Origin of the sequence: Rheinheimera aquimaris, assembly GCF_020531985.1 — a bacterium.
In the GTDB taxonomy this organism is placed as follows: Bacteria; Pseudomonadota; Gammaproteobacteria; order Enterobacterales; family Alteromonadaceae; genus Alishewanella; species Alishewanella aquimaris.
The window spans coordinates 863,961-921,631 of the sequence record NZ_JAJAVQ010000001.1; the positions used below are offsets into that span (position 1 = coordinate 863,961).

Below are 57,671 nucleotides of genomic sequence, written 5' to 3' on the forward strand. Positions count from 1 at the left end.
GCAGCGTTTTCGGCACGGCTGTCAGCCGTCGTATCAACTACCGTATCCTCTGCCTGCGTTTGCGCATTAAGTGTTGCCGGTAACAGCAACATACAACATAAAGCGAGATAAAATAGGCGCATCAGCGAAGTTTCTTAATCCGTTCAATCTGGCTGATAACATCAGTCAGGCGAATACCAAACTTGTCGTTGACCACAACCACTTCACCATGCGCAATCAGGGTGCCGTTTACCAGAACATCCAGCGGCTCACCTGCGACCCGCTCCAGCTCCACTACAGACCCCTGATTTAACTGCAGCAAATTACGGATGCTGATTTTCGCCCGCCCCACTTCCATCGAAATAGTAACCGGAATATCTAAAATGGTGTCGAGTTTGCGCTTTTCATCGACGGTAATATCGGCTTTCTCGCCATGCAACTCTTCCAGTTCAACCGGCTCAGCACCGTCTCCCGCGCCTTCAGCCTCCGCCATCGCGGCGGCCCATTCGTCCATGGTGTCTTTATCATCAGCCATCTTAGTTACCTTCTATCACGATCTGACAGGTTCAGATCGGCTTCTAATTCAGAGATATCGGCATCGCTGTCAAGCCGACGCCCGCCTTTAGTAAATACATGCATTTCTGATTTAACTGACTCTGGCCGCTTAATTTTCTCGGTGATTTTAAGTGCCACGTTTTCACGCGAGCGGCCCAGTTTGGCACGGTAAGTCGGTAAATCTTCAATTAATACCGTGATATGTTCCGGAATCTCAATCGGAATGATATCACCGGCTTTTAGCTCCATCACTTCACGCAACGTCAGATCCACATCCATCATTTTTGTAGTTAAATCGACCTTAACATCCATAATTTCATCGCGCAGCGCCTTACTCCAGCGCAAGTCAGTATCTTCTTTATCGCTTTGCACACCCGCATCAAGTAACTCACGAATGGGTTCAAGCATGGAGTACGGCAGAGCGACGTGGAAATCACCACCCCCACCGTCCAGTTCTATATGAAATGAGCTGATAACCACCACTTCTGTCGGGCTGACAATGTTTGCCATCGCCGGGTTAACTTCAGAGTCGAGATATTCAAACGACACGTCCATCACCGGCGCCCAGGCTTCTTTATAATCCTCAAAAATCAGTTTCAGCAGCATCTGAATAATACGGCGCTCGGTAGGTGTGAACTCACGGCCTTCAATCTTGGCATGATAACGACCGTCACCACCAAAGAAGTTATCCACCAGAATAAACACCAGCCGCGCTTCCATCGTAATCAGGCCGGTACCTTTAAGCGGTCTGAAGCGCACCATATTCAGGCTGGTTGGTACGAACAAGGTATGCACATACTCACCGAACTTGATCATCTGCACGCCGTTTATGGACACCTCGGCGGTACGGCGCATCATATTAAACAAACTGATACGCATATGGCGGGCAAACCGCTCGTTCACCATTTCCAGTGTTGGCATACGGCCACGGACAATACGATCCTGCGACGAGAAATCGTATTCCATAGCAGAGCGGCCCCGGCCCTCGCCGGATTCGTCTATTTCTTCTTCTTCAACGTCATCGACACCATGTAATAGCGCATCAATTTCGTCTTGTGACAGTAAATCGGTCACGGCTGCTCACTCTTATTGCATAACAAAACCGGTGAATAGCACTTCATCGACCACCACCGAACCAACCACTTCAATCATCGCCTGTTGTAAATCACTCAGCGCTTTATTCTTCAGTGCATCGCGCCCGGCAACCGTTACCAGCTCATCGGCATTGGCGGCACTGAAGGTTTCCAGCAGGCTGCCTTCGATGAGCGGTATATGACGCATGGCGATGGTTTCGTTGTTTGTACCACGCACCAACAATTGCACTTTAATCTGAACCATACGATCCCGTGAAGCACCCGGCACATTAAATACAAAAGGCCGTGGTAAGGGCACATATAAGGCGGTGCCTTTGGGCTCTGCACCGTCTGCGCCCGCTGACGCTGCCGCTTCGTTACCTGCAGCCGTTGGCGCTGCGGCATCGTCACCGCCGGACAAGAACATAAAACCAACCACACCCAGAACAATCAGCAGTGCAGCGCCTCCACCGATAAGCAATAATTTCTTTTTACCGCCACCTTCTGCAATGACTAAATCTTTTTCTGCTGCCATAGTTTATGTCTTCCGTCCGTTTTGTCCGGCATTATTATGCTCATCTGTCAGCGGCAATGTAAATCATCGCGCCTTAAATTCCGCTCTTGCCAGGCTTTATGCGTAATAATCCACCAGTCGATCATTTACAGTGGCCGTTACCTGTACAGCAGGAGCAGCAGCTGAATTGTCATCACCTGCATCATGGCCGCCCCGATGTCTGCCGCCGCCGTTGTCATCGCGCCGGGCAAGCTGCCGTTCCTGTTGCTGGCTCTGCTGTTGTACGTTGCCCTCGCTAAGGGTAATGCCCTGCTGCTGCAACATCTCACGCAATCTTGGCATGTGTTGTTCAAGTGCTTCTTTCGCCTGGGGCTGCTGCACAACAAACTGCACCGAAGCCTGTTCTTGCTGCATATCTATTTTAATCTGCATCTGGCCAAGACCCGCAGGGTCAAGCCGGATCTCGGCTACCTGAATATTCTGCCGTACCATCAGGTTCACCCGCTCCCGGAGCTGGCCAGCGGCATCCTGTTGCAACAAATTCAGGTTCTGTTTTAACTGCTCAGCAGCACTGTGTTGTACTGTGCGCACCGCGCCAGTTTGCTGACGCTGCTCAGCTGCGTTCAAACTATGACTAAAAATAGCATCATGACGCACACCGGCAGTATCTGCGCCGGGCTTCACTGCAGAATTAAGCTGCTGCCCATCAGCCATCAGCTGTTGTATTTCAGCTGCGGTCTGAGTACTGCCCTGTCTCGGGTTTTGTTGCTGGCCGGATTGCTCAGAGCCCTGTTTGGCGCCAGATTTACTATCGGTTTTATCACCGTCAGGCTTCAGCAGTTTTTCAGCAGCACTGGCATTTGACGTTTTTTGTTCAGTATCAGCAGCAGTGGTTTCGTCTGGCGACAACACATTTACCGCACCAGCACCCGTCAACGTCGGCGCATCCTCAGCACTTAGCTTAGCAGCCTGAGCAACAGATGCGTCATCTGCTGCCGCTTTAACTTTAGCCGCACCTGTTTTAAGCGGCTTATCTTCAGCAGACTTTGCTTCAGCTTTTAATGTGGCCTGTGTCAACCCGGCCAAATCTTCAGCGTTCTCAGCATTCACACCGACAGCGGAGATATCGCCATCCTCCGGCGGCACCGGTATAGCTTTATCGGCACTGGCCGCAGAGTCGAGTGTCATTTTACTGCCTCGTGCTATCTGAGCATTGTCGTAGCGTGAGGCTGATTTTTGCTCTGTCGTCTCAGCGTCAGCTAAGGCTACATTTTTTGCGTCAGTTATTGTTTGTTTAGTTGCTGATGCGGCGTTATCTGTTTGCCCGGCGGCTGAATCTGCTTCCGCATTGTTATCAGCTGTATTTGCTTCTACGGGCATCTCACCACTTGCGGCTTGTTGCGCGGCAGTGGCATTTGCTCTGGCCAGCTGCGCAATATCCTGCCCGGCTTCTTTGTTATCGCTGCTGGCTGCAGCAGCTTGCTCGGATGTTGCCTTAGCAGAGCGGCTTTTATCTTTTAGCGCTAACTGGTCGAGCAAACTTGCAGCGAGTAATGCCTCTTCAGCATTCTGCGACGCACTTTCATATGTGCTGCCGTCTGCATCGACAGCGGCTTTCTCTTCATCACTGATAGCGGCCATAGCAGCACTTAACGCCTGACTGATACCAGAAAGTGGGCTTACAGCGGCAGGCAACTGCCGTAGTTTTGTATCAGAAGGGGCGGTTTTTGCCGGTTGAACCAGCTCACCGAACATCGAGCCAAATACGCCGCTTTCACCATCAGTGCCGGCATCAGCTTTGCCGCTATCTGATTTGAGCGACGTGTCTGTGCTCAATAGCATTGATATTTGTAAGCCTTGCGTCATGCTTATCTCCCATGCCAGCTATGTCAAAATATAGCTATACCAGTTACTGCTACTCTGGCTGTTTGCCGCTTGAACGGCAGCTGCCTTTATTACGTTTCAACCAACATTCAATTTTCAGGCCAGGTTGTCATCCTGCTGGGCTGCCAGCCGACGCATAAATAACTGATTGGCATACTCGTCGGCATTTTTCTGCTCTTGCTTTAACTGCCGTTGCAGCTCAGCAACATTATTACGTTCAACCAGAAGCTCCAGCGCCTTGCGTTTCTTTTGCATGGCTAACCAGCTTTGTTTGCGCTGCTCGGCCGCGGCACGGGCCTGATGCACTGCCCGTCCCTGCTGTAAGATGGCCTGATCCAACTTGCCGATAAAGTTGACAAATTGCGTGTACTGCCGGCTTTGTAAGCCAGCACTGCCCTGCTGCTGACTTTGCTGAATATATTCGGTACGGTAGTTCGCCAGCCCCTGATATTTCTGCTCCTGCTGCTGATAAAACTGCTGGGCAGAGACAAACTGCGCCTGCAGTTTTTCCTCTCTTTCTTGCTGAATTTTAATCAGCATCGCAAAGCGCTTATTGATCATACGGCGTTACTCCTTGCCACAGGTGTCAACTGGCTCAGCGCCTGCAGGCTGTCATCATAGGCGACAACATCATGCATGCCCTGCTGCAAAAACCGGTTAATATTGGGCATCATTGCTATGGCTTTATCTAACTGAGGATCGCTGCCGCGCACATAGGCGCCTATCGCTATCAGGTCTTTACTTTGCTGGTAGCTGGAATACAGCTGCTTTACTGAACGGGCCATCTGCTGATGTTCACTGCTGGTCACAGACGGCATAACGCGGCTGATAGATTTCTCAATGTCCACTGCCGGAAAATGCCCACTGTCAGCCAAAGAGCGAGACAATACTATGTGTCCATCCAAAATAGCGCGGGACGCATCGGCTATCGGGTCCTGTAGATCATCGCCTTCTGACAATACGGTATAAAATGCGGTAATAGACCCCTGGCTGCCGCTGCCGTTGCCGGCACGTTCAACCAGTGCCGGTAATTTGGCGAACACGGAAGGCGGGTAACCTTTTGTTGCTGGTGGTTCGCCAACCGCCAGCGCTATTTCACGTTGGGCCTGGGCATAACGGGTAATAGAGTCGATAAGCAGCAGTACATCCAACCCCTGGTCGCGAAAATACTCCGCCACCTGCACTGCGGTTTCACAGCCTTTTAAGCGCATAAGCGGCGACACATCAGCAGGCGCGGCAATAACCACAGAACGCGCTTTACCCTCGTCGCCCAGAATTTCGTCAATAAACTCTTTGACTTCCCTACCACGCTCGCCAACCAGCCCGACAACAATGACATCGGCAGAGGTGCCCCGTGTCATCATACCAAGCAGCACACTTTTACCTACACCAGAACCGGCAAATAAGCCCATACGCTGGCCTTTACCTACGGTCAGAATACTGTTGATTGCCCGTACCCCCACGTCAAGCGGCTGCTTTATTGGCCGTCTGTGGAGTGGATTTATCGGTTTGCCTTTGATACCACCATGCTCGCGCGCTGCAATCGGCCCTTTGCCATCCAGTGGCGTACCAACGCCGTCAATGACGCGACCTAGCAAATTCATGCTAAGCGGCACACCTTTAAAATTCAGCATGGGTGTAACTTTGGCGCCCGGCACGACACCGGAAACATCATCTTTGGGCATCAGGTAAATGCGATCATTAGCAAAGCCAACCACTTCGGCCATGATATCGCCACGGGCGGTTTCGACACTGCAAGGCTGGCCAATTGCCGCACTGCAGCCGGTAGCTTCCAGCGTCAGGCCAACGACCCGCACCAGATGCCCGGAAACAGAAGGTTTTGAGCGATGAACATAGCCCAACTGCTGCTGCAGAAACTGGCTCAGCGTTTCACTGCTGGCCATGGTTATTCCCCGGTCTCAGGCGCATCAGCGTGTTGCTGTAGCTGCAGGAAATGTTCAAGGCTGCTCTGAACACGTTGGCCTAAAGTGCGGTCGACACTTGAGCGGCTACTTTCTACCATACAACCGCCCTGTTCAATCGACGGTTCAGCCCGCAGTTGCCAGCCTCGCTCGATGAGAGCCTCTGCACCGTAGAATTGTTCAATGGTACTGATGTCCTGCGGGTTAAGTTTTATCAGCAGCTGTGATGCATCCAGCGGCAAAGCACTGATAGCATCACTGACTGCCTGCAATATAACCTCTTGATTAGTCTTAACTTCGACGGCAATTACGGCCTGCGCCATTGCCAAGCTCAGCGCCAGCAACTGCTGTTGTACCATCGCATCCACATTTGCCAGCGGCTGCTGTAGTTGATCCAGTAAGGTACTCAGCTGTGTCAGCTTACTGTCGAGTTCATCCTGACCATCTGCCAATCCTTGCTTTTTGCCTTCAGCCTGCCCCTGGGTAAAACCATCCTGTTGGCCTTGTTCACGCCCTTCGCCGTAGCCTTTACTGAAACCTTCGTCCTTGCCTTCGGCAAATCCTTCATCGTAAGCCGCCTGACGGATTTGCTCGATGTCATCAGCCGTCAGTGGTTTCAGGGTTAACTCTTCTTCTTCCTGTGGCTTCTGCGCTTTAGCAACCGGCTGGGTTTTATTCAACGCATTAGTTTTGGTATTACGCTTTAACTGCTCTGATGTCAGATCCGGTGTCTGCCACTGCTGTAACAGCTCTTCGGTGTCGTCATCCGGCGAAAATGGCCGTTTATATTTAAAGGCATCAACTGACATATGCGCACTCATTTAGCTTACAGGAAGTCATCACCACCGCCGCTGCCAAGCATAATTTCGCCGGCATCAGACAAGCGTCGCGCAGTCGACAGAATTTCTTTTTGTGCTGCCTCCACATCACTGACACGCACCGGCCCCATGGCCTCCAAATCATCCTGCAGCAATTCTGCCGCCCGTTTAGACATATTCTTGAAGATTTTCTCTTTCAAGTTTTCATCTGTGCCTTTTAATGCTTTCATCAGCACATCCTGCTGTACTTCACGCAGCAATACCTGAATACCGCGATCATCAACATCTATCAGGTTTTCAAACACAAACATCAGGTCCTGAATTTGCTGCGCCATTTCTTCGTCATGCTCACGGATTGAATCCATCAGCTGACCTTCAATGTTGGTATCCATGTAGTTCAGAATGTCGGCAGCAGCTTTTAAGCCGCCCATTTTCGCGGTTTGCGTACCCGCCTGACCCGCAAACTGTTTCTCCATAATCTCGTTTAACTCCTGCAATGCTGCTGGCTGCACTTCTTCCAGGTTGGCAATACGCATGGTTAAATCCAGCCGCACTTTTTCCGGGAACTGCGATAAAATCTCGGCGGACTGTTCAGGCTCCAGATAGGACAACACGATAGTCTGGATCTGCGGGTGTTCGTTGCGGATAATATTCGCCACCTGCTTCGAATCCATCCATTTAAGTGAATCCAGGCCTTTGGCACCACCACCCAGTACTATCTGATCGATCAGATTAGCAGCTTTCTCTTCACCTAGTGCCGCCGTTAACGCGCGTTTGATAAACTCTTCGCTCTGGAAGCCAATGGTGCTGAAGTTCTGAATTTGTTCAATAAATAGCCGGTGTACAGCGCTGATTTTGGCCTGGTTCAAATCCGTCATCTGCGCCATCGCCAGACCAACTTTCTGCACCTGTTTCGGCTCTAAGTGCTTTAAAATCTGCGCAGCATCTTCTTCTGATAAACTCAGCAATAAAATGGCCGCTTTCTCAACACCGTCCAGTTTGCCAACGTCAAACGCCGGCTTTGTCGCTTCTATGCTACTCATCTTCAGCCAACCAGTTTTTCACTACCAGAGAAGACAGTTCAGGCTCATTGGCAACCAAGGCCCTAACTGCGCGTAATAAATCATCATCACCATGTAAGTCTGGCAGCATCAGTGTGCCATCAGGTGCAAAGCCCACGGCATTTTCATCAAAGCTTGAGCTTAGCATATCAATGGTGTCATCCCCTAAGTCCAGCCCGCTGCTAAGAGCACTGTCGTCATAGGCTTCTTTGGTATCTTCAGGGTAAATCAGTTTCTTCAGCATTGGCCGTACTATCGCCAGGATCAGCACGATAATAATCAGACCACCAATGGCCAGACGCACGACTCGCAGGAACCATTCTTCTTCATAGAATGCAGGTGTTGGTGGCTGTACCACTTCATCTTTCATAAAGGGCACAGAGATCACTTCAATCATGTCGCCGCGCTGTGCATCAAAGCCGATACCACCTTGTAGCAGGCGACGGATATCAGCCAGCTCTGCCTGTGGCCGCGGCTGTGGTTCACCGTTTTCACCGGCAACGTAGTCAATCGCAACGGACACACTAAGCCGTCGGATCACGCCACTTTGCTGGGAGATGTGGCTGATAGTAGTGTCCAGCTCATAGTTGCGGGTCGCTTCTTTATGATTACGGCCAGGAACCACCGGTTTAGCATTAGCGCCGGTGGCCTGCTCCGGAATATTCGAGTTCAGCGGAGGCTGGTTAGACAAGGCCCCTGGGATACCGGCACTTAAACCACCGACACTGTTTTCTTCAATCGTCATTTCGCTGCGAACAGCAGGCAGGTCAGGGTTAAACCGTTTCTGCGTTTGCTCGGTTGCCGTAAAATCCATATGCAGGTCAACCTGAGCAGTGTAATTACCGTAGCCCAGCACCGGCATTAAAATAGAGTCAACTTTCTGACGGTATTCTTCTTCACGGGTACGCTGCAGTTCATATTCTTTGCGGGTACGGGCAGAACTGGCATCCTGAGAGCCACTGTTGAGCAGACGGCCATTCTGATCGGTAACGGTAACTCTTGACGGCGATAACCCCTGCACAGCAGACGCTACTATATCAACAATAGCGTCTACTTCGCTGTCACGGATCACCGTGCCACCACGCGCTGTAACCAGCACTGTTGCTGATGGCAGCTTTTCAACCCGGGCAAACACGTTTTCTTTGGGGATAGCCAGCAATACGCGTGCCCGCGCCACGCTTTGCAGCTCTTCAATAGTGCGGGCCAGCTGCTGCTCACGGCTGTGTTTTAACCGCTCCATTTCCAGGCGCTGGCTGACACCGAAACCGCTGTCCTGCAACAGAAACTCGGTGCCGCTGGAAGGCTCTTGCGTTAAACCGGCACGTGACAATGATAATTTAGTGCTCTGAAACTTATCCTCAGCGACATAGATCACATTGCCTTCAAGCGTGTAATCAATTTTTTGCGCATCCAGGTGGTCCAGCGTTTTGATAAGTTCTTCAGTAGGAAAGGTGCCCAGCGGACGCATTTCGGGCTGGCGCGCCCACATAATGATTAAAATTGCGATGGCCAGACAAATTGTCAATGCAACGATAAGCGTGATCTGACGCACCAGATCCATACCGCCTAACGAGCCAACAAAACCACTTTTTTGCTCCTGCTGTTCACCACTACTGTAATCGTTACCAGTCAGCGCCAGCTCGGTTGATTGATTTTCAGCCACAACCTATTCCTCCGTTACACTGGCATTGACATAATGTCTTTGTACGCTTCAACCAGCTTGTTGCGTACCTGAACTGTCGCTTCAAAGGCTAAAGATGATTTCTGGCTGGCTATCATGACCTGCGCCAGTGACACATTAGGATCACCAAGCTCAACTGCGGTACGCATTCTGCCGGTTTCCTGAGCCAGATCGTTAACATGGCTAAGCGCACTGGTCAGCATAGAACTGAAATCGCTTTGGCTTGGGTTCACCTGCTCTGTATTTTGCAGCCGCAGCTCAGTGCCAAGCCCTCTTGCCTGGCCCGCCAATGACTGCATTTCTGCATAAAGTGCCTGACCTTTGATGTTCATAGCGTTATCCGTCAAAAAAATGCTGCAACTAGAATTACCTCTAACAAAGCAGGAGTTGTGCCAGTTTTTAACGCAATGAAATATATAGAAAAAACCCTCGAAACGAGGGTTTAGGTAACTCAGACAGGCAGGTCAATACCGCAGTCGCGCATTCTGGCCAACTTATAACGCAATGTACGGTCGCTTATCCCCAGCTTTTGCGCTACGTCTTTACGCCGGTTGGCGCAGGCTTTCATAGTGGCAAGAATAATGCGGTGTTCCTGCTCATGCACACTGTGTTTAAAGCTATTACTGCTCTCATCCGCAACATCAGGCTCATCGGCATCTGCCAGTAAGGCAGTGTCCGCCGCAGCCAGCGCAGCAGACTGCGCCATATCGTCCGGCTCCAGCATAATATCCTCTGCTGTTATCGTGTTGCCCTGTGCAATGATTAGCGCCCGCTGTACCACGTTGTCCAGTTCACGCACATTTCCCGGCCAACTATGCAGACTAAGGCGCACACGTGCTTCTGCGGTTAAAACCGGTACAGCTTGTCCGCTGTCAGCACAGTGGCGCTGCAGCAAATGCTCCGCCAGTGGCACTATATCGTCGGGGCGTTGACATAGTGCTGGCCAGATAAGCGGAAACACATTCAGCCGGTAAAATAAGTCTTCCCGAAAAGCGCCTTGTGCCACCGCCTGCTTTAAATTACGGTTACTGGTGGCCAGTACCCGCACATCGAGCTTAATGGTTTTACGCCCGCCGAGACGTTCCACTTCGCGTTCCTGCAACACCCGCAGTAACTTAGCCTGTAGGCTTAAGTCCATTTCGGTTATTTCATCCAGCAGGATAGTGCCCTGTTGTGCCTGCTCAAATTTGCCGGGGCACGCGCTTATCGCGCCGGTAAAGGCACCTTTCTCATAACCAAACAACGTTGACTCGAGCATATTTTCCGGAATAGCGGCGCAATTTATTGCAATAAAAGGCCCATTTCTGCGCTCTGATAACTGATGAATGTAGCGCGCCAGTACTTCTTTGCCGGAACCACTGGGACCGCTGATCATCACGCTAACATCTGTCGCGGCAACTTTGCCACACAGCGCCAGCAGCTGTTTACTGCTATTTGATGCGGCAACGGGTTCAATATTGTCTGACGGTTCAGTGCTGACATAACGGCTGACAGTATTAACTAATACTTCCGGCGAGAAAGGCTTCGCCAGATAATCGATAGCGCCAAGCTGAATGGCCTCTACTGCTGCCTGCACCGTTGCGTAAGCCGTCATCATTAGCACCGGCAATTGCGGATAGCGCTCGCGCAGTGTCTTCAGTAATGTCAAACCGGATACGCCCTGCATTTGTACATCACTGATGACCAGCTGTACCTTATGTTGCTGCAGCAATAATAAAGCCTGTTCGGCACTGTCGGCGGCCAGAACCTGATACTGCGCCAGCATCAGCGTATCCTGCAACGCTTCGCGCAAGCCGGCATCATCCTCAACCAGTAAAATACGTTGTGTCATTGGCCTGCCTCCTGAACACTGTGTGAAAGCGGTAGCAACATTTCAAAGCAAGCCCCCTGCCCGGTCGGCACATACCGTACAGAGCCATGATGTGAATGCGCCACGGCCTGAACAACGGCCAGTCCAAGACCTGTACCTTGGGCTCGGCCGGTAACAAAGGGCTCAAACAGATTATCGTGTAATGCCGGCGCGACCCCCGGCCCGTTATCAGTAAGACGTAAAAGCAGCTTGCCACTGTGCTGTGCACTTGCCTTGAGCTCCAGCACTATTTTTGCGCTGGCTGGTATTGCCTGCAGGCTGTTCTGGATCAGATTCTGTATCGCACCGCACAACGCATTTTGGTTACCAACAAGGCGAAGTGAAGGCTCATCACATTGCAGGGTAAAATCCGCCTGGTGCTGCACCAGCAAAGCGTCAACCGCTGCTTCAATTTCTGTAATCAGCTGATCGAGCGTAAATTCGGCAACTTGCTGTGAGCTACCGCTGCGGGCAAACAACAGCATATCGCTGACCTGCAGTTCCAGATCCTGCAAGCGGGACAACAACTTTTGCTGAAACTGCTGCTGCACCTGCCAGGTGGCTCTTGGGTTGGCCAAATTCTGTGCGTACAACATTGCAGCAGATAAAGGCGTGCGTATTTGATGCGCCAGAGTAGCCATCATTTTACCCAGCACAGACAAACGCTGCATCTGACCGACCCTGCTTTGCAATTGCCGGGTTTCGGTCAGATCGGTCAACATGATTAGCTGTCCTGGCTGGGTATATTCGGTGTGCGTTAGTAAGGCATTAATTTGTAATTTAACCCGGCGGCCATCTTTTAACGACACTTCCAGGCCGTCATCACGGCGGGGGCTAAAACAGCGGCTGATGATGGAAAACCAGGCTTCACCAACCAGCGGCTCACCCAACATCGTTACAGCCGCAGGATTGGCCTGATACACCACGCCGCGCTGATCCAATAAAATGACTGCCGCTGGCAATGCCTGCAATACAGGATCAAGCCCGGTTGGTGCGCAATAGGTTGAGAGCTGATGGCCGCTGGCTGCAACAACTGATAAGCCTTGCCGGGCAAACCCGGTGGGCGAAAAGTGCATAGCACTGGCTGAAGTCATAAGTCCCCCCTGAAACACATCGTTCAGGAGAGTAATGCAGACATTATGCCAGCATTTTCTTGATTTATTTCAGATGGTTAATTTTGTCAAAACTCTGACAGTAGCAGTTACTCGTCTTTACCGAGATTATACTTACGCATTTTTTCAACCAGAGTGGTCCTGCGCAGCCCTAGCACTTCTGCCGCCCTGGCAACAACAAACTCATGCCGCTCCAGCGCCTGGGAAATAAAGCGGATTTCAAGCTCGGCAAGGTATTCTTTTAAATCCAGTCCCTGCTCCGGCAACTGCTGCAGCGTATCGGCATCTGATGCAAAACCGCTGTCATCGTCTGCATCATCATCGTCGGTTGACTGGAACATCTCATTTAGCAGATCACGTTCCTGCAAGCTCTCCGGATACTGCGGTACGTAGCTTTCAATGTCCAGATGACGGTACTTGTGTGGCAACTCAGCCACATCAACCACCTGATCCGGGTACATAATGACCATCCGTTCTAACAGGTTTGCCAGTTCACGCACATTTCCGGGCCAGCTGTGTAACTGCAGGCTTTGCATTGCATGCTCAGTAAATTTCACGATTGCCTGGCTGTGCTTAGCCTGGCGCTTTAATAACTCACTCACCAACAGGGGTAAATCGTCTGTACGTTGGCTAAGGGCCGGTGTTTCAATTGGAAACACATTCAACCGGTAGTATAAATCTTCGCGGAAACTGCCTTCAGTAATCATCTGTTCCAGATCACGGTGCGTTGCAGCAACAATTCTGACGTCGGCTTTAATTGGCTGGGTACCACCAACACGCTCATAAGTGCGCTCCTGCAGCACCCGCAGCAGTTTAACCTGCATGTTCAGCGGCATATCGCCAATTTCATCTAAAAACAGCGTGCCGCCCTGGGCCAGCTCAAACCGGCCTTTGCGGGTTGAGATTGCACCGGTAAAAGCGCCCTTTTCATGGCCAAACAGCTCACTTTCCAACAGCTCAGCCGGAATAGCACCACAGTTAATCGGCACAAAAGGCCCGCCTGAGCGGTTAGATAACAAATGAATATTGCGGGCAGCCACTTCTTTACCTGTGCCTGAAGGCCCAAGCACCAGTACATTAGCATCTGTTTTGGCAACCTGCTGAATAAGAAAGCGTACCTGCTGCATTGCATCTGAATTGCCAACCATACCATCAAACTTTACCGCAGCTTCAGTCTGGCGCTGCACAGGTAGTAAACGGTGGTACTGTTGGCAATCACGTAGCAACTGTGTCAGCGAAGCATAAGCGAAAGGTTCAGTTAACAACCCAACGGCATTGGCGTGTTCCAAAAGCGGCTGCAGGGTTTCACCTAATAACAAAAACGCAGTAGCCGGGTATTTTTGCAGCAATGTCGCATGCAACTGGCTATCTAAAGCGCCAAGCAATACCACCGCCGGTTCATCCGCACTTAAACGTTGCTGGAGTTCCTGTAATGTCAGCTGTTGATGTGGTTCATGAATAAAGCCCAGCACCGTGCTTAAACGGCCGCTACGCTGGCTTTGTTCATCAACAATATACAGTGAAGGCGTATTTGACATGCTGTTGCTTTTATTATGCTTTTAACTGCATTGTACTGTGCAGGCGTCAGCTTGCAAGAGAAGACGCTATTTTTTTGACGCGGGCGTCAAAAAAATAGCGTCAGATATAGTTAACTCAGTAGATTCAATGCTTGTTGCTGTTGCACTCTGGATTGCAGCGCAACGCTTACGGAGGTATTGGCCAGAATATCTGCTGCCACTTTATCACTGGTGGCACGGGCAAAATCCAGATCTTCAATCCGGCTGCGTGCCTCTGACTCAGCGATCTGCTGACCATTTAAATTACTGGCGGCACTGGCAAACCGGTTTGCTTCAGCCCCAGCCTGAGCTTGCAAGCCGCCGATGTAATCTCTTGCCTGAGCAATATTGTCCAGCGACTGCGCAGCACTTTGCGCGCTGGATAAATCGATATTAAAGGCATTACGGTCCTGTAAACCTGCTGCAACATCTGTGGTTGTCAGGTTAACGCTTCCAGACCCGGTGCCAAAAGCTACACTGGCGTCTTCACCGAACAGCTTCTTGCCAGCAAATTCTGAGCTGTCGATGATCTGCTGTGCGTTGGCTACATACGCATCGGCTTCCGCCTGCAGTGCCTGCCGTTCTTCCGCGCCATAAATGCCATTACCGGCGGCGACAGACAAGCGGCTAAGCTCAGCAAAGTTGTCATTTACGCCTTGCAACGCTTGCTCATAGACGCGGGACAACGAAATACCGTCGTATACATTACGCTCTCCCTGGGCTTTGGCATTAATACTGCTGCTAAGCTGGTTGGCAATTTGTAACCCCGCAGCATCATCCGCTGCACTGTTAATACGTTTTGCTGTTGCCAACTTTTTAAACAGGTTTTCCTGCTGCAACTGCGCCTGATTCAGGGTGTTGCTACTACCGGGAGCATTAAGTTTCATCATGACACCACTTCGTCGTTAAAACTGGTTATAGTTTAGTCAAAGCGACACTAAAGCGCTATTAATTAAACGATGCCATAAATTTTAATAGCACATCGGCGGCAAAACTGTTTAAGTTGAATATGTTAGAAGCGGCGGCATACTTTATGCTAAAGTCGGCTCAGACAGCAATTGGCAACATTATGTGGTTCCTGAGGGCAGCTTATGTTTAACGGCAAAACCATTCTGATTACCGGCGGTACCGGCTCGTTTGGCCATAAGTACACGGAAACTCTGTTAGCGCGCTACAAACCGAAAAAAATTATTATCTACTCCCGCGATGAGCTGAAGCAGTATGAAATGCAGCAAAAGTTTCATCAAAGTTGCATGCGCTATTTTATCGGCGATGTACGTGATGAACATCGTCTGATACGCGCTATGCACGGTGTAGATTATGTTATCCATGCGGCAGCGTTAAAGCAGGTGCCGGCGGCAGAATATAACCCGACAGAGTGCATCAGAACCAATATCAATGGCGCCGAAAATGTCATTACCGCCGCTATTGAAACCAACGTTGAAAAAGTGATTGCGTTATCTACTGACAAAGCGGCAAACCCGGTAAACCTGTATGGGGCCACTAAACTGGCTTCCGATAAGCTGTTTATTGCCGCCAATAACATGGTTGGTGGTAGCAAGCCGCGCTTTTCTGTGGTGCGCTACGGCAATGTAGTCGGATCACGTGGTTCAGTGGTGCCGTTTTTTCAACAGTTGGTAGATAAAGGCAGCGATCATATTCCGGTAACACATCCCGAGATGACCCGTTTCTGGATTAGCCTGCAACAAGGTGTCGATTTTGTATTGAAGAACTTTGAGCGCATGCTTGGCGGTGAGATTTTTGTGCCGAAAATCCCCTCTATCCGTATTGTCGATCTGGCCGAAGCGATGGCGCCGAATTTGCCGATAAAAGAAGTCGGTATTCGCCCGGGTGAAAAACTGCATGAAATGATGTGTCCGGGAGATATGTCATACCATACCTATGAATTTGCTGATCATTTTGTTATCGCACCGGCCATTAAGTTTTTTAACCGTAGCAATGATTTCTCCAGTAACGCCCTGCAAGAGCAAGGCAAGCTGGTAGCCCCTGGGTTTGAGTATGTGTCAGATACCAACCCGGATTTTCTTACTGTCGAACAAATGCGCCAGTTTAATCAGGAAGCTATGTCGTGATCCCATACGGCCGCCAGCACATTACCCAGGCTGATATAGATGCAGTAACAGAGGTACTGCAAAGTGACTTTTTAACCCAGGGGCCAGCGGTACCGGCCTTTGAAAAACGATTGAGCGAACTGACAACCGCACAGCATGCCATAGCCGTTAACAGCGCCACATCAGCTTTACATCTGGCCTGTCTGGCGCTCGGCGTTGGCAGGGGTAGCCGGGTCTGGACATCGCCGATCAGCTTTGTCGCCTCGGCCAACTGTGCCCGCTACTGCGGTGCTGATGTCGATTTTGTTGACGTAGAACCCGACAGCGGCAATATGGCAATTGATAAGCTACGGCTGAAGCTGGAGCAGGCGCGTAGCAATGATACGCTGCCGCAGGTCGTTATTCCTGTGCATCTGGCCGGCGCCAGCTGTGATATGCAGCAAATTCATTACCTGGCCAACGAGTTTGGCTTTGCGGTCATTGAAGATGCGTCGCATGCCGTCGGTGCCAGTTATCTTGATGATGCTGTGGGTTGTTGCCGCTACAGCGATATCACCGTGTTCAGCTTTCATCCGGTAAAAATCATTACCACAGCCGAAGGTGGTATGGCACTGACCAATAATCCAGAGCTGGCTGATAAAATGCGCTTGCTCAGAAGCCACGGCATCAGCCGTGATGAAAGCCTGATGACGGAGCCAACCCACGGTAATTGGTATTATCAGCAGCTGCAATTGGGATTTAACTACCGCATGACCGATCTGCAGGCCGCTTTAGGGCTAAGCCAAAGCAGACGCTTGCTGCCGATAATTCAAAAACGCCAGTTGCTGGCAGCGAATTATCACCGTCTGCTGGCACAATTGCCATTAAGCTTACCTGCGCTGGATGATGACAATATCAGCGCCTGGCATTTGTTTATTATCCGGCTGGACGACAAAACTAAACGTAAAGCCGTATTCGACTGCATGCGCGACGCCGGCATAGGTGTAAACGTGCATTATATTCCAATCCATACCCAGCCTTACTATCAGCAACTGGGTTTTGACTGGGGCGATTTTCCGGTAGCAGAAGATTTTTATGAGCGCATCATCAGCCTGCCGATGTTTCCGGAATTAACCGGCGAACAACAGCAATATATCGCCGATAAACTGGCAGAGCTGCTGCAATGAGAGTGGCCATTATTCCGGCCCGCGGTGGCAGCAAGCGTATACCGCGCAAAAATATAAAGCTGTTTAGCGGCAAGCCGATGCTGGCTTATCCAATCTTAACGGCGCTGCAAAGCGGCTGTTTTGACCGGGTGTTGGTGTCTACTGATGATAAAGAAATCGCAGCAGTCGCACGGGAATACGGTGCCGACGTACCCATGCTGCGCCCGGCAGAGCTGGCAGATGATTATACCGGTACCGGTGCCGTTATCCGCTATGAGCTGCAACAACTGCAGCAACAGGGAATAACGGCTGATTATTGCTGCTGCATTTATGCCACTACGCCGCTTCTCAGCCCGACTTTACTGCAACAAGCCTGGCAGCAACTACAGGCACAGCCGGAACTGAATTACGTGTTTTCCGCCGCCCGCTTCTCATTTCCGATCCAGCGGGCGCTGATTACGACCGAGCTGGGTGTAGCTCCACTGGACCCGGCAAGTATCGGCAAAAGGTCGCAGGATCTTACCCCGACATTTCACGATGCCGGCCAGTTTTACTTCGGTAAAACAGAGGCCTGGCTGAAGCAACTGCCGGTATTTGGCAATTACAGCAAAATGCAGGTGCTACCCGACTATCTGGTACAGGATATTGATACAGCAGACGATTGGCAGCGCGCCGAACTGTTGTATCAACTGTTAAACCGGGATGCGCCCTGACATGAAAGTACTGTTTCGCACTGACGCTTCTGTCAGTATTGGAGCAGGTCATGTTATGCGTTGCCTGACCCTTGCTGCAGCGCTGACAGAGCGTGGTGCAAGCTGCTCTTTTGTCTGCGCAGACACAACCGGCAACTTACATGATGCAATCCGCGCTCAGGGTTACCCGCTTTATATTCTGAGCAATGACTTACCTGATGAACAGCAGGATGCCGAGCTTACATTAGCCCGGTTAATTGAACCCTATCAGCTGCTTATTGTTGATCACTACAAGCTGGGCCAACATTACTGCAGCAAGTTGCGACAATACTGCCAGCACATTATGGTGATAGACGACCTGGCCAACCGGCAACACGATTGTGATTTACTGCTCGATCAAAATTTGCTGCCGGACGCCGGGCAGCGCTACAACAAGCTGATACCAAAGCACTGTATTACTTTAACTGGGCCGCGTTTTGCACTGCTAAGAGACGAGTTTTATCAGGTAAAACGGCCTGCTCACCCTAACCATATTCTGATTGGCTTTGGTGGTAGCGATGAGCAAAACTTAACCGCAATGGCAATTAAAGCGCTACAACAATTAAAGCTGACAGCAATTACAGCCGATATAGTAATAGGGGCAAATAATCCGTGGCGCGCTGAAGTAGAAGAGCTGGTAGCGAGCCTGCCCAATGTCCGTTTGCATGTGCAATGCAACTATATGGCAACCCTGATGTACCGTGCACGGCTCATGCTTGGTGCGGGTGGTGCCAGCCATTGGGAAAGGTGTATTTGTGCCCTGCCGGGTTTGGTTGTAACCGTTGCCGAAAATCAGCAGGCGACAACGGCTTATCTTGACCACCTTGGCGCCTGTGTCTGGTTGGGTCAGGCTGCTGAAATGTCAGCAGAACGCTTTGCAGAGCAACTATGCTATTACCTGTCCCAACCGGCACTGTTAGATAAAATCAGCCAGAGCGCTGCCGGCATTGTGCCGGCGGACGCTGGCACGCCGTTAGTAGCAGAGCAGATTTTTGCATTAGTACGAGGATTAAATGGCAACAATTAAGCTGGGCCAACGTGCCATAGGACCGGGTGAAGCGCCATTTATCATTGCCGAACTGTCAGGTAACCATGATCAGTCGCTGGATAAAGCACTGGCCATGGTAGACGCAGCAGCCGCCTGCGGCGCTGATGCGATAAAAATTCAAACTTACACTGCCGACAGCATGACGCTGGATATTCGCAGTGGTGACTTTGTGATTCAGGACCCGGGCAACTTATGGCAGGGCAAATCACTGTATGAGTTGTACCAGCTGGCCATGACGCCGTGGGATTGGCATCAGGCTATCTTTGAACGGGCAAATGCGCTTGGCATGCTGGCGTTTAGCACACCGTTTGACCTAGCGGCTGTTGAGTTTCTCGAACAGCTGAATGTGCCCTGCTATAAAATTGCCTCTTTTGAAAACAGCGATCATGCCTTGCTGGCTGCCGTTGCCAGAACCGGTAAGCCGGTAATTATGTCAACCGGCATGGCAACACAAACCGAACTAGCTGAATCGGTAGAGGTGCTCAAAAAAAATGGCTGTCAGCAGCTGATTTTACTGAAATGTACCAGTCACTACCCTGCCGATCCGGTTGATGCCAATCTGGCGACCATCCCCCACCTGGCCCAGTTATTTGATTGTCAGGTCGGGTTATCAGATCACACCGCAGGTATCGGTGTAGCCGTGGCAAGCGTAGTGCTGGGCGCCAGTGTAATTGAAAAACATTTTGTGCTGGATAGAAGTGAAGGCGGCGTAGATGCCGAGTTTTCGTTGCAACCGGAAGAATTTTCTGCTTTGGTGCAAGAGTGTAAACGCGCAGCAGTTGCGCTTGGCAAAGTAACCTATGGCGGCACCGCAAAAGAGCAGGCATCGCGCAAGTATCGGCGCTCATTGTATATAGCAGCCGATATGCAGCCGGGAGATATTTTCACTTCGGCTAACTTACGCTCTGTACGCCCGGGGCTTGGGCTTGAAACCAAATATTTAGCGATGTTGTTGGGTAAGCCTATCAAAAAAGCCGCCAGCAAAGGCACACCTATGAGCTGGGAGCTGTTGTAAGCGTATGACACCAGCAAAGCAGTATCCGACAACGGTGTTCCGGCCGCTCAGTGAAGCAGAACTTGAGCAGGTTTGGCGATGGCGCAACCAGGACGACATCCGGCGTAATATGCACAATGATGCGCCGATAAGCTGGGCGGAACATTTAGGCTGGTTTGAGCAATTACAGTTTGATTTGAGCCGGCGTTTCTTTGTGTTCTATCAAAATAACCGGCCTGTTGGTGTACTTAACTTTCATCAGCACAGCAGTGGTGTGCTGGAATGGGGGTGCTACCTTGGCGAGCATAATGTCTGGCCGGGTTCTGGCTTATTACTGGAAATAGCGGCTCTTGATTATGCCGCTATGCAAAGCGATCAGCATACGTTGTATGCAGAAGTATTATCTTTTAACCACAGCGTACTGAAAATGCACCAGTTATTTGGCTATCATCCGCAACCCGATTTGCCCGGTAAGCAAAGAGGCGACGAAGTCTATCAGGTTAAGGTATTTCACTACCCTTTGGCCGACTGGCGTGCAAACCGGGATGAAGTATTAAAACGTTTACCCAAACAAATTGGTGCCGCTGCGGCCTTTATTCAATTTAATCAGTAGCAGGTTTATAACGTGGAACTGGAACAACGTATCCGACAAACCCTGGCACAAGTGGCCATCATTGCCAACTGTCAGCTGACAGACAACATTACAGATGACACTGTACTGCTGCAAAGCGGGCTGGACTCACTGGGTTTCGCCATGCTGGTAGCGCAGCTGGAGGAAGACTTAGGCATAGATCCTTTCAGCCAAATGCAGATTGCGGTCTATCCCAGCACCTTTGGCGAGTTTGTCAGCATATATCGCCAGGCACTGGTTCAAGCCAGTTAACCGGCTGACCCGCATATGACTCTGCTGCAGAGGTTGCAACACGCTGATTATCAGGGGCCTGCTATCCTGGCGCTAACGCCTGTCAGCTACAAACAGCTGATAAACAATGCTCTGCAGCTAAGGCAACAGTACCCGCAGTTGCAACAGCATGCGGTTGCACTAACCTTCTCTGATCTTGACAGCTTTATCACAGCGCTGTTGGCGTTCGATGGCTGGTGCCGGGCGCTATACCTTATGCCCGATAATCTGGCCGATGTGCCGTCTGCTGCAATCCGCTGGCCATTAGCGCAAACACTGCCCGCGCTATCACCACAAAATCATACTGAACCGAGTCTCTGGTATCTTGCGACATCAGGCACCACCGGCACGCCGAAATGGATTGGCCATCAGGCGGGTAATTTAAGCCGTAAAGTGAAAGCAACCGCATACAGTAGTACGCTGCGCTGGGCTTTGTGTTATCAGCCGGTGCGGTTTGCCGGCATGCAGGTCTTACTGCAAAGCCTGCTATCCGGTGCCGCTATCTGCGACTGCAGCAATGGCGACATGAACTACCGTATTAGTCAGATGCAGCGCTATAACGTTAATGCAGTATCAGCAACGCCATCTTTATGGCGCCAGCTACTTATGACCGGACAGCTTAATACCCTGTCGCTTGAACAATTAACGCTGGGCGGAGAGATTGCCGATCAACCGTTGTTGGACACACTAAGCGCCATGTTTCCGCAGGCAAAACTGCTGCATATCTACGCCTCTACCGAAGCTGGGGTTGGTTTTGCCGTCGCGGATAAACAAGCTGGCTTTCCGGCTAGCTGGCTGGAAACCAGTCAAAATGGCTTAAGTTTTAAACTGGATGCACAGCAGCATTTATGGTTAAAGCCGCCCTGGGAACCGGACAGTAGCCTGGCCTCAAGATTGGATAGTGAAGGCTTTTTAAATACTGAAGATGTCGTCATGATACAAGACGACAGAGTGCATTTTTTAGGTCGCGCCAGCGGTGTAATAAATGTAGGCGGTAACAAGGTTCATCCCGAACAGGTTGAACAAGTATTGTTGCAATACCCCGGCGTGCAACAGGCTAAAGTGTACGCTAAGGCCAGCAGCGTGCTGGGGCAACTGGTTATAGCAGACATTGTTACCGACAGCACTGACACCACAACGCTGCAAGCTGCGCTGTTACAGCACTGTGTGCAACATTTGCAGCGCTACCAAATACCGGTGAAACTGAATTTTGTCAGCAGTTTAGTTACCAACGAAACCGGTAAACTAAGCCGGCGCCCGGACGCACAAGGAGCATCATGAATAAACTAGTCATTGTTACCGGTGCCAGCCGCGGCCTTGGCCTCGCTATTTGCAGACAACTGCTGCAGCAGGGTTATACAGTGCTGGCACTGGCCCGCACGCTAAGCTCAGACCTGAACGCTTTGACTGAGCAATATGGCAGTGGCCTGACGTTTGTCAGCGTGGATTTATCTGATCTTGATAATATTCAGCCACTTTGCAGCGAGATGATTAAACAGCACGGCAGGCCCTATGCGCTGATCAACAACGCCGCCGTCGGTTACGACGGTGTACTGGCGACCATGCATAACAGCGAGATTAATGCCCTGCTGAACCTGAATGTCCAGGCCCCCATTTTGCTGACTAAATATCTGCTAAGGCCAATGCTGCTAAACCAGAGTGGCCGTATTATTAATATTTCATCCATTATTGCCCGCACCGGCTTTAATGGTTTAAGCGTGTATGCCGCCAGCAAGGCGGCACTGGAAGGCTTTACAAAATCGCTGTCACGGGAAGTTGGCAAAGCCGGTATCACGGTAAACTGCGTGGCACCAGGCTATATGCAAACAGAAATGACCAACAGTTTACAAGGTAACAAACTGGAGAGTATAAAACGGCGCAGCCCACTTGGCCGCCTGGCAACGCCGGATGATGCGGCTGCAACAGTACTGTATTTACTTAGTGAGCAGGCAGCAGCGGTAACAGGCACAACAATTACTGTTGATGCTGGAAGTACGGCTTGATCTACGATGACTGTCGATAAACTTACGCCAATCTATATAGCACCAGCGAACCCGGCGGGAAAAGCACTGGCAGATCTTTTGCGGCAACAGGGCTACAACATTGCCAGTCTGGCAGACAATCTGAAACAAGGACAGAATATTATTAACAACTCAGCTCAGGCGCTGCCTGGCGCCATAGTTGTGATTGCTGCTGGCAGTTTTTTACATGCAGTTGCTGCTGGTTTATTGCTAAGAGGCTTTAATAAAAGCCAACTGTGGGTGGCAGATAGCAGCGCCAATATCAAAACGTACCGGCTACCACTTTCCTATCGTTTCAAACAAGCTGCTACAACAGCTATAACTCTGGTATTTAATACGTTACGTCGCTGTACTCCCCGGGCAGGCTACCTGTATTACGCTGAGGATTTCTTCGACAGCAACGTACTGCTTGCCTACCGGGAACATCGTAGACAATATCCGCAAGAAGCATGGTTATTAGGGCGAAAACTACGTCAGCAAATAACAGAGCTGCAAAACGATAGCCATGTGCTGGAGGGTTTATCTGGGGCTGGCTTTTGGCGGTGTTTAACAGCCAAAAAACTGATTGTCGACCATGAATACACAGGCAAAACCTTTAGCCTGCTGCGTCAGGCTATTCCGGTAACCCAGTTATGGCATGGTCTGCCTTATAAAGCGTTAAGCGGTAATATCCACTATCCGCATGTCTGCGATGAAGCTTTTATTTCCAGCTCTGAATGGTTTAACAAACACATATTCCCTAAGATTTTCCGTGCCAAACAGTATCTGGCATTGGGCTACCCACGCAATGACGCCTTGCTACAGCCCGCTGAGCAAAGAGATTGGATCAATGCAGAGCCGTTGTCGCTGCTGCGAGAAGTGCAGCAAGATACCGGTGACATCATAGTTTATGCCCCAACCTATCGTGATTGGGGAGACAATGATTACCCACTTGATTTAGCAGAACTAAATACCTGGTGCAAAACACAAAGGGTCAGCTTTGTGCTGAAGTTTCACCCCTTTATTTCACGCAAATTCGCCGACGCTATGCGTCTGGATAATCTCGATCAGCTGCAGCAATTACCTGGGCTACCCCATATTTACCTGTACCCCAGCGGAAAGAATGTCTATCCATGGCTGGCAGATGCTAAAGCATTGATCACCGACTACTCTTCGATTGCCTACGACTTTCTGCTTTCCAATAAACCCATTATTTACTATCAGTACGATATCGAGAAATATCGGGAACTACGTGGTGAAACTTTGGTTGATGATCAGGATTTTATTACAGGAAGCCTAGTGAATAATCAAGCCGAATTGCAAGTTGAACTGGTAAAGCAACTGGCTGAACGACCTGCTTTGCAACACCAGAAACTGCATTATCTAGTTGTAAAAATGAACGTGAGTAGCAAACTGGCAATTCCTGCAATAGTCAGATATGTCAGACGCTAATCGTGAAGCGTCTGTCTTTGATAAAACTCGAGAGTTTGCTGTATTATCCGATATAGTTGCTCTCCTAAACATGCTTGGTTTCTGGCGCCTCTCGAAAGGAGCTCATTAGCAGTTAACCTGATTGTGGGCTTTAATCTTTTGGACAACGCCAATCCTAATTCCTTTGCATCTCCTGCCGGGAAGAAATCAAGATGATCAGCCACAACCTCTTGATTTACCCTAATATCGGACAATATAACGGGAACTCCAAGTGAAACTGCATCATACACAGCGCCCCCACCAGGCCCACCTTCAAATAAAGTTGGCTGAATCAATGCCAAAGATCCTTTTAACAGCGCAATTTGGTCTTGCTTCGGGATGTGTCCTAACATTTTTACTCTGGAACGGATTTTTAAACTGTCTAATAGCTGATTCAATTCTTCAATATATTCTGGACGACGGTAATCCGCCAAAGTACCAGTACAGACAAGCTGAACATCCGAATCGGCCAAACCAGCAAAAGCTCTAAATGCGGTCGGATGATCTTTATGGATCCAGAATTGATTACAAAGCATGAAATACCGATCCCCAGTTCCGTACTTTTGCTGTAACCGCTCAGAAGAAATATCTAACCACGCAGGTATCGGATGAGGCGAATAAGGCAGCGAAAAAATTCGATTTGGCGCTACCCAGGGATAAAAACTCAGAATGTCTTGTCTAACCGCTTCAGAATTAACCAGTAAAGCTTTGCAATCCCTTAACCTGGCAGAAAATGCAGTTTCTCGGACAAAACACTCACGCTCAGAGAAATTCTGAAATAAGTATTTATGCTGAAAATCTGGGATATAACCAACCCATGGTACCGGAAAACTTTCTCCTAGATCTGAATTCACAGGAAGAACAATTGTTATTTGGTGTAATTTCAGTATTTGGGACAAATCGCTTTGACTAGAAGTATAAGACAAAGTGTGAATATCCCTAGCTTGAGTATGAGAGGTATAGTCCAGAAATTGTTCATATAATTCAGAATCTGAACTACCTTTCTTCACAGCGAGATAAATTGCAATTTCATACTTATCTGCAACGGCGGCAAGGCCGTTTATGATATGACGAAGAAAGTCTGCACCTCCACCCCATCCGAAATGCTCCGGCAACAGTGCCACACGCATTGTCATAATTGCTCCTTGCCTTTGATTGATAAATAATCAGAATATGTTAATACAGAATGGCCTTTATATTGGGCCGGAGGATAAGGAGGATAAGTCATTGCACGAATAAAACGCTGAACTTGCTCAGGGCTCCAATCAGTCTGGATCTCGCCATTATATGGACAACCTCGCCTATAATAGCGTCCACCTGCTGGCTGTACCCTTCCAAGCTCCCCGATTTGAACCTGTCGGATCACGTCAGGTAAGAAAACAAGAGCCTCAAACATAACCCGATAATATAATGAGCACTGAGTATCCCAATCATAAATTGGCAATGCTTTTTGCAACAGGATATTGCCCGTATCGATACCATCATCGATATAGTGGTAGCTAAAACCAACTTGTTTTTCATTATTTATAATGGCCCACGTCAAGCTACTACATCCCCGATAATCAGGTAATAAGGATGGATGCAAATTAATTGCTTTTCGCTTACAGGCATTCAACACTTTAGAGCTGATAATAAATCGATAATAAACACTGACAATAATATCTGGAATAAAAGGGAGATTTTTCTCGTCAATGGTTTGGGTTGTATAACTAATCCCACGTTGTTTGCACAAATCACGTAAACACGGAACGTGAAATGGCGCTTCGTGGGTGTACACAAAGATCTCAGAACTCTGTAATAACAACAGTTCCAAAGCGTGGCAACCAGCCCAATGATAACCACACAGAATGATCTTCATAAATAGAAATTCCGGATAGCATCTATAACCCGCATCAGCATAGATTCAGACATCCCTGGCCAGCTAGGCAAGTTCATTCCCCTGCAAGAGATATTGTCCGTAACAGGAAGTTCCAGCTCGCCAGCAGCATACATGGGCATTTTGTGAACCGGATTAAATAATGGTCTTGTTTCAATCCCTTCAATCGTTAGATGATGTCGTAAATCATCTCTTTGCTCAGGAGTATCTGCCAGAACAGAAAACATCCACCAGCTATGAGTCACATTTGGTTTAACCTGCTGAAAAGATAAGGGTAAATCCGCCAGTTGTTTTTGATAGTACAGAGCCAAGTCTGCTTTTCGACTTAAAAACATTTCGGCCCGCTCAAGTTGAGCTAATCCAATTGCCGCACAGATATTTGTCATCCGATAGTTATAACCAACAATATCATGCCAATATTCCCGGCCAGCCATTAACCCCTGCCCTTTCAGGTGTCTGATTTTTTTTTCTAACTCAGGTTGTTGGGTAACAACCATTCCTCCTTCACCGGTCGTCACCGTTTTATTGCCAAAGAAGCTATAGGTTGCGATATCTGAAAAAGTTCCGACATGCTGTCCTGCCAAATAAGCACCAAAAGCTTCAGCACAGTCTTCGATTAGAAACAACTTATTTTGGCGGGCAAACTGTTGTAACAACACCATATCACAGGGATGACCGTACATATGTACCGCCATAATAGCCCGGGTATTCTTCGTCAACAAAGGAGCCAACAGCTCAACATCTATCTGCCAGCTACCCGCTTCAATATCAACAAATACCGGCGTTGCGCCAACATACTGTATCGCATTCACAGAGGCAATGTAGGTGAAACTAGGCACTATGACCTCATCACCTGGCCCAACTCCCAACGCAAGTAAAGCTAAATGCAGTGCGACGGTACCGTTTGCGACAGATATAGCATATTTACTCTGAGTAAAATGGGAAAAACACTGTTCGAATTCCGTAACAAAGCGGCCCTTAGAAGAAATCCAGGACGTGTCCAAACACTCATTAACATATTTTTTCTCATTTCCCGATAAATCAGGCTGGTAGACAGGTATCATCGACTGCACGCTACAAATCCTCAAGTTGATGATTTCGGGTGTTGAACACAGGCATGCCACGAAGACTTTCAATTGCCTCACTTCCACGAGTGAAGGTTAATTGCCCTTGTTCGTCACGATGCTCTTTGAATTTTGCTAGCACATACCCCTGCTCACAAGTTAAGGCCTTTAAAGCAACCGCTTGCTCAGCTAACACAAAATAAGCGTTGTTACCTGCGCTGTTACAACCGACGAACCGATAGCCTTTCTCATCAGCCAACTGACAAAGTGCTCTTAGTGACGCGCCAGCATATAAGCCGCTGTAATGTTTTTTATACCGCACAAAGTCTGGCTCATATGGCACAGTAATACTACGTTTCGCTCCGAATAAACTGTTGTACTCCACGATCACAATGATCGGTCTGACAACGGTAATTGCTTTCCAGAGCCAATAATCGTTACCGTCAATATCAATATGTAGCAACCCAATATCGCCATTAAAACCAGAGTTTTCTATTATGGCATTGATATTTTCTGCTGTTACAAATTCACACACTGCGGACAAATCATGACGCCAATAGTTGGTAGTGTTTTTGATATATTGCACATTCTTTTCTGAGCCATCTATAACCAAGCCCTGCCAGTTATTATTTTCCAGTAGAAATCGGGTGTTAGATTCGTTGTAGTTCTCGACACCAAACTCTATAAATCGCTTGTTTTCTATTTTCAGTGTGTCGACCAAATACTGAATGATGCCATCATCACCAAACTGGGAAAATACTCTAAATTCAGCGTCCTGTAATGAAGTTACCGTGCCATGATTAAGTTTCGCCAGCAATTTTCCCAACAGCACTTTGCTGATTGCTCCCTCAATCTCAAGTTTGCGATTCAAATGTTTAAGTCGGTTCTGGATATCACTTTCCAAAACTCTGTCCCGTTCGTCGTTCATCACTGTCTCCGAAAAATTACAGGCCAAGTAAGCTATTACAAAGAGCGCCAGCTGATAACCCTGCAGCCGGGCAAAGCTGCGGTCAAACTATTTGCAACACTAACTTCATGAGGTCCTTCAATACAATTTATAACGATCTGTGGATTATAATGAGGCCATTGGGTGGGTGATATCACGGGCACCCCGTCTATATCTGCTAATTGAGAAGATTTCGAAACCAGGAATGCACACACTGCAATACCATGTTCTTTCAATAACTGACTGACAATGACAGATAAACTTGCAGAACCAAAGACAGCAACAGACTTACCGGTCAGATAAGAAAAGTCATAGTGTTCAGACAAAGCGATATTTACCAGATTCTTTAGATTTTTGTTTGTTTGATTTTGAGCAGTCTGTTTATCAAGCAGTACTTGCTTATTGTACCGGATAATAGCACTGACCACTTCACGATTTTCGGACAAGACCGCTGGTAAGCTGTCTTTGGCGTAATCAAAATGTGGATCGTAAGCTAAGGTAAATTCGGCACCGGCATTATGTGTCCCAGAGCCATCAAATCCTATATTTGTCGTCATCGCTTTTGTTGGATTCAGACATAAACCACCGTGTTCAAATATAGTGCTGTACCAAAACACCGCCCAAGTGTGTAATTGCCCTGATGCATTTTTTATAACTTGATCCCAAAAGTCATAAGCTCCATACAAATTAAACTCTTCAATATCGATTTGATCCCAGCGTTGAATTAAAGCCTGAGGCTCCCGCTTGTAATGCTGCCATCGGTCTGCCCAAGTTGCCCAACCCCAGCCAAGTGCTGTGCGCCACAAAAAGCAGGAAGGTAAATTCGCATCTGGTATGGGGAAGTTCCAGCCTGAGATATGCCAGACTTCTTTTTTGTTTTGGTAGAGGTTTAAAGCGTCATTCATAAAACGCAAAAAATGAGGACTGACTAAAATATCATCTTCCAGAACTATAGCCTGGCCATATTCGGCCATTACAGCCGTAATACCTGTGCTGATATTCTGCGCAAGGCCCACATTGGATTCATGAGCTCTGACTTCCACATTCAAAAAGCCGCTAACCTCATGGAGATCGCGGATCATAATCTCCTGTTTAAATCGATCATCCTCATTTCTGGGGCCATCGATTATAATGATGACATTAGATTGTGCAGCAAGCTCACACTTGACCAAGGCGTCCAAAGTCTGAGCCAGGTGGTCAGGTCTATTAAAAGCAAACACCACTACAGGCGCATATGAATTGTTCAGACAGGGCATAACTCACATCTCGGATGATGTTGATACAATTCGGCTATCAGCAAACAAATAGTCGTGGTGCGAGAATCGCTCTATTTGCTGATAGTCATTTGCGCTAAGGTAATTCTCTATTTCATCAATACTACGCGACTCAATCAGCATATAAGCTGGCCGATGTAACTGAAGATCCAGCCCTTTCAGAACCTCCAGCTCATAACCTTCAACATCTAGAGACAAGAAGTCAATTTTCAGATCAGCAACTGCCGTTGAAGCTTTGTAACTTTTTATCACCTCAGTCAAGGTTTTAGCAGGAACCTCAATACTGTATGTCTGAGTTATATTTTGCACTTTTAAGCCTCTAGCTATGTGCTCGTCTTGTTGTTCTTTTAAAGCACCATCGACCGTACTCATCAAATCAGCAAAATGCATTGTAATTGCACTGATATCAGCCGAAGGGACCAAAGCGCAATTGTAGACAGCACTCTCAGGTCTGTTCGTCACACAAGCGTTATATAATGCCGGAATAGCTTCAACCAGAATACCTTTCCAACCCAAAGCCTTAGCAAAGTAATGACTGTTGCTTTGCTTCACGCCATCGTTAGCTCCTGCTTCAATAAAGAAACCATCTCTGTGAAAAACGTACTTTTCCAACTTTTTATCTAAATCGTTTAAGGCTTTGTAATGAGACTCCGAAACGGGTTTGACAGCTTTGGGTCTGATAAACGTTTTACCCTGAGTGGTGTAGAGACCACGGGGAGCAAAAACTGATGTGATCCAACGGTGCTCAACCCGGTCACGGGCATAGGATTTTGACGTGAGTCTCAGATTCCCACGTTCAACCTGAGGCTGCTCGAAATGAATAGCGTCTCGTCCTTGAATATCCATTTCATTAATGAAATCTGTATATTTATACTCAGCGCGCTCACTGTTATCGAATACCAAAATAGCGTCTTCTGGCAGTCCGACCTGTAGTATATGCGACATACATAACATTCGATCCCGACCATCAATCAGCACAATATCGTAGCTGTCATTTTTGTAGCTCTGATGATAAGGGCGTTGCTCGCAACTCAAATTCAGTCGGTCATGATAGTCAAACGTTTTGGCCGTTTGTTGTACTTTGGATGACCAAGCTTCGTCGTGCTCGATACTCCGAACAATGCAACCTCTGGACAAAAAATACAGTGTTGAGTTGCCACATCCAAACTCAAACACCTTTACTGTGCCTTTTGCTGTTTTTCTTTCAGCAATAAAGTTATCAATAAACTCTGTAGCACCATCGGTAATCCAAGGTAACACTCTTAACATGCAGTCCGCCTATTCAGGTTTTCACTATTATTATTGTTGAAAATGTAGGTTTTTTTGATACCACTGCCACGTCATATCTAATCCGGCTTTCAACTCAATGCTTGAAACAAAGCCTTTATTTTTTAATCGGGTCACATCAAGCTTCTTAACTGGTGTTCCCTCAGGCTGAGAAAAATCAAAAAAAAGTTGCCCCTCAAAACCAGTTAATACAAGCAATAACTCTGCCAACTCCCGTATAGAGCAATCCGTTCCGGTGCCAATGTTAATATGCGAGCACATAGGCTCAAGCCCAGCCCAATACTTGTTTTGGACAATCGCCATCAAATGCAGGCATGCGCTGGCCAAATCATCAACATGCATAAATTCACGCCGGGCATTACCACTTCCCCAAATCGTAACTTCTTGTTCGTTATTTTTTATTGCGCGATAGAATTTACCTATCAATGCAGGAATAACATGGCTGTTCTGTGGGTGAAAATTGTCATAAGGACCGTACAGATTGGTCGGCATTACGCAGCGATAATCCCTGCCGTACTGTCTGTTAAAACTTTCGCACAGTTTAATGCCTGCTATTTTGGCTATAGCATAAGGTTCGTTCGTTGGCTCCAACGGCCCGGTTAGTAATGCTGATTCAGGTATAGGCTGTGGTGCCAATTTGGGATAAATGCAACTAGAACCTAAGAAGAGCAGCTTTTGCACATCTGCCTGATGTGCGGCCTGGATAAGGTTGCACTCGATGATCAAGTTCTGATAAATGAAATCAGCCGGAAAGGTATTATTGGCATAAATACCCCCCACTTTAGCAGCGGCAAGATACATTTCATCAACTTTACGCTGCTGAAAAAACGTCTTAACAGCCAGTTGATCCGTCAAATCCAATTCAGCACGGGTAGCGGTTACTAACTCAATGTTTGGCTGCAACTGAAGTTGTCGGCATAGTGCCCGACCAACCATCCCTAAATGGCCTGCAACAAACACCTTTTTGCTGACCATATGTTTATCCTTCACCACTTAGCGGGCAGCTAAAGCCATTATGTTTCAAAAATGCCAGTCGTTTGGCTTCCGCTAAATCATACTGGGCCATTTCCCGACATAAGGTGCGGGTGTCAATTTGTGGTTGCCAACCAAGCTTTTGCCTGGCTTTTGTTGCATCTCCAAGCAAGGTATCAACTTCAGCGGGTCGAAAGTATTTCGGGTCGATCCGCACAATCACATCGCCGACGTTAACAGCCGGGGCATTTTCGCCTTTGACGGCAGCAACAATAGCAACCTCTTCAACCCCTTTACCTTCAAAACGAAGTTCTAAGCCTAATTCGGCAGCTGTCCATTTAATAAACTGCCGGACAGAGTATTGCTGACCAGTGGCAATGACAAAATCTTCAGGTGTTTCCTGTTGTAACATCAGCCACTGCATATAAACATAATCGCGGGCATGTCCCCAGTCTCGCAATGAATCTATATTCCCCATATACAGACAAGGCTCCAGGCCTTGTGCAATATTTGCCAGCCCGCGGGTAATTTTACGGGTAACAAAGGTTTCGCCGCGACGCGGTGATTCATGATTAAACAGGATGCCATTGCAGGCATAGATACCATAAGCTTCCCGGTAATTAACCGTAATCCAGTAAGCATACAGTTTGGCGACGGCATAGGGAGATCGCGGATAAAATGGCGTACTTTCCTTTTGAGGTGTTTCCTGCACTAAGCCATATAGCTCAGAGGTTGATGCCTGATAAAAACGAGTTTTCTTCTCCAGCCCCAACAACCTTATAGCTTCGAGTAACCTCAATGTCCCCATCGCATCAACATCTGCGGTGTACTCTGGTGATTCGAAACTTACCGCCACATGGCTCTGTGCACCCAAATTATAAATTTCGTCAGGCTGAATTTGCTGCACCAAACGGATAAGATTTGAGCTGTCAGTCAAATCGCCATAATGCAGAAGGAAGTTACGGTTGTCAGTATGCGGGTCCTGATAAATATGATCGACGCGCTGCGTGTTAAATGAAGAAGAACGGCGCTTGATACCATGCACCTCATAACCTTTTTCTAATAACAGTTCTGCCAGATAGGAACCGTCCTGCCCAGTAATACCGGTAATTAAAGCGACTTTTTGATTAGTCATAAACACAATACCATTTAAGTGTCAGTACACTCTATCGAAGTTAAGGTTTTCTTCAGCAAGCTGAAACACCCTGTCCCAAGAAGGATTATCGCCCTTCCATGCCTCGCGGTTACCTACTGGGGCGTTTCCAACTTTTATAAATAAATATTGTGATGCAACCAGCTCATCTTGCAGGTTGGCAGATACCAATACAAAAGCAGTCTTCTTATTTATCTTAGAGAAAATCGTTTTCAGACTTTGCAATTCATCCTCTGCCTGATTTTGGGTAGTTATGCTGCTATCAGCCCTGATGACAACAGGCCGTGTTGCAGCTTGAAGGTCTTTTATCAGCTTTTGTTTAAGGTACGTGAATTTATCATGGGCAACGGGCAAGTGTTCAGCAACAAGTTTTTCGTCAATTTTATGTTCGCTATATTTGAACTCATGCTGGAATGCTAAACCGGAATATTTATCCAGCAGACGTATTCCATCATCTATAATTTCCCAATTGCGCTGTTGCAGAAAATGTTTGTCATCCTTTAGAAGAAAACTGTAAGAATCGCCACGAGTCACAAGCCAATCAAAAAAATAGGCCTCCGTTTTTCTGGTAACCCTTCTTATCTGATGTGCCGTGGCGCACCACGTACCACAGCTAAAATACGAATTTTTCATCTATGAACTCAGTATAATATCAGCATTGGGATGACAAAATGCTCGCCAGCTAACAACCGTTACGGCTTCAGTTGCTTCCTCAATTCTGCTTGATATTTCCGATTCGTGTTTTCCTTCAATACAATTTACTACGATATCTACAGCTTGCTTGTTCAGCTCATTTAAAGCTACGACCGGCAAAGTAAGCCCTTGTGGAGTATTCTCTGAACTGGATACAACGAAACAAACTACATTAATATGCTGCTGTAGCAGCAAGCACATAGCCTGTGACAACTCTCTTGCACCAAAAATAGCAACTTTCTTATTTTTGAAATTGCTCAGATTTAACTTCTTTTGCAACATGTTAAGTAGCAATTGTTTAAGATGGTTAGTATTTTGTGTCTGTAGAGCCAGCTTCTCCGGTAACTCTTGCAAAGCGTCATCACCATATAACAACTCATCTATCATTGCATGCTGTCGCATCATGGCGACTTTATTATCATTACTACTACTCATGCCCTGTAAGCTGAACTTCGCTACGGCTCGGTCTGTAACCAGCCCAGTTGTGTGCTGCATTACTTTTTTCATAAAGTACATATCAGCACCAATAGTAAAGCATTCATTAAAGCCGCCGAACTGCGCAAACAACTCTCGTCGGCAAAAAAAGCCTTGATGACAAGGTTTTCTTTCTATCTGATCGGAACCTTTCGCCACAGTAAAATAACTGGCACCTGTTGCAGAATCGTGAAATAAAACAGATCCTAAATAGTATTGATACGCGGGCGAAAACTCAGATATTACATTTGCGACCGTATTATCATCGTACAGACAGTCATCAGAATTCAGAAAATAAACAACATCACCAGTTGCCAAGCCGATGCCCCTGTTAAAAGCATGATAAATTCCTCTGTCTTTTGCAGAGACAACCTGGCTGATATGCGGATAGCTGGAAACTATCGCCAGTGTAGAGTCGCTGGAGCGCCCATCGACAATAATATGCTCGATATTCGCAACGGTACTCTGCTGGGCAACACTGTCAAGGCACGCCCGTAGCGTTTTTTCACTGTTCCAAGTTGCAGTAATAATAGAAACTTTCATCAGGCAATCACCATAAAATCAGTCCATTCCCGCCATCCAGCCTCAATAAAAAACTGACTCAGCTCATTTCTGACAGGTTGGGCAGCTATAATCACACCTTTGGGTACACTTTGATTCAACGCTAGAACAGCAAAAGAACCTACATCTGGCAGTTCAATGGAGCCTGCAGTTCTGTCAATAAAGCCAGCACATTCAATATTGTGCTGACGTAAACATTGCAAGAGTGCTTTAGCTAAAGCTCCGGTGCCATATAACCATAACTGACCATGCAGCTTTGCCAGCTGATTAAGCTCAGATATTTTTAACCGGCATAGAGTGTCTGCAAAATGCATAGCTGAATCGGGTTTCGTTGTCACTGAAGAATTGCTCAGCCTCATCTGCACCAGCTTTTCAGGGACGCAACCAATTTTGATTCCTGCTTTAACGGCACGGAAAAATAAACTGTAATCTTCCCCAACGCGCACTGGTTCATATCCAAGAGTCTTTACTACGTCACTGTAAGCAAAGTAACTGGTATGAATAACACAGCTATACCGCATTAACGTTGTAGAAATCAGCTCAGGTGTATTGATGCTGTTATGTTCTCGTTCTCGTACTCGACGAAACTCATGAAACCGCTCACTGTCTGCAACTTCGCTGTCTTCGGTGAAATATTCAAAATAACTCTTAACAATACTTAATTCAGGATGTTGACCTAGATAACCTAATTGAAGCTCAAAACGTTCAGGAACAGAAATATCGTCAGAATCGACTTTGGCAATATAGCGAGTGTTTATCAAACTTAATGCTTGATTAAGCCTGTAGCCCACACCTTTATTTTCTTCGTGTTCAATTAACCTGATCCGTTCATCGTTATATTGCTTAATAATATCAACCGTGTTGTCCGTCGAGCCGTCATCGAGGATGAGGAATTCAAAATCACTATATGTCTGAGCCAGAATGCTATCCATAGTAGCTCGCAGATGAGACGCGCTATTGTAGGTTGTCATCAGGGCGGTAATCTGCGGCATTAATTCAGCTCCTGATTAAGTTGACTCAGTACTGCCATCGCTTGCTTAATAGCTGTTGATGAAATACTCCTTGTGCGAGGTAAATAAATGACGTCACAGTAAGCTTTCAAGTCGTCAAATTTTCCGTTCCAGTCATCACCCATAACGAAAACATCTACCTGGTATTTCTGAATATCTTCAACCTTTTGTTGCCAGCTTTGCTCTGGCACAACTAAATCAACATGACGACAACTCTCTAACACTTTCACTCTATGCTCAAACGGCACTATTGTCGTTTTATTTTTCTCACTGAAATTAAACTCGTCTGTTGATACACCAACAATCAGCTGGTCCCCCAGTGCTTTGGCCCGTTGCAGTAAATTCACGTGACCAACATGAAATAAATCAAAGGTGCCATAAGTTAGAACTGTCTTCATAAACCACTGCTCCCTTTGAATTAGTATCTACATCGACTAGCGTGTGTTGCTTCGAATTAACTTAGTGTATGGCACGGCAAATGAAACCTCATCACACTTTAACGGCTCCTCGAGATAAGAGTTTAGTGCTTCTATCAGATATTCTTTCCACACCCTTAAAACATCATTGAAGCTGTCTAACTGGCCGTTGTTATCCTGCTCAGTAGTAACGAGCTTAAGCATTATCGCAGAGAAATAATTCGCACTACCGTTTAGTAGAATGAACGCGGGATTACCGGCCTCTAACTTGGTTTTGAGCAAAAACGCCCATTGTTTATCAATCAATTTTATTGCCTGCTGCTCTGTAACAACATCTTCTGACAACAAGTCAAGCCAAGCTCCAACAGTTGTCTTCAGCATGGTCAAATCCAACTGTTTAACTATTTGCTGTGGCAATTCGTTATGTAAACGCTGATAACCACTAGCGACCATTTGAAGCAGTAACTGTTGTTTATCTTCAGTTACTGGTGGCAGTAAGATATTGTCTGGTATTAGGGGCACGGCGCCGGCTATCTTTACGCCGTTACTACAGTTATAAACTTCACTGCGCCGGCCGCTTTGAGCTATCGACTGCTCTAAAAGCTTGCGCGATACGTCAAATTCCGGTTTGGTAAATACCCAATCTAAAAAATTACCTTTTGCAGGTAAACCGCCACCATGTGCTTTCTGATAGTCATATATCTGCGAACCATCTTGTTTGTAATACGCGGATGAACGTGAGTGATGGTAGTTTATATCGACAAAACCAAGATCCACACCGAACAGGTATATATTTTCAAACCCTAGTCGCAGCACCATGTTCATCACCATATTAGTAACCGTTGGGTAGGCAAATGACAACGACTCGGTTTGTATATTGTTAGCTTTTAGCGCGGCCTGAAACAACTGAGTAGATGCTTCACCGTCTTTAAAACACAGCAATGTATCTTTAAACAGGGTCATCGTATCGGGATGCACACCATTAACGCTTACTAACGTGATTTGTTTAAGATATTCAGGATCTTCGACCTGGCTGACCCATTCATAAGTCGCGCGATTTTGTTCCAGCTCAGCATGAAAATCAGGCTTAATACCGTGCTGATGTAAGGCTTTGAGCGCGGTGCCACAGCTGATAATCACAACCTGATCTTTATACTGATGTAAATAGTCAAAACATTGATCCAGGCTTGGTCCATTACCAACGATAAATACCGGCAATTGTTGAAAAGCATGTCGTTGCAGACCAAAGCCTTGCCGCAATACACCCGCACCATCAGTGAAGTTGCCATAGGTGTGGGCGATACCAAAACGGGCGTGATCAAAATACTCCCCAATGGCCAGTACCACGCGTAAGTTGTCGCGCAATTCACTGATGGCTTTATTCATCGGATGGTTATAGTAGCTGGTCAATAAGTGAGTGTTGGCGATACTAAAAGCACCGACCTGATAGAACTGACGCATCAGATCTAAAAAGTATTCACTGCCATCACCACCAAGGTTAAGGTATAAACGCCCGCCTTGTTCAGCAATCTGATCAAACAACGCCGCCCAATCGGTGGTATGTAAGCTGGCAGAAAAAAAGTCCAGATTAGGCTCACACAGATACAGATGCTTAACCTGGTGCTGCTGAAGCAGCAATTTAACATGCTCGCCCAGCGCAATACCAAACAGGATCAGCGAGTCGAGCTCATTGGGTAATTGCGAGCGCTTTTTTACCGAGCGTTCCAGTATTGGCATCAGTTGCCTGACTTTCTGATTGTGCAGATAACTGCGCAGTTTATAACCTGGCTTACTGCCAATCATGACATCATCCTGAAACGGATGCAGGCTAAAATCGCTAATCAGTTGCTCAGAGTCTTTCTGATAATCCTGATAGAACAGCACCTGTCGTTCACCATGGTATAAATTGGCTTTGCCATCACTGTCTTTAACCAGTTGCCAGTGCCGGCTTTTGTGTTGCGTTATCGCACTATGTACCTGGGGATAGTACTTTTGCAAAGCAGCAAGGTTCTTTTGGTACAGGGTTTGATCCTGATACGCCGATACCTGCGCTATGCCAAGAGGGTCACCATGGCGCGCATCTACCTCATCGTACAAATCGCTGTAAGCATGAAAGTGTAATTTACTGTTGAGCAACATAGCACTGTTACCTGAGTACTGCTGCAAATGGTGCTTAACTTTGTCCATTACCGGGTGACTATAATGCCGGTACAATGCGAACTGCTCGAAGTTCACCGCAGCCTGAAGCTCAGCCAGGTCAGAAGGTAAACCACTGCCATCCTGCCCCACCTGTAAGTACAACGCTGTACCTTTACTCTGCGCCAGACGCAAAATAGCAGCCCAGTCGGCGGTTTGCACGGAGCAAGCCAGAATGTCAGTGTCCGGCTCATAAATAATCAGGTGTTTTATATTAGCGCGATGAAGTAAAGGCAGCAATTGATAGCCAAACCCCAGCCCCAGCATCACTACCACCTCTGTTTTATCAGACAAAGGCTGGTAAGGCTCAGATACGGGTTCAGACAGATATATCAATGGCGCCCGCTGGAGAAAGGCGTGAACTTCCCGCTTTGCGGCAACAAATGGATCATCCGGGTAAAGTACCTGACCAACTGAGAAATCGACAATATTCAGATAGCCGGCTTTTTCACACAACAACGAATATCGTTGTGACTGGTAGCCCCTGAGTAGATCGGCAATTGCCGGAATATACTGACGAAAAGCCTGCAAATTATGCTGTAACTGCTGGTGCAGTATCGGTGCAAAACGGCTTTCTAACTGCTGCTGCTCTGCACTGTCGGTAAAAACTCGGTAACCTGCACTTTTATACATAAGACTGATAATTCTCTGGCGCTTCTGACGAAAAACACAGATTAAGCAAGGTTTGTGCCCGGCTTGACCAGGTATCGCAGGTTTGTGTTAATTGCTGGCTTTGCTGCAACTGACTCAGATAGTCGCCCTCTGCCTGCTCCGACAGCACCTTAATCTGCTGCACCTGGTCAAACAGCTTTACACCACCTGTTTGGCCGTATTTAGCACGTAAAAAAGCTTGCTGCGGGCACAGCACTTGCGTCCCTTGCTGCAAGCCATACACAATGCGCTCATGCAGCCCTTCGCGAAACCCAGGATTGTGATGCAAAATAAAACGGCTTTGCGCCATCAATGGCAATAACTGGCTGAAACTCAGCGCTGGCAGATAACTGTGCCTGTCATAACAGCGCCCCGCCTGCCAGCCATTGCCAACGATTGTCAGGGCAATGTTGTGCTCTGCGCACTCTTTTATCAGCCGATTACGTTTTATTGTTCTGAGCAGATTATCGCACAGCAGTAATAACGAAATAACGCTGTGTTGTTGCAACACGTTATTTGCAACCTTATCAAGCTGCAGTGCCTGCATCACATCGATCAAATCCGTTGTATCACTGTCAGTTAATAGCCGTGCAATATCCGGAGCCTGCTGAGACAACTGGTTAAGGAGTACGGTTTCATCTGCGCCACTTGCCGCAAACAGTATGCCCTGTTTTTGACTAAGGTTTGTTGGCACAACCATCTGTTGCTCTGTCGCATGAGGGAAAAAGCTGGCACTAAGCCCCAGTCGCTGGCAAAAACCAACATGTGAATTATCGACACACAACACCTCAGGCGTTGCAGCTATCAAACGGCTAAAGTGATATACAGGGTGATCAAGCAACCAGGTAATAAAGCGCGGACGAGCCTCTGAAGGCAAAGCACTTATAAGTTCAGCCCCGATAGCGTTTACCGAAAATACAATGTCTGTGTGTTGTCTTTGTATCTGCGACAGTGCTTGCTCTCCATTCTCTGGCCGGGATATATCCAGCTCCACGACATTAACAGCGCCAGACTGACTAAGCACAGCAGACAAAGATGCAACAAAATGCCTGGCGACTTCATATTGCGCCTGCCCTTGCAGAATTAAAATTGTAGGCATAGCGGCCTCATTGCGAAAATTCTACCTTACTGAAATATGGCAGAATGCGTCAAGCTCGGCCTTAACGAAGTGTTTGATAGACTTGAGTACCGGCACGGCCTTTTTGCACATTGCGCAGATTTTCAGCCAGAGCCTGTTTTTCAATTTCAAGTTTTTGCTGGCTCTGCTGCAGCCACTGCTGCAGCATAAGTAAAAACTCACCAGCCTGTTGTGGGTCGGCAGTACCATCAAGTTGCTGCACCTGAGCATTCAGTTGCAGCATTAATGCCTGAACCTTTTCCAGCTCTACCGCTTCTGCGGCCATAAGCTGCTGCAGTTGCTTCAGCTGTTGCTCCATGCTGGAAATTACATCTGACACTTAACCTCCAACCGCCATCTTTTGATCAGCAGTTGCCCGCATCTGATATGCTTCTTCACGCGCACTGACCGGGATCTGATCCCAGGCACCTTTAATTGTTAACATCAGCTCGATTACGTCATCGACTTTTGCCGGGTCGTTGTCACGGCTGGCTGCACCTAGATGGTTAATCATGAAATCATACAAAGCGGCCAGATTATCAGAAATCTCACCGCCCATATTCATATCCAGCGAGCCTTGTAACGAGCTAATGATCGCCATAGCACGGGATAAAAAAGACGATTTGCCAGCAAAATCTTTACGCTCCATGCAGCCCTTAGACTTCGCCATATTTTCCAATGCGCCTTGCATCAGTAACTGAATAACACGATGTGGATCTGCTACGGCCAAATCGTCTTTCACACCCACTGCTTTATATGCTTTAATTCCGTAGCTCATGTCTGCCTCGCTAAGTTAGCTGGATTGCACTTTAAACCCTGGTAAGCTCGCTAGCTGTGACGTAACGGTAGATGCCATATTATTCATCTGCCCCAACAAGCTATCTAAAGCGGTGTAACGCTTACGCAGAGTTTCTTCATAACTTGCTATATATCGGTTAGCAGCTTCTAAATCTTTAGAATTTTCGCTAATTTGAGAGCGAATTGTTTGTTCACGGGTGGCGATAATGCCGCCAGACTGTGTAAATTCTTTGACGTAGTTGTCCAGCGTCTTGCTCAACCCCTTCTCACCGCCAAACAAATTGGCAATGCTGTCATAGTTACTCGCCAGCGCCTTATCAAATCGCTGCTGGCCAGAATCATTACCAAATTCTGTTGAGGTGGAAATCTCCAGTTTGCCCTCTTTGGTGAAAGTGATACCCATTGCATATAAGGTGGACATACCTTCATCGGCTTCTTCAAAATTACCACCAAGGATGCCGCGTAGCTGCGTCATAATATTACGCGGTAGCGAATCACCGGCTAACGCGCCGCCTTCGCTGCTTACTGTTTTACCGTCTGCAGCCAAGGTTCTTGGCTTCGTTAAAGACGATACCTGATCAACCAACGCATTATAAGTACTGATAAACTTATTAATTTTCTCTTTGGTTGCATCTGTATCCATACCGATATCAAGCCGGGCATTATTACCATCCGGCGTCACGGCCAATACTTTAAGCTCAATTTCCTGTATGGCGTTGGTAAACGTATTAGATGAATTTGTCGCCGTAATTCCGTCAATCTGAATAATGGCGTTCTGTGCCGGCGTAGCAGTATTTAAGCCGCCTGCCACACTTGAAACAGTATTGAGCTCGGCGTTGTTATTAGAAATAACCAAATCATTACCATCGCCGGTAATATCAGAGGTTAAAACCAACTTAGTGCCAACGGTACCACCGCCATTGATGATATTGGCATTGACGCCGAAATTATCAGACTTGGCATTAATGGCCTGGCGCAGTTCATTCAGCGTCATACCGGCAGTGACTTCAACATCGAAGGTCTTATCATCTGCAGCAAAGGTTAAAGTACCGGCAGTGGTAGAAATAACATCGTCAGCACTGCTAAAAGTACCATCAGTGCTTTCCAGGCGGCTACCGGAGGCCAGCTGCTGCACTTTAATATCGAAATTAGCGATGGTCGCACGGCTTGATGCGCTCGCCTCTACATAAGTCTTATTATCTGTCGGCTGAATAACTGTCGCGGTACGTTTGTTCAGCTCATTGGTTGATAGCTTGGTAACCGCATCACGAAATGCCGATAAGGCAGATTTTAATCTGCCTACACCGGACAGCGAAGACTCTAACTTTGTCTTGGCAGTGTTAATTCTGGATAACTTACTGTCACGCTCCACGCCTACCAGTGTGGTCACCAGCTCGTTTAGCGGCAAACCGGATGCCGAACCGAGGAAATTTACACCAGACATATTTAGAACCTCACACTTTTTTGTCGATTAGCAAGCCAATAGACTGCCCCATTTCTTCCTGCAACCGTTTGATATCCTGAGCAACGCGCAGTAACTCTTCTGACGGGATCTGCTTTATCAGCTCTTCAGTCTTGTAATCATACACTCTGATTACTGACCGCCCTGACCCTTCATCTATAGAAAAGTTTAACGAACGCTGCTCCAGAGCCAATGCCTGATTAACTACATCCACCGCTTGTTGCAACTGAGCTTTATCGGGCTCAGCCGCTTTTTCAGTTTCAGTAACAGGCGCCACCTCAGCACTACGAATCACCGGTTTTTCAACGGTCTCGCGTGCCACAGTGTCACGGTTAGGGGCCACTGGCGTTGGCAGCGAAGCACTACTTGCACTGATACTGCTCATACAACACCTCCTTTATCGGAACGCGTGATGGAAACTTTAACAAAAATTTCCATCACAGCGTTAACGATTTTAGCCCAATAACGACAGCGCTGCCTGAGGCCGCTGGTTTGCCTGAGCTAATACTGTGGTACTGGTTTGTTGCAGGATCTGCTGGCGGGTCAGCTCGGCAGTTTCTTTAGCAAAGTCAGTATCACGTACACGGCTGCGTGCAGCAGACACGTTTTCAGAGATATTGGTTAAGTTACGGATAGTAGCCTGGAAGCGGTTTTGAGTCGCACCCAGCTCAGCACGGGCTGAATCGATGGTCTTAATCGCCGCATCGATATTGGTCAGAGCAGTAGCTGCTGCTGTAGCTGTTGACACGCTCAGCGTATTTAAGCCCAGGCCAGAAGTACCATAGCCACCACCGTTTTTCAGCGCAACGCCGATATTCTGCTGAGTACCAGAGTTAGCACCAACCAGGAAAGTAGCTGACAGGTCACCTTTTAGCAGGAACTGGGTACCGAACTGAGTAGTCTGAGCGATACGGCTCATCTCAGCTTTTAACTGAGTGACTTCTTCGTTCAGTGCAGTACGGTCTGCTGTAGTATTAATACCATTCTGAGCCTGGATTGCCAGAGTACGGATACGTTGTAACGCGTTGGTTACCTCGTCCATCGCACCTTCAGCAACCTGTGCCAGAGAGATACCATCGTTGGCATTGCGCGCCGCCTGATCCAAGCCGTTAATCTGGCTGGTTAAACGGTTAGAGATTTGTAAGCCGGCAGCATCGTCTGCAGCGCTGTTGATCCGGAAACCTGAAGACAAGCGCTTGAACGAAGTATCCAGGTTATTACCAGAGTTAAATAACTGGCGCTGAGCATTCAGCGACGAGGTATTGGTATTTACATATAAAGCCATGAGTCACTCCTTAGTCGTCGGTAGCTTTGCCACGTTCAACTGATATTAAACAACGGTTATCCCGTGAATTGAGCCAAGCTGCAACTTGGCTTAACTAGGTTATCGACCGCTACCTTAAGAGCTTTAGACTTTTTTTAATTTTTTAATTTTTTAAAAATCAACCACTTAACAAAAACATTGAAAATTAATTCAAAATAATTGCGTTAAACTACCCACTTAATACAAAAATTGCCGCCTGTGGCCTCTGATTAGCCTGTGCCAACACCGTGGTGCTGGTTTGCTGCAGAATTTGTGTTCGCGTAAGCTCTGTTGTTTCTTTGGCATAATCAGTGTCACGTATCCGCCCTCTTGATGCGGAAACGTTTTCAGTCACATTGCCTAAATTCCGCAGTGTACTAAACAAAGCGTTTTGCATTGCACCAAGCTCAGTTCTGCCTTCATCAGTCAGTTTTATCGCACTATCAATAGCCGCCAGCGTTTGTTCACTGGTGTCTTGCCCAAGCAAAATCCCATCCAGTGACAAGCCTGTGCTGTCGGTAGTAAAGCGTCTGTCCAGAGTCACCGGCGTATATTGCTGTGCATTGGCACCGGTTTGAAACTGCAAAGTCCCTAAAGAGCCGTCCAGCAAAGTCTTGCCATTAAATTCGGTGTTTATCGCAATCCTGTTAATAAGCTCGGTCATCTGATCAAACTCAGATTGCAAAGCTGCAATGTCCTGCTCGTTATTAATGCCGTTCTCAGACTGAATAGTCAGTACCCGCATACGTTGTAATGCGGTAAAGATTTCATCCATACCGCCCTCAGCTACCTGAGTTAAAGAGATAGCGTCATTTGCATTGCGCCTGGCTTGCTCCAAGCCTTCCACCTGGCTGGTTAGCCTGTGCGTGATTACAAGGCCCGCAGCATCGTCGGCCGCGCGGTTAATGCGAAAACCTGATGCCAGCCTCTCGGTTGTAGTACCCAACCCGGCACTGGCGTTCTCAAGCATACGCTGCGACGACAACGACGAACCATTAGTGTTCACCACTATAGCCATAAGTCTGTCTTCCTGTTTGCTCAGCTGCCGGCGACAAAAATACCGCCGCCTTTACAGCGTAAACAATTACATCAGCCCCCGGACTGGCCAGCTGTTGCTGGCTTCGCCGGGTGATACTTTACTGATTGCCTTATTATTGCAGCAGACTCAACGCCGCCTGTGGCCGCTGGTTAGCCTGTGCCAGCACTGTGGTACTGGTTTGCTGCAGGATCTGTGTCCGGGTCAACTCTGCCGTTTCTTTGGCAAAGTCAGTGTCACGGATACGGCTACGCGCACCTGATACGTTCTCAGAGATGTTAGTTAAGTTGCGGATCGTCGCCTGGAACCGGTTCTGAGTCGCACCTAATTCGGCACGGGCACTGTCGATGGTTTTAATCGCTGTATCCAGATTGGCTAAGGCTGTCGCTGCATTGGCAAAAGTTGATACGCTCAGCGTATTCAGGTTCAGGCCTGATATACCGTAACCACCGCTGTTTTTCAGCGCTACAGTAATATTCTGCTGCGCACCGGCATTAGCCCCCACCAGGAACGTAGCGGATAAATCACCTTTTAGCAGGAACTGCGTACCAAACTGAGTGGTTTGCGCAATACGGCTGATTTCTGCTTTTAACTGCGTCACTTCTTCATTCAGCGCATTACGGTCAGCCGAGGTATTAATACCGTTTTGTGACTGAATGGCCAGTGTACGGATACGTTGCAGCGAACTGGTAATTTCATCCATCGCGCCTTCTGCTACCTGCGCCAGTGAAATACCGTCGTTTGCGTTGCGGGCTGCCTGATCCAAGCCATTAATCTGGCTGGTTAAGCGGTTAGATATTTGTAAGCCGGCCGCATCATCAGCTGCACTGTTGATACGAAAACCAGAAGATAAGCGTTTAAATGCCACATCCAGTGAATTACCTGAATTGAACAGCTGACGCTGGGCGTTTAATGAAGATGTATTGGTATTGACATAAAGTGCCATGTTATTTCTCCTGTAACTAAATTAAAACACTGGCAGCAATAGCCCATAAGACCATATAACTTTACTTCAGTGTCTATTATGTATCGGAAAAATATATAAAAACTTTAGATAAAATATATAAATAAGCACCTTAATAAAATAAACCACAATAAAGCAAAAAAGCTGCAATTAAGCAGCTTTTAAGATGGTTTCTAAACCGGAATTAGCCTTGCAGTAAGCTCAGTGCTGCCTGTGGCCGCTGGTTAGCCTGCGCCAGCACTGTGGTACTGGTTTGCTGCAGGATCTGTGTCCGGGTCAGCTCTGCCGTTTCTTTGGCAAAGTCAGTGTCACGGATACGGCTACGGGCACCGGCAACATTCTCAGAGATGTTGGTTAAGTTGCGGATGGTCGCCTGGAACCGGTTCTGAGTCGCACCTAATTCGGCACGGGCACTGTCGATGGTTTTAATCGCAGTATCCAGATTGGCCAAGGCTGTCGCAGCATTGGCAAAAGTTGATACGCTCAGCGTATTCAGGTTCAGGCCTGATATGCCGTAACCGCCAGTGTTTATCAGTGACACTGTGATATTTTGCTGCGCACCGGCATTAGCCCCCACCAGGAACGTAGCGGATAAATCACCTTTTAGCAGGAACTGCGTACCAAACTGAGTGGTTTGCGCAATACGGCTGATTTCTGCTTTTAACTGCGTCACTTCTTCGTTCAGCGCATTACGGTCAGCCGAGGTATTAATACCGTTTTGTGACTGAATGGCCAGTGTACGGATACGTTGCAGCGAACTGGTAATTTCATCCATCGCGCCTTCTGCTACCTGCGCCAGTGAAATACCGTCGTTTGCGTTGCGGGCAGCCTGATCCAAGCCATTAATCTGGCTGGTTAAGCGGTTAGATATTTGTAAGCCGGCAGCATCATCAGCTGCACTGTTGATACGAAAACCAGAAGATAAGCGTTTAAATGCCACATCCAGTGAATTACCTGAATTGAACAGCTGACGCTGGGCATTTAATGAAGATGTATTGGTATTTACGTATAAAGCCATGATGTTGCTCCCGCCTAAAATTAGACCTTTAAAAACAACAGCTTGTTTTTTTACTGTTGTTTATTGCTGATACTTATTTATCGGTGGGAGACAAAAAAACTTGAGATTTTTTTTAAAAAAAGTTTGTTTCAGCTAAAAATACCTTGGAACAGGCGTTATTAGCGTAAATAGTCAAAAAGGCTTACGCCTGACACTTTGGTAAAAGTCGCTGAAATAGCTTCCAGTGCTATTTCCTGTTTAGTGATCTCAGTAATCGCTGCGGCGTAATCCACTTCCGATAAATCCGCGCGGTAAGCTTTGTTATTAATCGTTAAATCTTCATTGGTACCAAATACACTATCGAGCACATTCACCCGACCACCTATCGCTGACAGAGTGCTGTCAATATTGCTGCTGGCGTTGTCTATCTGCGTCAGCACATCGTTTACTGCTTCGTTAAAAGCGCTGCCTGAGATATTTGGATTGTCCAGTGCCGTGATAAAATCGCCGATAGTCGTCAGCATGTTTTTCTTCTGCGGCGGTTGCAGCGTAAAGTCAACCTGCCCTGGCACGGCAGCAGCGCCACTGATGGTAATACCCAAGCCAGCAAAAGAGATTGGCTGATCTGGCGTAAAAGTGCCGGTAACCGGTGGGGTCAGCGCCACGCCATCGCGCAAAATTTCATAGTTAGACGGCGCCGTCAGCACCACATTATACTGGTTGGTTGCTGCCGGTAAGCCGTCAAAATTATTACGATAAAACGCATCAAACTGACTTTGATCTGACATGGTGATCGTAGCAGCAGTAGCACCGCCGGCAGACACAACCGGCGTTGACGGTTTAAAGCGTGCATTGACATCTTCAAACACCTTTTTACCACTGTCATTACCCGGCATGGCAATGGTTGGCGAAATTTGTAGCGCTTTCTGGCCATCATCGCCCTGGAAGAAATAACTGTTTGACGCCTGATCATAAGCAAAAGCCGGGGTTTTATCCTGAAAGCCGGAAAAGATGTAACCACCTTCAGAGTTACGGGTGTTCATTAAGTCGAATAGTTCAACCTGAATATTCTTCAGCTCTTCTGACAAAGCATTACGCTCAGCAACGGTATAGGTTCCGTTACCCGAGGCGATAGCAAGCGTTTTAACCCGGTCCATAGACGTGCGCATATTTGTCAGCACGGTTTCTTCCAGCGCCAGATTGTTTTTTAACAACACACTGTTGTTTTGGAACTGTGATACCTGCTCTAGGTTCTGATCCAGCCCAAGCACTTTGGCAGACGACGCCGGATCATCCGCTGGTGTTAAAATTCGGGTCTGTTTGGTCAATTGATCCTGCGCCCGGTTCATTTTCTGCTGGGTATTTAAAATGCCATCCAGACCAGCATTAAATTTCATATTAAAAGATAAGCGCATAATTACCTCGCTGCTGCTAGCAGGGTGTCAAATATGGTTTGTGACGTGGAAATGATCCGCGCCGCCGCCGCATAAGTTTGCTGAAAACGCACTAAATTAGAGGCTTCTTCGTCCAGGCTCACGCCGGAAAGCGACTCATACCAGGCAGTAGTTTGCGCCAACAAAGCACCGGTTGCCGCTTCGCTGTTACGGCCCTGGCTAGTGCGTTCACCAATTAAACTCACCATCTGAGCATAAGACTGGTTAAAATTAACGGAGTTCGTGCCTGTTGGCGAAGACAGCGGGTTAAGCCGTGTAGTCTGCTCAGTTTGAATCGCTGACAATGCCAGACCATTACGGTTGTCGTTAAAGCCACCGTCATTAAAACTGATGGTAAAAGTATCGCCTACATTTGGTACACCTGATACCGAAAAGTCAAAACCGACATCAACCCCAGCCTGGGCGAAAATATCCTGATACTGGCCTGATGGATACGTTGATGTGGCGACTGGATTGCCAAGATTATCAACAATCTCAAAGCTATTGCCTCCGACATACGTCATAGTCCAGGGGCCATTAATTAAACCCGACGGTGTATCAAAGCCATAAGCAGGTAAAGTTGCCGGTGTAGTATCTGTTACTGTCAAATCCGAAATTTGGGCATTACCAATATTATTAACAGTAAACTCGGTTCTTACCGGTGCGGCCAGTGCTATATCTTCCGGCCGCGTAGTGGCCATCTGCACAGTACGTGATGCTGTGCTCAGAGGTTTCAGTTCAAACTGATCACCTACCGCCAGGCCAGCGGACAGCGTGATTTCCAAGCCATATAAATCACCACCGGCATCAGCAGAATTGATTGTGGCCGGATACCCCCCGACTGCCACGACCTTATCAGAACCGGCAACGACTTTGCCTGCCGAATCCAGCGCCTGGATCCTGACACCGCCGGCTTCAACAGTTAATAAAAAATCATTCGGCGGTAAACTGCCGCCCTGGCCGGGTTCAATCGTTACATCTACATTACCGGTACCGGTATTATCGGATAACGCGAAGCCAGAACTGACTGGCAGGGTAAATAAATTACCGCCAATTTTACCGTTCAAATCCATACCCAGGCGATTTTGCGTGTTTAGCGCATCCGTCATTGATAGCGCCAACTGCCCTAACCGGTTTTGCGTTGGCACAAGTATTTCTTCGCGAAACGACAGCAGGCCACCAATTTTGCCGCCGACCAAGTCGATATCAATATCGCGCTCTACACTACTACGGCTGGAAAGCTGCAGTTTCAACTCTCGCTCTGCCGGATCAGGGTCACCACGTAAAGCCATCAGACTGAAATCGCCACGCTCGACGACCAGAGACTGACCAGTGGCAAGGAAAACTAATTTTTCACCATTGTCGGCATCCAGCGTGCGTATATCGACCATTTCGGAAAGATTTTTAATGGCCAGATCCCGCTTATCCAGCAAATCTAACGGCACAGGCCGGCTGGCACCAGTACCAAAAGAGGCTATCTCAATATTCAGATCCGCTATTTGCTTGATGTATGCATTGGCTTCGCCGGTATAGATATCCAGTTGCTGATTGACAAAGTTATCCTGGTCCAACACCAGACTGGACAAGGTATTAAACTTATCAAGTAATGCCTGAGAGCTGCCAATGATTAGCTGACGATTGGCAACTGTTGCAGGTTCGTTGTTCGCAATCTGAAACTGCTTGAACAAATCGTTAATCCCCGTAGCAATACTATTGGCGGGGTTAGAAAACAGTGCATCGACGCGGTTGGCTTCAGTCACATACTGCTGGGCAAAATTGTAATTAGACGTATCGCGGCGTAATTGCTTCTGTGTAAATTCACTGACCAGACGTTCAGTCGTACCTTTGCCGACACCTAAACCCAGAATCTGTGATTCAAACTCAGTGCGCTGACGCGTATAGCCTTCAGTATTAATATTGGCAATATTATTACTGGTGGTATTGAGCAAAGTAGTGTTTGCCAGTATGGCTGAAGTACCAATTCTGAGTAAATTATCTGACATTGCTCTCTCCGTTAACGCCGGTCACTGCGTTACTTAGGCTTTTATTCGGCTGCATGGGTTATTTCTTTAGTGTCGCTATCATCGCTGCGGGCGTTTTGCAAAGCAGGGCTTTGATATACCGCCATAATTTTTTGTGCATAAGCGGGGTCTGTCGCATAGCCTGCCGCCTGTAATTGTTCAAAATACGCTTTGGTATCCGCACTGGCGTTAACCGCTTCCTGATAACGCGGATTCTGTTTAATAAAATTCACATAATCCTGCAGACTATGTTCTGCTGAACTGTAGGCGCGGAATCTGGCCTGCTCTTTTTTGGCAATACCACCGCGGTATTCCAGCGTATCCACTACTGCAGTATCACCTTGCCAGCCGTTGTTAGCTTTGATGCCAAACAGATTAAAGCTGTTATTGCCCTGATTATTCTTGATCATCCTTTGCCCCCAGCCTGTTTCAAGTGCAGCCTGAGCCACCAGCGCCAGAGGGTCGAGCCCCAGCGCTTTAGCAGTTTGCCTTGCAGCTGGCAGCAGGTTTTTAACAAAGTCGGCTGGGCTATCAACCTTCCATTCTGGTTGGGTTTGCTCGGTCTGAGAACTCACCGGCTGCACAGTAGCAGGTGCTGTAAACCCGGTTTGCTGCAGAGGTTTGACTTGCACGGCTGGCAGAACAACGTTCGGCATCGTCAGTACTTTGTCAGTATTGTGCTGGGGTAATTTAAGCTCTGAGGGTGTTGCTCGGTCGGGCTTGATCCCCAATGCAGGGCTAAGTTGCTGTACCAGCAAGTCGGCCAAGCCTAAAGCACCGTTTTTTGATAGCTCAGTCGCCATCTGGCTGTCCTGCATATCGCGATAAAACTTAGTGGTCTGGCTGTTCATCATGCCATCCACTTCAAATGCCTCGTTGGCTTTGCGCATGCTGCCAAGCAACATACTGAAAAAAATTGACTCGAACTGCTCCGCAGCCTGGCGCAATGCACCCGCTTCATCTTTACCAGCCGCACTGCGAATTTGCTGCAGGCTGCCAATATCATGATACGAGATAGTGTTCGGTGTCGTGCTCATGTTAAATCACCACCAGCTCACCATGAATAGCGCCGGCTTCTTTAAGCGCTTCTAAAATTGCCATTAAATCCCCCGGCGCCGCGCCGACAGCATTTACGGTGCGCACTAAATCATCCAATGTAACGCCCGGGTCAAATTTGAACATCCGTGATTGATCCGGCCGCACGTCAATAATGCTGTTCTCTTCGATCGCTGTCTGGCCTTCCGCTAATGGATTAGGCTGCACGACCCTTGGGTTCTCAGCGATAGTGACCGTTAAACCACCATGGGTCACTGCTGCAGGGAATAGCCGCACCTCTTTGCCAATAACGATAGTGCCTGTGCGCGAGTTAATAATAATTTTGGCTGAATAATCTCCCGGTTCAAACGTCAGATTCTCCAGCGTCGACAAGTAAGATACCCGCTGGCTGACATCACGTGGCGCCCTAACCTGCACAGAAGTCGCATCAAGTGAATACGCAGTTTCCGGCCCGATAAAGGCATTGATCGCTTCTGCCAGCCGTTTTGAGGTAGTAAAATCTGACTGCTTCAGGTTAAACGTAATAAAGTCATTTTGGGCAAAAGGTGTAATCACCTCGCGCTCTACCATGGCGCCGTTAGGAATACGGCCTACCGTTGGCGTATTGACCAGAATACGCGACCCGTCCAACCCTTCTGCGCCAAGGCCGCTGACAATTAAACTACCTTGTGCAACGGCATAGACATTGCCATCAAGGCCGGTCAGAAAGGTTTGCATCAAAGTACCGCCTCGCAGGCTTTTGGCACTACCAACCGATGAAACGGTAATGTCCACGGTCTGGCCCGGCTTGGCAAACGCCGGTAGTTCAGCATGCACAGCCACAGCCGCAACATTTTTAATCTGTGCTTTCATGTTGCCAGGCAAAGTAATACCAAAATTGCTTAACATGGTGCGAAAGCTCTGTTCGGTAAAAGGGCTTTGCTCACCTGTACCGGGTAATCCCACAACCAAACCATAGCCTACCAATTGGTTCGACCGCACGCCTTCAACATCAGCGACATCTTTAATTCGTGCGCCTAAAGCAGGTAATGCCAGTAAGCACAACAAGATAGCCATCACAGATTTCATTTGTGCTCTCCTAGAATGGCCACAGCGGACCGTTAAAGAACCGGCTCAGCCAGCCGGGTGACTGACCATTATGGTGTGCACCGGTACCACTGTACTCAATACGCGCATTGGCAATTTTGGTCGACTCTACCGTGTTATTCACATCAACATCCTGCGAGCGGATAACGCCGGTCAGACGGATATACTCTTTACCGGTGTTAAGCGTCAGCCACTTTTCACCACGGATCACCAGATTGCCGTTGTTAAGCACCTGCAGTACATTGACCGAAATATTACCGACCAAGCTGTTACTCTGATCCGCCTTTGAATCACCTTTATAATCTGAGGTTGAATCGGCGCCAAACTGCAAAACATTGCCGGCTACTGACACATTTCTGCCGCCAAGGCCCACCATCGGCTCAAATGACGTAGAACTGTCTTTTTGCATTTCCGTTTTCGCTTTTTTACTGGCTTGGGTGCTCTCGCGCAGTACCACGGTAATAATGTCGCCTTCATGCCGCGCCTTATTGTCTGCATACAGGCTGTTTGAATAGGTTTGCGCAAACAGTGAGCCGTTTTGCGTCAGCGGCCTTGAAGGTTGCTCCGGTACCAGTGGCGAAAAATACGGGTCGTCCTGCTGCGGCTCCTGCAAAGACGCGCAGCTGCTGAGCAATAACACGCCACAAAGAACAGACATAATGCGTAACATAAGGCCTCCCATTACAGCTGCTGAATCGCCGTGCCCAGCATTTGGTCTACAGATGAAATCACTTTTGAGTTCATCTCATATACCCGCTGACTTTCAATCAGGTTAACCAGCTCTTCGGTAACATTTACGTTCGATGTTTCAAGCGAGCCCTGCACAATAATGCCCAGCCCTTCCAAACCAGGTATACCTTGCACCGGGTCGCCGCTGGCGCCGGTTTCACGAAACAGGTTTTGTCCAATTGGTTCTAAACCAGCCGGATTAATAAAATTGGTCACGGTAAGCTGACCAAGTACGGCAGGTTCACCCTGCCCCGGTAACTGCACTGAAACCTGACCGTCCTGCGCTATGGTGATGCTGGTTGCATCAGGCGGCACAACAATATTGGGCTGCACCTGATAACCCGCACCTGAGGTCACGACGTTACCTTCATCATCAACAGTAAACTGGCCGTTACGTGTATACGAAATAGTGCCGTCTGGCATCAGAATTTCAAAAAAACCATGGCCTTGTATCATCACATCCAGACTGTTGTCTGTTGTGATCATATTGCCCTGGGTAAAGTTCTTCTGTGTCGCCACCACTTTTGTACCTGCGCCCAGCATCAAGCCATTTGGCAGCTCAGTGTTCTGTGACGATGCCCCACCAGGCTGATTCACATTCTGGTACAGTAAATCTTCGAAAATGGCCCGGCTTTTCTTAAAACCAACGGTGCTGGCGTTGGCCAGGTTGTTTGAAATAACCGAGATATCGCGCTGCTTAGCATCTAATCCGGTTTTACTAATCCACAAAGCTGGATGCATGTTTGCCTCCCGGGCTATCGCCCTTTAAATAATCTGTTAGCCGACGATTCTCAGCAGTTGATTCTGTTGACGATCCATCTCTTCAGCGCTTTTCATCATTTTCACCTGGATTTCAAACTGACGTTGCAGGCTAATCATGTAAGTCATCTCGCCAACGGCATTGACGTTACTGCCTTCCAATGCACCTTTGAGCAAGCTGACATCGGCGCTGGCTTCGGCTATCTGACCGTCTTTACGCCGGAATAAACCATCAGTGCCCTTATCCAACTCATTGTTCACCGGCCTTACCAGCTTAATACGCCCAACCGGCGCTATAGCATTTGCAGGTGCGCCAAGTGGCAGTGCGCTAACAGTGCCGTCCTGCGCTATCTCAACTTTAGCCAACGGTACCGGTAACTGGATAGGGCCATCGTCGCCCAATACCGGCAGCCCTGTTACGGTTTCCAGCATACCAAGGGCGCTGATCTGCAAACTGCCGCTACGTGTGTAAGCTTCATTACCATCCTGACCTTGTACCGCAAGCCAACCATCCCCCTGGATGGCAACGTCCAGCTCGCGCTCAGTCATAATAATAGCGCCGGCGTCAAAGTTTTGACCTGGGCGTTCTGTCAGCGAAAATACCCGTGTCGGTAAACCTTCGCCAAAAGCCTGCATTGACCTGGCCTGCTCAAAGTCAGCCTTAAAGCCGGTCGTACTGGCGTTAGCCAGGTTGTTTGAGCGCAGTGCCATACCGTTCATATTTTCTTTGGCACCGCTCATGGCGATATATAACAGGTGATCCATAACGCGCTCCGTCAGTCGTCGTTACTAGTCGTTGCTACTGACAAAGCAAATTTGATGCCACATATAAAAATGCAGTAAAGCTGTTGGCTCCCGTTCTTCTATGCATAAAAAAACACCACCGCAAAGGGTGGTGTTTTCAGCTACGCCATGCTTATCGTATCTGCAGCACTGTCTGCTGTAAGGTGCTGTTAACCTCAAGCGCACGCGAGTTGGCCTGGAAGTTACGCTGGGCGCTGATTAAATCAACCAGCTCAGTGGTCAGGTTAACGTTGGATTGCTCCAGTGATGACGCATTTACCGCGCCAAAAGTACCGGTATTGGCTTGGCCACCTATAGGTTCACCTGAAGTAATACTTTGTTTCCATGAGGTATTACCCACTTGCTTTAAGCCCTGAACGTTGGCAAAGCGCACCATCGCCACCTGTGCCAGATAGGCAGAGTCACCGTTGCTGTAACTGGCCAGTACACGGCCAAAGGCGTCAATATCAACCCCAGTCAGATAACCAACAGTGGTACCGTCTTGGCTCAGGTTATTTACATCAAACGTTGAAGCATACTGAGTGGGCTGTTTTACGCCCGATGCATCACGGAAGTTCACCACTACGTCAGCTGCAAATTGAGCACCGTTAGTAAGGTAGCCATTCGCGGGGTTATTTAGTGTTGCTGCAGGCAGTGTAATAGTTGGTACCGGTGGCGTTACAAAGTTACCGCTGGCGTCAAATACCAAATTATCGCCCGGCAAAGGTGAACCGGTAACATCATCCCAAACAACGAATGATTCCCACTCGGCATTTGCCGGTGGCACAGTCGTCGTTTTACGGAAGTATGTTGTCACTGTGTGTGACTCACCAAGGCTGTCATACACTGTTACCGACGTCGAATGGTTGTAAGTTGCTCGGTCTGTTGCATCAAATGGTACACCATCGGTTGCTAACTCGCGTGAGTCCAGGTTCATACTCAGAAAGATATTATTGGTTGCGCGGGGAGCACCCGCTGAAGTTGGAATTGAAATAGGCTGCGTAGTACTTAAACTGACAGACTGATTTTCGCCCGTTACCGGGTCAACGGCAAAGCCCTGCAAAAAATTGCCTTTGTTATCGACGATAAAATTGTCTTTATTGAGTTTAAAGGCGCCGGCACGTGTGTAGGTCATATCCTGCGATTGTATATCAGGCGTAAGTGCAAAGAAGCCTTCGCCGGTTATCGCCAAATCCAGTGAGTTATTGGTAAATTGCAATGAGCCCTGGCTAAATTGCTGGGCTACCACTGCGGTTGTCACACCATCACCTACTTTAGTGCGGCCAGAGGCAAAAATAGAGGTTGCATAAACGTCTGCAAACTCTGCCCGTGACTCTTTAAAGCCAGTTGTATTTACGTTGGCAATGTTATTTGCCGTAGTATCCAAATCTTTCTGCGCTGCGGCCAGGCCGCTTAATGCGATATTAAAACTCATAATTCACCTCAGCTCGCTATTAACTGTAAGATACTTCTAAAACATCACTTAATTTAACCGGCCCCAGCCCAAGCAGATTCAGGGTAACGCCGCCACCTGTGCCGTTGAGGCTCACGCTGCCAACCGGCGAGTACACATTTGCCGGTAAGCTGGCATTGGTGCCATCGGTGTAGCTGACTTCAACTTTTACCTTATAGACACCGGCTTTTACCCGCTCAGATAATTCACCATCGACCTCAGCCGCACTGCCGGCGCCGGATTCCATATAGGTACCATCCCAAATAAACTCGTTTTTACCTACCTTCGGGTTTTCAACGCTAAATGTCTGAACCAGCTGACCTTTCTCGTTTTCTATCCGCACTTTCATCATCGTTGCGGCTTTATCGAGTTCAATGGTGCCGCGCGATAAGGTTTCGCCGGTAAATACAATCTCATCTGACTGGGTTAACACGCTGCGGCCAACCAGTGATGAAGCCTGCAATGCCTGGTTAGACGTCATGCTTTCGGCAAAACCTTTAAAACTCTCATTTAGCGAACCGATACCATCCGCCATGGTGAAGTTGGTCATCTGTGCGATCATTTGATCGTTTTCTACCGGTTTGGTCGGGTCCTGATATGCAAGCTGCTGTGTTAGCAGCGCAAAAAAATCGGCCTGCGTCAGGGCACCGTTATTCTTATCTGGCACTTTATCGGTGTTATCCCAATACATACCGTCCAGAGCAGAGTTATTGTTTACGGAACTAGTCATAAGTTATGCCCTTAGTTAGATTGGCCTAAACGCAGGGTACGCATTACCATTTGTTTAGCGGCATCAGCAGTCTGCACGTTAGTTTCATACGAGCGCGACGCAGAAATCATGTTCGCCATCTCTTCCATAATGTTGATATTAGGCTTGTAGATGTAGCCATTTTCATCTGCCAGCGGGTGGTTCGGTGCGTACTCTACGTTCAGCGGTGCGTCCGACTCAACAATACCCAGTACCTGTACGCCTGCAGTGTCATCGCCCTGCAGGCGCTGCGCCTCTGACAACTGAGCAGCAAAAACCGGGTGCCTGCCGCGGTAGGTCTGGTCAATACTACTGCTGACGCTATTGGCATTGGCAATATTACTGGCGGTGGTATTCATACGCACAGACTGTGCTGTCATACCGCTGCCGGCGATATCAAAAATTTTATAAGCACTCATGGTTACTGGCCTCCACCGGTGATGGCTTTTTTCAGGCCGCTGATGCGGGCGTTCAGAAAGGTCATGCTGGCCTGGTATTCCAGACTGTTCTGCATAAAGGCATTTCGTTCGCGATGAATATCTACGCTGTTGCCATCGCCGGTATCAGGCTGGTCCGGGTTACGGAACATTGCTTCCTGGCGCTGAGCAATAGAAATATTAAAGTGTTGCTCGTGAGTGCGGTTTATCGCACCGGATTGCCGGGCCTTGGCATTGCTTAAGGCTTGCTGAAAATCGATATCTTTGGCTTTATAGCCAGGCGTGTCTGCGTTTGCGATGTTTTCGGCCAGCACCTGTGCCCGCCGATCACGCACCAGCATGGCTTCAGGATGCAAACCAAATGCTTTTTCAAAACTGATTGCCATTTTTTTGCCACCTGTTTATTCACGATGGCAAATGAAATGCAAAACTCAGGCCAGAAATAAAAAACGAGTGTTCAGCTTTTCTTGCGGTAGATAATACCGGGGTTACAGCGGATCATTTCAAAATCGTTGTTCAGGCTGGATAACGATTCAGACGCGCCCAGGAAT

59 protein-coding genes (2 of these 59 cut by a window edge) are annotated in these 57,671 nt (G+C 47.9%); 10 read left to right on the forward strand and 49 right to left on the reverse strand.

The window, feature by feature from the left end; genetic code table 11:
• The 15 genes from fliO to LHL18_RS04010 form a co-directional block, all read right to left on the reverse strand.
• Positions 1-122 carry the 5' portion of a flagellar biosynthetic protein FliO gene (gene fliO / locus LHL18_RS03940; protein ID WP_226765852.1) on the reverse strand. The gene continues 415 nt to the left of window position 1, outside the view, so the window shows 122 of its 537 coding nt (coding positions 1-122); the start codon lies at positions 120-122; the stop codon falls past the left edge of the window.
• Positions 122-514 carry a flagellar motor switch protein FliN gene (fliN, locus tag LHL18_RS03945; protein ID WP_134053795.1) on the reverse strand — a complete coding sequence of 131 codons (393 nt, stop codon included), beginning with the start codon at positions 512-514 and terminating at the stop codon, positions 122-124. Before fliN ends, fliO begins: the two co-directional genes overlap by 1 nt.
• 5 nt (positions 515-519) lie before the next feature.
• Positions 520-1,608 (reverse strand): flagellar motor switch protein FliM, encoded by a 1,089-nt coding sequence (gene fliM, locus LHL18_RS03950; RefSeq protein ID WP_134053794.1) that lies wholly within the window; start codon positions 1,606-1,608, stop codon positions 520-522.
• Between the two features lie 12 nt (positions 1,609-1,620).
• A complete protein-coding gene (gene fliL / locus LHL18_RS03955) occupies positions 1,621-2,142 on the reverse strand; it encodes a flagellar basal body-associated protein FliL (protein WP_226765853.1) in 522 nt (173 codons plus the stop codon).
• 96 nt (positions 2,143-2,238) lie between these two features.
• Positions 2,239-3,987, reverse strand: coding sequence for a flagellar hook-length control protein FliK (locus LHL18_RS03960; RefSeq protein WP_226765854.1), 1,749 nt, complete (start codon positions 3,985-3,987; stop codon positions 2,239-2,241).
• A 114-nt stretch (positions 3,988-4,101) separates the two neighbouring features.
• Entirely contained in the window at positions 4,102-4,566 is a 465-nt protein-coding gene (gene fliJ, locus LHL18_RS03965; RefSeq protein ID WP_134053788.1) for a flagellar export protein FliJ, read from the reverse strand.
• Positions 4,563-5,909 (reverse strand): flagellar protein export ATPase FliI, encoded by a 1,347-nt coding sequence (gene fliI, locus LHL18_RS03970; RefSeq protein WP_226765855.1) that lies wholly within the window; start codon positions 5,907-5,909, stop codon positions 4,563-4,565. Before fliI ends, fliJ begins: the two co-directional genes overlap by 4 nt.
• 2 nt (positions 5,910-5,911) lie before the next feature.
• Entirely contained in the window at positions 5,912-6,736 is an 825-nt protein-coding gene (gene fliH / locus LHL18_RS03975; protein WP_226765856.1) for a flagellar assembly protein FliH, read from the reverse strand.
• A gap of 17 nt (positions 6,737-6,753) precedes the next feature.
• A complete protein-coding gene (fliG, locus tag LHL18_RS03980) occupies positions 6,754-7,788 on the reverse strand; it encodes a flagellar motor switch protein FliG (RefSeq protein ID WP_134053782.1) in 1,035 nt (344 codons plus the stop codon).
• Positions 7,781-9,469: a flagellar basal-body MS-ring/collar protein FliF gene (gene fliF, locus LHL18_RS03985; protein ID WP_226765857.1), complete on the reverse strand. Its 1,689-nt coding sequence runs from the start codon at positions 9,467-9,469 to the stop codon at positions 7,781-7,783. Before fliF ends, fliG begins: the two co-directional genes overlap by 8 nt.
• Before the next feature lie 14 nt (positions 9,470-9,483).
• On the reverse strand, positions 9,484-9,819 hold the full coding sequence (fliE, locus tag LHL18_RS03990; protein ID WP_134053778.1) for a flagellar hook-basal body complex protein FliE: 336 nt from the start codon (positions 9,817-9,819) through the stop codon (positions 9,484-9,486).
• Positions 9,820-9,938: 119 nt separating this feature from the next.
• Positions 9,939-11,318, reverse strand: coding sequence for a sigma-54-dependent transcriptional regulator (locus LHL18_RS03995; protein WP_226765858.1), 1,380 nt, complete (start codon positions 11,316-11,318; stop codon positions 9,939-9,941).
• The gene (locus LHL18_RS04000; protein WP_226765859.1) at positions 11,315-12,430 is read right to left on the reverse strand and encodes a sensor histidine kinase; all 1,116 of its coding nucleotides are present in this window, start codon (positions 12,428-12,430) and stop codon (positions 11,315-11,317) included. The genes LHL18_RS03995 and LHL18_RS04000 overlap by 4 nt, the downstream gene beginning before the upstream one ends.
• Before the next feature lie 107 nt (positions 12,431-12,537).
• Entirely contained in the window at positions 12,538-13,986 is a 1,449-nt protein-coding gene (locus tag LHL18_RS04005; RefSeq protein WP_134053774.1) for a sigma-54 dependent transcriptional regulator, read from the reverse strand.
• Between the two features lie 110 nt (positions 13,987-14,096).
• Positions 14,097-14,894 carry a flagellin gene (locus LHL18_RS04010; RefSeq protein ID WP_226765860.1) on the reverse strand — a complete coding sequence of 266 codons (798 nt, stop codon included), beginning with the start codon at positions 14,892-14,894 and terminating at the stop codon, positions 14,097-14,099.
• 201 nt (positions 14,895-15,095) lie between these two features.
• Here LHL18_RS04010 and pseB point away from each other — a divergent pair, with 201 nt between their 5' ends.
• Genes pseB through LHL18_RS04060 form a run of 10 tightly spaced genes read left to right on the forward strand, consistent with a single transcriptional unit; the run spans position 15,096 to position 24,347 of the window.
• On the forward strand, positions 15,096-16,097 hold the full coding sequence (gene pseB / locus LHL18_RS04015) for a UDP-N-acetylglucosamine 4,6-dehydratase (inverting) (RefSeq protein ID WP_226765861.1): 1,002 nt from the start codon (positions 15,096-15,098) through the stop codon (positions 16,095-16,097).
• Positions 16,094-17,242, forward strand: coding sequence for a UDP-4-amino-4,6-dideoxy-N-acetyl-beta-L-altrosamine transaminase (gene pseC / locus LHL18_RS04020; RefSeq protein ID WP_226765862.1), 1,149 nt, complete (start codon positions 16,094-16,096; stop codon positions 17,240-17,242). The genes pseB and pseC overlap by 4 nt, the downstream gene beginning before the upstream one ends.
• Positions 17,239-17,934 carry a pseudaminic acid cytidylyltransferase gene (gene pseF, locus LHL18_RS04025; RefSeq protein ID WP_134053768.1) on the forward strand — a complete coding sequence of 232 codons (696 nt, stop codon included), beginning with the start codon at positions 17,239-17,241 and terminating at the stop codon, positions 17,932-17,934. The genes pseC and pseF overlap by 4 nt, the downstream gene beginning before the upstream one ends.
• A gap of 1 nt (position 17,935) precedes the next feature.
• A complete protein-coding gene (gene pseG / locus LHL18_RS04030; RefSeq protein WP_226765863.1) occupies positions 17,936-18,979 on the forward strand; it encodes a UDP-2,4-diacetamido-2,4,6-trideoxy-beta-L-altropyranose hydrolase in 1,044 nt (347 codons plus the stop codon).
• Complete coding sequence (pseI, locus tag LHL18_RS04035; RefSeq protein WP_226765864.1) at positions 18,966-20,015, forward strand: pseudaminic acid synthase; 1,050 nt, start codon at positions 18,966-18,968, stop codon at positions 20,013-20,015. The genes pseG and pseI overlap by 14 nt, the downstream gene beginning before the upstream one ends.
• A 4-nt stretch (positions 20,016-20,019) precedes the next feature.
• On the forward strand, positions 20,020-20,607 hold the full coding sequence (gene pseH / locus LHL18_RS04040) for a UDP-4-amino-4,6-dideoxy-N-acetyl-beta-L-altrosamine N-acetyltransferase (protein WP_226765865.1): 588 nt from the start codon (positions 20,020-20,022) through the stop codon (positions 20,605-20,607).
• A gap of 12 nt (positions 20,608-20,619) precedes the next feature.
• Positions 20,620-20,877, forward strand: coding sequence for an acyl carrier protein (locus LHL18_RS04045; RefSeq protein WP_226765866.1), 258 nt, complete (start codon positions 20,620-20,622; stop codon positions 20,875-20,877).
• A gap of 15 nt (positions 20,878-20,892) precedes the next feature.
• Positions 20,893-22,176: an AMP-binding protein gene (locus LHL18_RS04050; protein ID WP_226765867.1), complete on the forward strand. Its 1,284-nt coding sequence runs from the start codon at positions 20,893-20,895 to the stop codon at positions 22,174-22,176.
• Positions 22,173-22,898, forward strand: a complete 726-nt coding sequence (locus LHL18_RS04055; protein ID WP_226765868.1) for an SDR family NAD(P)-dependent oxidoreductase — start codon at positions 22,173-22,175, stop codon at positions 22,896-22,898. The genes LHL18_RS04050 and LHL18_RS04055 overlap by 4 nt, the downstream gene beginning before the upstream one ends.
• Positions 22,899-22,904: 6 nt before the next feature.
• Entirely contained in the window at positions 22,905-24,347 is a 1,443-nt protein-coding gene (locus LHL18_RS04060; RefSeq protein WP_226765869.1) for a CDP-glycerol glycerophosphotransferase family protein, read from the forward strand.
• Here LHL18_RS04060 and LHL18_RS04065 read toward each other — a convergent pair.
• The 34 genes from LHL18_RS04065 to LHL18_RS04230 all read right to left on the reverse strand — a co-directional run.
• Positions 24,344-25,501, reverse strand: a complete 1,158-nt coding sequence (locus LHL18_RS04065; protein WP_226765870.1) for a glycosyltransferase — start codon at positions 25,499-25,501, stop codon at positions 24,344-24,346. The two genes, LHL18_RS04060 and LHL18_RS04065, sit on opposite strands and share 4 nt — an antisense overlap.
• Positions 25,498-26,223, reverse strand: coding sequence for a formyltransferase family protein (locus LHL18_RS04070; RefSeq protein ID WP_226765871.1), 726 nt, complete (start codon positions 26,221-26,223; stop codon positions 25,498-25,500). Before LHL18_RS04070 ends, LHL18_RS04065 begins: the two co-directional genes overlap by 4 nt.
• Positions 26,220-27,305 (reverse strand): DegT/DnrJ/EryC1/StrS family aminotransferase, encoded by a 1,086-nt coding sequence (locus tag LHL18_RS04075; protein WP_226766004.1) that lies wholly within the window; start codon positions 27,303-27,305, stop codon positions 26,220-26,222. The genes LHL18_RS04070 and LHL18_RS04075 overlap by 4 nt, the downstream gene beginning before the upstream one ends.
• 10 nt (positions 27,306-27,315) lie before the next feature.
• Positions 27,316-28,233 (reverse strand): hypothetical protein, encoded by a 918-nt coding sequence (locus LHL18_RS04080; RefSeq protein WP_226765872.1) that lies wholly within the window; start codon positions 28,231-28,233, stop codon positions 27,316-27,318.
• 35 nt (positions 28,234-28,268) lie between these two features.
• Positions 28,269-29,507 carry a glycosyltransferase gene (locus LHL18_RS04085; RefSeq protein WP_226765873.1) on the reverse strand — a complete coding sequence of 413 codons (1,239 nt, stop codon included), beginning with the start codon at positions 29,505-29,507 and terminating at the stop codon, positions 28,269-28,271.
• A gap of 3 nt (positions 29,508-29,510) precedes the next feature.
• A complete protein-coding gene (locus LHL18_RS04090) occupies positions 29,511-30,794 on the reverse strand; it encodes an FkbM family methyltransferase (RefSeq protein WP_226765874.1) in 1,284 nt (427 codons plus the stop codon).
• A gap of 30 nt (positions 30,795-30,824) precedes the next feature.
• Positions 30,825-31,787 carry a GDP-L-fucose synthase family protein gene (locus LHL18_RS04095; RefSeq protein ID WP_226765875.1) on the reverse strand — a complete coding sequence of 321 codons (963 nt, stop codon included), beginning with the start codon at positions 31,785-31,787 and terminating at the stop codon, positions 30,825-30,827.
• Between the two features lie 4 nt (positions 31,788-31,791).
• Entirely contained in the window at positions 31,792-32,919 is a 1,128-nt protein-coding gene (gene gmd, locus LHL18_RS04100; RefSeq protein WP_226765876.1) for a GDP-mannose 4,6-dehydratase, read from the reverse strand.
• Between the two features lie 21 nt (positions 32,920-32,940).
• Positions 32,941-33,570 carry a DUF1796 family putative cysteine peptidase gene (locus LHL18_RS04105; RefSeq protein ID WP_226765877.1) on the reverse strand — a complete coding sequence of 210 codons (630 nt, stop codon included), beginning with the start codon at positions 33,568-33,570 and terminating at the stop codon, positions 32,941-32,943.
• Positions 33,571-34,647: a glycosyltransferase gene (locus tag LHL18_RS04110; protein ID WP_226765878.1), complete on the reverse strand. Its 1,077-nt coding sequence runs from the start codon at positions 34,645-34,647 to the stop codon at positions 33,571-33,573.
• Positions 34,647-35,657 carry a glycosyltransferase family 2 protein gene (locus LHL18_RS04115; RefSeq protein WP_226765879.1) on the reverse strand — a complete coding sequence of 337 codons (1,011 nt, stop codon included), beginning with the start codon at positions 35,655-35,657 and terminating at the stop codon, positions 34,647-34,649. The genes LHL18_RS04110 and LHL18_RS04115 overlap by 1 nt, the downstream gene beginning before the upstream one ends.
• Positions 35,657-36,073 (reverse strand): glycerol-3-phosphate cytidylyltransferase, encoded by a 417-nt coding sequence (gene tagD / locus LHL18_RS04120; RefSeq protein ID WP_226765880.1) that lies wholly within the window; start codon positions 36,071-36,073, stop codon positions 35,657-35,659. The genes LHL18_RS04115 and tagD overlap by 1 nt, the downstream gene beginning before the upstream one ends.
• A gap of 36 nt (positions 36,074-36,109) precedes the next feature.
• Positions 36,110-38,920: a motility associated factor glycosyltransferase family protein gene (locus LHL18_RS04125; RefSeq protein ID WP_226765881.1), complete on the reverse strand. Its 2,811-nt coding sequence runs from the start codon at positions 38,918-38,920 to the stop codon at positions 36,110-36,112.
• Positions 38,913-40,037 (reverse strand): hypothetical protein, encoded by a 1,125-nt coding sequence (locus tag LHL18_RS04130; RefSeq protein WP_226765882.1) that lies wholly within the window; start codon positions 40,035-40,037, stop codon positions 38,913-38,915. The genes LHL18_RS04125 and LHL18_RS04130 overlap by 8 nt, the downstream gene beginning before the upstream one ends.
• A 61-nt stretch (positions 40,038-40,098) precedes the next feature.
• Positions 40,099-40,395 (reverse strand): hypothetical protein, encoded by a 297-nt coding sequence (locus LHL18_RS04135; RefSeq protein WP_134053726.1) that lies wholly within the window; start codon positions 40,393-40,395, stop codon positions 40,099-40,101.
• Positions 40,396-40,833, reverse strand: coding sequence for a flagellar export chaperone FliS (fliS, locus tag LHL18_RS04140; RefSeq protein ID WP_134053724.1), 438 nt, complete (start codon positions 40,831-40,833; stop codon positions 40,396-40,398).
• Between the two features lie 15 nt (positions 40,834-40,848).
• Positions 40,849-42,297: a flagellar filament capping protein FliD gene (gene fliD, locus LHL18_RS04145; protein WP_226765883.1), complete on the reverse strand. Its 1,449-nt coding sequence runs from the start codon at positions 42,295-42,297 to the stop codon at positions 40,849-40,851.
• 10 nt (positions 42,298-42,307) lie between these two features.
• Positions 42,308-42,700: a flagellar protein FlaG gene (locus tag LHL18_RS04150; protein ID WP_134053720.1), complete on the reverse strand. Its 393-nt coding sequence runs from the start codon at positions 42,698-42,700 to the stop codon at positions 42,308-42,310.
• A gap of 69 nt (positions 42,701-42,769) precedes the next feature.
• A complete protein-coding gene (locus LHL18_RS04155) occupies positions 42,770-43,600 on the reverse strand; it encodes a flagellin N-terminal helical domain-containing protein (RefSeq protein WP_134053718.1) in 831 nt (276 codons plus the stop codon).
• Between the two features lie 208 nt (positions 43,601-43,808).
• A complete protein-coding gene (locus LHL18_RS04160) occupies positions 43,809-44,636 on the reverse strand; it encodes a flagellin N-terminal helical domain-containing protein (RefSeq protein WP_134053716.1) in 828 nt (275 codons plus the stop codon).
• A 133-nt stretch (positions 44,637-44,769) separates the two neighbouring features.
• Positions 44,770-45,600 (reverse strand): flagellin N-terminal helical domain-containing protein, encoded by an 831-nt coding sequence (locus LHL18_RS04165; RefSeq protein ID WP_134053714.1) that lies wholly within the window; start codon positions 45,598-45,600, stop codon positions 44,770-44,772.
• Between the two features lie 202 nt (positions 45,601-45,802).
• Entirely contained in the window at positions 45,803-46,636 is an 834-nt protein-coding gene (locus tag LHL18_RS04170; RefSeq protein ID WP_134053712.1) for a flagellin N-terminal helical domain-containing protein, read from the reverse strand.
• A gap of 158 nt (positions 46,637-46,794) precedes the next feature.
• The gene (gene flgL / locus LHL18_RS04175; RefSeq protein ID WP_134053711.1) at positions 46,795-48,030 is read right to left on the reverse strand and encodes a flagellar hook-associated protein FlgL; all 1,236 of its coding nucleotides are present in this window, start codon (positions 48,028-48,030) and stop codon (positions 46,795-46,797) included.
• Positions 48,031-48,032: 2 nt separating this feature from the next.
• On the reverse strand, positions 48,033-50,051 hold the full coding sequence (gene flgK, locus LHL18_RS04180; protein ID WP_226765884.1) for a flagellar hook-associated protein FlgK: 2,019 nt from the start codon (positions 50,049-50,051) through the stop codon (positions 48,033-48,035).
• 41 nt (positions 50,052-50,092) lie between these two features.
• Positions 50,093-51,106, reverse strand: a complete 1,014-nt coding sequence (gene flgJ, locus LHL18_RS04185) for a flagellar assembly peptidoglycan hydrolase FlgJ (protein WP_226765885.1) — start codon at positions 51,104-51,106, stop codon at positions 50,093-50,095.
• 1 nt (position 51,107) lies between these two features.
• On the reverse strand, positions 51,108-52,193 hold the full coding sequence (locus LHL18_RS04190) for a flagellar basal body P-ring protein FlgI (RefSeq protein WP_226765886.1): 1,086 nt from the start codon (positions 52,191-52,193) through the stop codon (positions 51,108-51,110).
• A 10-nt stretch (positions 52,194-52,203) separates the two neighbouring features.
• Positions 52,204-52,881, reverse strand: a complete 678-nt coding sequence (gene flgH / locus LHL18_RS04195; protein ID WP_134053703.1) for a flagellar basal body L-ring protein FlgH — start codon at positions 52,879-52,881, stop codon at positions 52,204-52,206.
• Positions 52,882-52,892: 11 nt separating this feature from the next.
• On the reverse strand, positions 52,893-53,681 hold the full coding sequence (gene flgG, locus LHL18_RS04200) for a flagellar basal-body rod protein FlgG (protein ID WP_134053701.1): 789 nt from the start codon (positions 53,679-53,681) through the stop codon (positions 52,893-52,895).
• A gap of 36 nt (positions 53,682-53,717) precedes the next feature.
• Complete coding sequence (flgF, locus tag LHL18_RS04205) at positions 53,718-54,464, reverse strand: flagellar basal-body rod protein FlgF (RefSeq protein ID WP_226765887.1); 747 nt, start codon at positions 54,462-54,464, stop codon at positions 53,718-53,720.
• A gap of 151 nt (positions 54,465-54,615) precedes the next feature.
• Positions 54,616-55,917, reverse strand: a complete 1,302-nt coding sequence (gene flgE / locus LHL18_RS04210; protein WP_134053697.1) for a flagellar hook protein FlgE — start codon at positions 55,915-55,917, stop codon at positions 54,616-54,618.
• 19 nt (positions 55,918-55,936) lie between these two features.
• Complete coding sequence (locus LHL18_RS04215) at positions 55,937-56,665, reverse strand: flagellar hook assembly protein FlgD (RefSeq protein WP_226765888.1); 729 nt, start codon at positions 56,663-56,665, stop codon at positions 55,937-55,939.
• Positions 56,666-56,676: 11 nt separating this feature from the next.
• Positions 56,677-57,102 carry a flagellar basal body rod protein FlgC gene (flgC, locus tag LHL18_RS04220; RefSeq protein WP_226765889.1) on the reverse strand — a complete coding sequence of 142 codons (426 nt, stop codon included), beginning with the start codon at positions 57,100-57,102 and terminating at the stop codon, positions 56,677-56,679.
• A gap of 2 nt (positions 57,103-57,104) precedes the next feature.
• Positions 57,105-57,506 carry a flagellar basal body rod protein FlgB gene (gene flgB / locus LHL18_RS04225; protein WP_134053691.1) on the reverse strand — a complete coding sequence of 134 codons (402 nt, stop codon included), beginning with the start codon at positions 57,504-57,506 and terminating at the stop codon, positions 57,105-57,107.
• Between the two features lie 71 nt (positions 57,507-57,577).
• Positions 57,578-57,671, reverse strand: partial view of a CheR family methyltransferase gene (locus LHL18_RS04230; protein WP_134053689.1) — the 3' portion only. 740 nt of this gene lie beyond the right edge of the window; only the last 94 of its 834 coding nucleotides appear in the window; the start codon falls outside the window, past its right edge — the gene reads right to left on this strand; the stop codon is at positions 57,578-57,580.

Bases quoted from the DNA above. Each gene is read 5' to 3' on its own strand.
- fliN (WP_134053795.1), bottom strand. From the start codon at position 514: ATGGCTGATGATAAAGACACCATGGACGAATGGGCCGCCGCGATGGCG.
- fliL (WP_226765853.1), bottom strand. From the start codon at position 2,142: ATGGCAGCAGAAAAAGATTTAGTCATTGCAGAAGGTGGCGGTAAAAAG.
- LHL18_RS03960 (WP_226765854.1), bottom strand. From the start codon at position 3,987: ATGACGCAAGGCTTACAAATATCAATGCTATTGAGCACAGACACGTCG.
- fliJ (WP_134053788.1), bottom strand. From the start codon at position 4,566: ATGATCAATAAGCGCTTTGCGATGCTGATTAAAATTCAGCAAGAAAGA.
- fliI (WP_226765855.1), bottom strand. From the start codon at position 5,909: ATGGCCAGCAGTGAAACGCTGAGCCAGTTTCTGCAGCAGCAGTTGGGC.
- fliH (WP_226765856.1), bottom strand. From the start codon at position 6,736: ATGTCAGTTGATGCCTTTAAATATAAACGGCCATTTTCGCCGGATGAC.
- fliG (WP_134053782.1), bottom strand. From the start codon at position 7,788: ATGAGTAGCATAGAAGCGACAAAGCCGGCGTTTGACGTTGGCAAACTG.
- fliE (WP_134053778.1), bottom strand. From the start codon at position 9,819: ATGAACATCAAAGGTCAGGCACTTTATGCAGAAATGCAGTCATTGGCG.
- LHL18_RS03995 (WP_226765858.1), bottom strand. From the start codon at position 11,318: ATGACACAACGTATTTTACTGGTTGAGGATGATGCCGGCTTGCGCGAA.
- LHL18_RS04000 (WP_226765859.1), bottom strand. From the start codon at position 12,430: ATGACTTCAGCCAGTGCTATGCACTTTTCGCCCACCGGGTTTGCCCGG.
- LHL18_RS04005 (WP_134053774.1), bottom strand. From the start codon at position 13,986: ATGTCAAATACGCCTTCACTGTATATTGTTGATGAACAAAGCCAGCGT.
- LHL18_RS04010 (WP_226765860.1), bottom strand. From the start codon at position 14,894: ATGATGAAACTTAATGCTCCCGGTAGTAGCAACACCCTGAATCAGGCG.
- pseB (WP_226765861.1), top strand. From the start codon at position 15,096: ATGTTTAACGGCAAAACCATTCTGATTACCGGCGGTACCGGCTCGTTT.
- pseF (WP_134053768.1), top strand. From the start codon at position 17,239: ATGAGAGTGGCCATTATTCCGGCCCGCGGTGGCAGCAAGCGTATACCG.
- pseG (WP_226765863.1), top strand. From the start codon at position 17,936: ATGAAAGTACTGTTTCGCACTGACGCTTCTGTCAGTATTGGAGCAGGT.
- pseI (WP_226765864.1), top strand. From the start codon at position 18,966: ATGGCAACAATTAAGCTGGGCCAACGTGCCATAGGACCGGGTGAAGCG.
- pseH (WP_226765865.1), top strand. From the start codon at position 20,020: ATGACACCAGCAAAGCAGTATCCGACAACGGTGTTCCGGCCGCTCAGT.
- LHL18_RS04050 (WP_226765867.1), top strand. From the start codon at position 20,893: ATGACTCTGCTGCAGAGGTTGCAACACGCTGATTATCAGGGGCCTGCT.
- LHL18_RS04055 (WP_226765868.1), top strand. From the start codon at position 22,173: ATGAATAAACTAGTCATTGTTACCGGTGCCAGCCGCGGCCTTGGCCTC.
- LHL18_RS04060 (WP_226765869.1), top strand. From the start codon at position 22,905: ATGACTGTCGATAAACTTACGCCAATCTATATAGCACCAGCGAACCCG.
- LHL18_RS04065 (WP_226765870.1), bottom strand. From the start codon at position 25,501: ATGACAATGCGTGTGGCACTGTTGCCGGAGCATTTCGGATGGGGTGGA.
- LHL18_RS04070 (WP_226765871.1), bottom strand. From the start codon at position 26,223: ATGAAGATCATTCTGTGTGGTTATCATTGGGCTGGTTGCCACGCTTTG.
- LHL18_RS04075 (WP_226766004.1), bottom strand. From the start codon at position 27,305: ATGATACCTGTCTACCAGCCTGATTTATCGGGAAATGAGAAAAAATAT.
- LHL18_RS04080 (WP_226765872.1), bottom strand. From the start codon at position 28,233: ATGAACGACGAACGGGACAGAGTTTTGGAAAGTGATATCCAGAACCGA.
- LHL18_RS04085 (WP_226765873.1), bottom strand. From the start codon at position 29,507: ATGCCCTGTCTGAACAATTCATATGCGCCTGTAGTGGTGTTTGCTTTT.
- LHL18_RS04090 (WP_226765874.1), bottom strand. From the start codon at position 30,794: ATGTTAAGAGTGTTACCTTGGATTACCGATGGTGCTACAGAGTTTATT.
- LHL18_RS04095 (WP_226765875.1), bottom strand. From the start codon at position 31,787: ATGGTCAGCAAAAAGGTGTTTGTTGCAGGCCATTTAGGGATGGTTGGT.
- gmd (WP_226765876.1), bottom strand. From the start codon at position 32,919: ATGACTAATCAAAAAGTCGCTTTAATTACCGGTATTACTGGGCAGGAC.
- LHL18_RS04105 (WP_226765877.1), bottom strand. From the start codon at position 33,570: ATGAAAAATTCGTATTTTAGCTGTGGTACGTGGTGCGCCACGGCACAT.
- LHL18_RS04110 (WP_226765878.1), bottom strand. From the start codon at position 34,647: ATGAAAGTTTCTATTATTACTGCAACTTGGAACAGTGAAAAAACGCTA.
- LHL18_RS04115 (WP_226765879.1), bottom strand. From the start codon at position 35,657: ATGCCGCAGATTACCGCCCTGATGACAACCTACAATAGCGCGTCTCAT.
- tagD (WP_226765880.1), bottom strand. From the start codon at position 36,073: ATGAAGACAGTTCTAACTTATGGCACCTTTGATTTATTTCATGTTGGT.
- LHL18_RS04125 (WP_226765881.1), bottom strand. From the start codon at position 38,920: ATGTATAAAAGTGCAGGTTACCGAGTTTTTACCGACAGTGCAGAGCAG.
- LHL18_RS04130 (WP_226765882.1), bottom strand. From the start codon at position 40,037: ATGCCTACAATTTTAATTCTGCAAGGGCAGGCGCAATATGAAGTCGCC.
- fliS (WP_134053724.1), bottom strand. From the start codon at position 40,833: ATGAGCTACGGAATTAAAGCATATAAAGCAGTGGGTGTGAAAGACGAT.
- fliD (WP_226765883.1), bottom strand. From the start codon at position 42,297: ATGTCTGGTGTAAATTTCCTCGGTTCGGCATCCGGTTTGCCGCTAAAC.
- LHL18_RS04150 (WP_134053720.1), bottom strand. From the start codon at position 42,700: ATGAGCAGTATCAGTGCAAGTAGTGCTTCGCTGCCAACGCCAGTGGCC.
- LHL18_RS04155 (WP_134053718.1), bottom strand. From the start codon at position 43,600: ATGGCTTTATATGTAAATACCAATACCTCGTCGCTGAATGCTCAGCGC.
- LHL18_RS04160 (WP_134053716.1), bottom strand. From the start codon at position 44,636: ATGGCTATAGTGGTGAACACTAATGGTTCGTCGTTGTCGTCGCAGCGT.
- LHL18_RS04165 (WP_134053714.1), bottom strand. From the start codon at position 45,600: ATGGCACTTTATGTCAATACCAATACATCTTCATTAAACGCCCAGCGT.
- LHL18_RS04170 (WP_134053712.1), bottom strand. From the start codon at position 46,636: ATGGCTTTATACGTAAATACCAATACATCTTCATTAAATGCCCAGCGT.
- flgL (WP_134053711.1), bottom strand. From the start codon at position 48,030: ATGCGCTTATCTTTTAATATGAAATTTAATGCTGGTCTGGATGGCATT.
- flgK (WP_226765884.1), bottom strand. From the start codon at position 50,051: ATGTCAGATAATTTACTCAGAATTGGTACTTCAGCCATACTGGCAAAC.
- flgJ (WP_226765885.1), bottom strand. From the start codon at position 51,106: ATGAGCACGACACCGAACACTATCTCGTATCATGATATTGGCAGCCTG.
- LHL18_RS04190 (WP_226765886.1), bottom strand. From the start codon at position 52,193: ATGAAATCTGTGATGGCTATCTTGTTGTGCTTACTGGCATTACCTGCT.
- flgH (WP_134053703.1), bottom strand. From the start codon at position 52,881: ATGTTACGCATTATGTCTGTTCTTTGTGGCGTGTTATTGCTCAGCAGC.
- flgG (WP_134053701.1), bottom strand. From the start codon at position 53,681: ATGCATCCAGCTTTGTGGATTAGTAAAACCGGATTAGATGCTAAGCAG.
- flgF (WP_226765887.1), bottom strand. From the start codon at position 54,464: ATGGATCACCTGTTATATATCGCCATGAGCGGTGCCAAAGAAAATATG.
- flgE (WP_134053697.1), bottom strand. From the start codon at position 55,917: ATGAGTTTTAATATCGCATTAAGCGGCCTGGCCGCAGCGCAGAAAGAT.
- LHL18_RS04215 (WP_226765888.1), bottom strand. From the start codon at position 56,665: ATGACTAGTTCCGTAAACAATAACTCTGCTCTGGACGGTATGTATTGG.
- flgC (WP_226765889.1), bottom strand. From the start codon at position 57,102: ATGAGTGCTTATAAAATTTTTGATATCGCCGGCAGCGGTATGACAGCA.
- flgB (WP_134053691.1), bottom strand. From the start codon at position 57,506: ATGGCAATCAGTTTTGAAAAAGCATTTGGTTTGCATCCTGAAGCCATG.